Source organism: Natrialba aegyptia DSM 13077 (genome assembly GCF_000337535.1).
GTDB lineage: Archaea > Halobacteriota > Halobacteria > Halobacteriales > Natrialbaceae > Natrialba > Natrialba aegyptia.
Genome location: NZ_AOIP01000059.1, coordinates 1 through 57,671 on the forward strand (window position 1 = coordinate 1; position 57,671 = coordinate 57,671).

49 protein-coding genes (1 of these 49 running past the window's edge) are annotated in these 57,671 nt (G+C 62.4%); 30 read left to right on the forward strand and 19 right to left on the reverse strand.

What is annotated here, in order from left to right; translation table 11 throughout:
• The 5 genes from C480_RS20130 to C480_RS20150 form a co-directional block, all read right to left on the reverse strand.
• Nucleotides 1-293, reverse strand: a 293-nt coding sequence (locus C480_RS20130; protein WP_006667501.1) for an AMP-binding protein, incomplete at its 3' end; no start/stop codon positions are given.
• A gap of 302 nt (nucleotides 294-595) precedes the next feature.
• Complete coding sequence (locus C480_RS20135; RefSeq protein ID WP_006667502.1) at nucleotides 596-1,930, reverse strand: methyl-accepting chemotaxis protein; 1,335 nt, start codon at nucleotides 1,928-1,930, stop codon at nucleotides 596-598.
• 411 nt (nucleotides 1,931-2,341) lie between these two features.
• Complete coding sequence (locus tag C480_RS20140) at nucleotides 2,342-3,112, reverse strand: IclR family transcriptional regulator (RefSeq protein ID WP_006667503.1); 771 nt, start codon at nucleotides 3,110-3,112, stop codon at nucleotides 2,342-2,344.
• A gap of 186 nt (nucleotides 3,113-3,298) precedes the next feature.
• Nucleotides 3,299-4,267, reverse strand: coding sequence for an alpha-ketoacid dehydrogenase subunit beta (locus C480_RS20145; RefSeq protein WP_006667504.1), 969 nt, complete (start codon nucleotides 4,265-4,267; stop codon nucleotides 3,299-3,301).
• A gap of 4 nt (nucleotides 4,268-4,271) precedes the next feature.
• Nucleotides 4,272-5,429, reverse strand: a complete 1,158-nt coding sequence (locus tag C480_RS20150) for a thiamine pyrophosphate-dependent dehydrogenase E1 component subunit alpha (protein ID WP_006667505.1) — start codon at nucleotides 5,427-5,429, stop codon at nucleotides 4,272-4,274.
• Between the two features lie 241 nt (nucleotides 5,430-5,670).
• Between C480_RS20150 and C480_RS20155 the strand changes: the two genes are divergently transcribed.
• Genes C480_RS20155 through C480_RS20170 form a run of 4 tightly spaced genes read left to right on the forward strand, consistent with a single transcriptional unit; the run spans nucleotide 5,671 to nucleotide 9,117 of the window.
• Entirely contained in the window at nucleotides 5,671-6,678 is a 1,008-nt protein-coding gene (locus C480_RS20155; RefSeq protein ID WP_006667506.1) for an ABC transporter substrate-binding protein, read from the forward strand.
• A gap of 18 nt (nucleotides 6,679-6,696) precedes the next feature.
• A complete protein-coding gene (locus C480_RS22740) occupies nucleotides 6,697-7,542 on the forward strand; it encodes an ABC transporter ATP-binding protein (protein WP_006667507.1) in 846 nt (281 codons plus the stop codon).
• Between the two features lie 4 nt (nucleotides 7,543-7,546).
• Nucleotides 7,547-8,347, forward strand: coding sequence for an ABC transporter permease (locus tag C480_RS20165; RefSeq protein ID WP_006667508.1), 801 nt, complete (start codon nucleotides 7,547-7,549; stop codon nucleotides 8,345-8,347).
• The gene (locus tag C480_RS20170; RefSeq protein WP_006667509.1) at nucleotides 8,338-9,117 is read left to right on the forward strand and encodes an ABC transporter permease; all 780 of its coding nucleotides are present in this window, start codon (nucleotides 8,338-8,340) and stop codon (nucleotides 9,115-9,117) included. Before C480_RS20165 ends, C480_RS20170 begins: the two co-directional genes overlap by 10 nt.
• Before the next feature lie 207 nt (nucleotides 9,118-9,324).
• Here C480_RS20170 and C480_RS20175 read toward each other — a convergent pair whose 3' ends face one another.
• Nucleotides 9,325-9,813 (reverse strand): DUF3237 domain-containing protein, encoded by a 489-nt coding sequence (locus C480_RS20175; protein WP_006667510.1) that lies wholly within the window; start codon nucleotides 9,811-9,813, stop codon nucleotides 9,325-9,327.
• A gap of 172 nt (nucleotides 9,814-9,985) precedes the next feature.
• Here C480_RS20175 and C480_RS20180 point away from each other — a divergent pair, with 172 nt between their 5' ends.
• The 4 genes from C480_RS20180 (at nucleotide 9,986) to C480_RS20195 (ending at nucleotide 13,379) form a co-directional block, all read left to right on the forward strand.
• Nucleotides 9,986-10,387: an acyl-CoA thioesterase gene (locus tag C480_RS20180; protein WP_006667511.1), complete on the forward strand. Its 402-nt coding sequence runs from the start codon at nucleotides 9,986-9,988 to the stop codon at nucleotides 10,385-10,387.
• Between the two features lie 227 nt (nucleotides 10,388-10,614).
• Nucleotides 10,615-11,334 (forward strand): ABC transporter ATP-binding protein, encoded by a 720-nt coding sequence (locus C480_RS20185; RefSeq protein ID WP_049904121.1) that lies wholly within the window; start codon nucleotides 10,615-10,617, stop codon nucleotides 11,332-11,334.
• Complete coding sequence (locus C480_RS20190; protein WP_006667513.1) at nucleotides 11,331-12,035, forward strand: ABC transporter ATP-binding protein; 705 nt, start codon at nucleotides 11,331-11,333, stop codon at nucleotides 12,033-12,035. Before C480_RS20185 ends, C480_RS20190 begins: the two co-directional genes overlap by 4 nt.
• 129 nt (nucleotides 12,036-12,164) lie before the next feature.
• Nucleotides 12,165-13,379: an ABC transporter substrate-binding protein gene (locus C480_RS20195; RefSeq protein WP_006667514.1), complete on the forward strand. Its 1,215-nt coding sequence runs from the start codon at nucleotides 12,165-12,167 to the stop codon at nucleotides 13,377-13,379.
• Nucleotides 13,380-13,583: 204 nt separating this feature from the next.
• Here the strand turns inward: C480_RS20195 and C480_RS20200 are convergent, their stop codons facing one another.
• Nucleotides 13,584-14,612, reverse strand: a complete 1,029-nt coding sequence (locus C480_RS20200) for a branched-chain amino acid ABC transporter permease (protein WP_006667515.1) — start codon at nucleotides 14,610-14,612, stop codon at nucleotides 13,584-13,586.
• Between the two features lie 32 nt (nucleotides 14,613-14,644).
• Nucleotides 14,645-15,484, reverse strand: coding sequence for a branched-chain amino acid ABC transporter permease (locus C480_RS20205; protein ID WP_006107348.1), 840 nt, complete (start codon nucleotides 15,482-15,484; stop codon nucleotides 14,645-14,647).
• Nucleotides 15,485-15,922: 438 nt separating this feature from the next.
• Between C480_RS20205 and C480_RS20210 the strand changes: the two genes are divergently transcribed.
• The 4 genes from C480_RS20210 (at nucleotide 15,923) to C480_RS20225 (ending at nucleotide 20,858) form a co-directional block, all read left to right on the forward strand.
• Nucleotides 15,923-16,690, forward strand: a complete 768-nt coding sequence (locus tag C480_RS20210; protein ID WP_006667516.1) for an IclR family transcriptional regulator — start codon at nucleotides 15,923-15,925, stop codon at nucleotides 16,688-16,690.
• A gap of 180 nt (nucleotides 16,691-16,870) precedes the next feature.
• The gene (locus tag C480_RS20215) at nucleotides 16,871-18,424 is read left to right on the forward strand and encodes a class I adenylate-forming enzyme family protein (protein ID WP_006667517.1); all 1,554 of its coding nucleotides are present in this window, start codon (nucleotides 16,871-16,873) and stop codon (nucleotides 18,422-18,424) included.
• Between the two features lie 293 nt (nucleotides 18,425-18,717).
• Nucleotides 18,718-20,106, forward strand: coding sequence for a CoA-binding protein (locus tag C480_RS20220; protein WP_006667518.1), 1,389 nt, complete (start codon nucleotides 18,718-18,720; stop codon nucleotides 20,104-20,106).
• A complete protein-coding gene (locus C480_RS20225; RefSeq protein ID WP_006667519.1) occupies nucleotides 20,103-20,858 on the forward strand; it encodes an acetate--CoA ligase family protein in 756 nt (251 codons plus the stop codon). The genes C480_RS20220 and C480_RS20225 overlap by 4 nt, the downstream gene beginning before the upstream one ends.
• Nucleotides 20,859-20,931: 73 nt before the next feature.
• Here C480_RS20225 and C480_RS20230 read toward each other — a convergent pair whose 3' ends face one another.
• The gene (locus C480_RS20230) at nucleotides 20,932-21,807 is read right to left on the reverse strand and encodes a fumarylacetoacetate hydrolase family protein (RefSeq protein ID WP_006667520.1); all 876 of its coding nucleotides are present in this window, start codon (nucleotides 21,805-21,807) and stop codon (nucleotides 20,932-20,934) included.
• Between the two features lie 167 nt (nucleotides 21,808-21,974).
• On the opposite strand from C480_RS20230, the gene C480_RS20235 reads away from it, so the two are divergent.
• The 4 genes from C480_RS20235 to C480_RS20250 all read left to right on the forward strand — a co-directional run bounded on the left by C480_RS20235 (nucleotide 21,975) and on the right by C480_RS20250 (nucleotide 25,567).
• The gene (locus tag C480_RS20235; RefSeq protein WP_006667521.1) at nucleotides 21,975-23,054 is read left to right on the forward strand and encodes a cupin domain-containing protein; all 1,080 of its coding nucleotides are present in this window, start codon (nucleotides 21,975-21,977) and stop codon (nucleotides 23,052-23,054) included.
• A gap of 120 nt (nucleotides 23,055-23,174) precedes the next feature.
• Entirely contained in the window at nucleotides 23,175-23,360 is a 186-nt protein-coding gene (locus tag C480_RS20240; protein ID WP_006107339.1) for a hypothetical protein, read from the forward strand.
• A 227-nt stretch (nucleotides 23,361-23,587) separates the two neighbouring features.
• Nucleotides 23,588-25,087, forward strand: coding sequence for an aldehyde dehydrogenase family protein (locus C480_RS20245; RefSeq protein ID WP_049904109.1), 1,500 nt, complete (start codon nucleotides 23,588-23,590; stop codon nucleotides 25,085-25,087).
• Nucleotides 25,088-25,243: 156 nt separating this feature from the next.
• On the forward strand, nucleotides 25,244-25,567 hold the full coding sequence (locus tag C480_RS20250; protein ID WP_006667523.1) for a hypothetical protein: 324 nt from the start codon (nucleotides 25,244-25,246) through the stop codon (nucleotides 25,565-25,567).
• 96 nt (nucleotides 25,568-25,663) lie between these two features.
• On the opposite strand, the gene C480_RS20255 is transcribed toward C480_RS20250, so the two are convergent.
• Entirely contained in the window at nucleotides 25,664-26,893 is a 1,230-nt protein-coding gene (locus C480_RS20255; protein WP_006667524.1) for an FAD-dependent monooxygenase, read from the reverse strand.
• A gap of 587 nt (nucleotides 26,894-27,480) precedes the next feature.
• On the opposite strand from C480_RS20255, the gene C480_RS20260 reads away from it, so the two are divergent.
• Nucleotides 27,481-28,941, forward strand: coding sequence for a YjiH family protein (locus C480_RS20260; RefSeq protein ID WP_006667525.1), 1,461 nt, complete (start codon nucleotides 27,481-27,483; stop codon nucleotides 28,939-28,941).
• 87 nt (nucleotides 28,942-29,028) lie between these two features.
• Here the strand turns inward: C480_RS20260 and C480_RS20265 are convergent, their stop codons facing one another.
• On the reverse strand, nucleotides 29,029-29,424 hold the full coding sequence (locus tag C480_RS20265) for a universal stress protein (protein WP_006667526.1): 396 nt from the start codon (nucleotides 29,422-29,424) through the stop codon (nucleotides 29,029-29,031).
• Nucleotides 29,425-29,774: 350 nt separating this feature from the next.
• On the opposite strand from C480_RS20265, the gene C480_RS20270 reads away from it, so the two are divergent.
• The 4 genes from C480_RS20270 to C480_RS20285 all read left to right on the forward strand — a co-directional run bounded on the left by C480_RS20270 (nucleotide 29,775) and on the right by C480_RS20285 (nucleotide 36,634).
• Nucleotides 29,775-32,897: an FAD-binding and (Fe-S)-binding domain-containing protein gene (locus C480_RS20270; RefSeq protein ID WP_006667527.1), complete on the forward strand. Its 3,123-nt coding sequence runs from the start codon at nucleotides 29,775-29,777 to the stop codon at nucleotides 32,895-32,897.
• Between the two features lie 160 nt (nucleotides 32,898-33,057).
• The gene (locus C480_RS20275; protein ID WP_006667528.1) at nucleotides 33,058-33,615 is read left to right on the forward strand and encodes a hypothetical protein; all 558 of its coding nucleotides are present in this window, start codon (nucleotides 33,058-33,060) and stop codon (nucleotides 33,613-33,615) included.
• Nucleotides 33,616-33,742: 127 nt separating this feature from the next.
• Nucleotides 33,743-35,080: a CoA-binding protein gene (locus C480_RS20280; RefSeq protein ID WP_049904123.1), complete on the forward strand. Its 1,338-nt coding sequence runs from the start codon at nucleotides 33,743-33,745 to the stop codon at nucleotides 35,078-35,080.
• 159 nt (nucleotides 35,081-35,239) lie between these two features.
• On the forward strand, nucleotides 35,240-36,634 hold the full coding sequence (locus tag C480_RS20285; protein WP_006667530.1) for an SLC13 family permease: 1,395 nt from the start codon (nucleotides 35,240-35,242) through the stop codon (nucleotides 36,632-36,634).
• A 401-nt stretch (nucleotides 36,635-37,035) separates the two neighbouring features.
• On the opposite strand, the gene C480_RS20290 is transcribed toward C480_RS20285, so the two are convergent.
• Nucleotides 37,036-37,497 carry a hypothetical protein gene (locus C480_RS20290; RefSeq protein WP_241433899.1) on the reverse strand — a complete coding sequence of 154 codons (462 nt, stop codon included), beginning with the start codon at nucleotides 37,495-37,497 and terminating at the stop codon, nucleotides 37,036-37,038.
• 203 nt (nucleotides 37,498-37,700) lie between these two features.
• Between C480_RS20290 and C480_RS20295 the strand changes: the two genes are divergently transcribed.
• From C480_RS20295 to C480_RS20305, 3 genes are all read left to right on the forward strand, one after another.
• Nucleotides 37,701-38,453 carry a helix-turn-helix domain-containing protein gene (locus C480_RS20295; protein ID WP_006667533.1) on the forward strand — a complete coding sequence of 251 codons (753 nt, stop codon included), beginning with the start codon at nucleotides 37,701-37,703 and terminating at the stop codon, nucleotides 38,451-38,453.
• Nucleotides 38,454-38,578: 125 nt separating this feature from the next.
• Nucleotides 38,579-39,961 carry an aspartate aminotransferase family protein gene (locus C480_RS20300; protein ID WP_006667534.1) on the forward strand — a complete coding sequence of 461 codons (1,383 nt, stop codon included), beginning with the start codon at nucleotides 38,579-38,581 and terminating at the stop codon, nucleotides 39,959-39,961.
• 24 nt (nucleotides 39,962-39,985) lie between these two features.
• On the forward strand, nucleotides 39,986-40,375 hold the full coding sequence (locus C480_RS20305) for a Rid family detoxifying hydrolase (RefSeq protein ID WP_006667535.1): 390 nt from the start codon (nucleotides 39,986-39,988) through the stop codon (nucleotides 40,373-40,375).
• Between the two features lie 89 nt (nucleotides 40,376-40,464).
• Here the strand turns inward: C480_RS20305 and C480_RS20310 are convergent, their stop codons facing one another.
• Nucleotides 40,465-41,661, reverse strand: a complete 1,197-nt coding sequence (locus C480_RS20310) for an AI-2E family transporter (RefSeq protein ID WP_006667536.1) — start codon at nucleotides 41,659-41,661, stop codon at nucleotides 40,465-40,467.
• A 234-nt stretch (nucleotides 41,662-41,895) separates the two neighbouring features.
• On the opposite strand from C480_RS20310, the gene C480_RS20315 reads away from it, so the two are divergent.
• From C480_RS20315 to C480_RS20330, 4 genes are all read left to right on the forward strand, one after another.
• Entirely contained in the window at nucleotides 41,896-43,182 is a 1,287-nt protein-coding gene (locus C480_RS20315) for an amidohydrolase (RefSeq protein WP_006667537.1), read from the forward strand.
• Nucleotides 43,183-43,369: 187 nt separating this feature from the next.
• Nucleotides 43,370-44,017, forward strand: coding sequence for a hypothetical protein (locus tag C480_RS20320; protein ID WP_006667538.1), 648 nt, complete (start codon nucleotides 43,370-43,372; stop codon nucleotides 44,015-44,017).
• Between the two features lie 454 nt (nucleotides 44,018-44,471).
• On the forward strand, nucleotides 44,472-46,115 hold the full coding sequence (locus C480_RS20325; RefSeq protein WP_006667539.1) for a BCCT family transporter: 1,644 nt from the start codon (nucleotides 44,472-44,474) through the stop codon (nucleotides 46,113-46,115).
• A gap of 156 nt (nucleotides 46,116-46,271) precedes the next feature.
• A complete protein-coding gene (locus C480_RS20330; protein WP_006667540.1) occupies nucleotides 46,272-47,651 on the forward strand; it encodes an aminotransferase class III-fold pyridoxal phosphate-dependent enzyme in 1,380 nt (459 codons plus the stop codon).
• 101 nt (nucleotides 47,652-47,752) lie between these two features.
• Here the strand turns inward: C480_RS20330 and arcD are convergent, their stop codons facing one another.
• From arcD to hutU, 5 genes are all read right to left on the reverse strand, one after another.
• On the reverse strand, nucleotides 47,753-49,228 hold the full coding sequence (gene arcD, locus C480_RS20335) for an arginine/ornithine antiporter ArcD (protein WP_006667541.1): 1,476 nt from the start codon (nucleotides 49,226-49,228) through the stop codon (nucleotides 47,753-47,755).
• Nucleotides 49,229-49,426: 198 nt separating this feature from the next.
• Nucleotides 49,427-51,001, reverse strand: a complete 1,575-nt coding sequence (hutH, locus tag C480_RS20340) for a histidine ammonia-lyase (protein WP_006667542.1) — start codon at nucleotides 50,999-51,001, stop codon at nucleotides 49,427-49,429.
• Nucleotides 50,994-52,232 carry an imidazolonepropionase gene (hutI, locus tag C480_RS20345; protein WP_049904114.1) on the reverse strand — a complete coding sequence of 413 codons (1,239 nt, stop codon included), beginning with the start codon at nucleotides 52,230-52,232 and terminating at the stop codon, nucleotides 50,994-50,996. The genes hutH and hutI overlap by 8 nt, the downstream gene beginning before the upstream one ends.
• On the reverse strand, nucleotides 52,229-53,143 hold the full coding sequence (gene hutG / locus C480_RS20350; RefSeq protein ID WP_006667544.1) for a formimidoylglutamase: 915 nt from the start codon (nucleotides 53,141-53,143) through the stop codon (nucleotides 52,229-52,231). Before hutG ends, hutI begins: the two co-directional genes overlap by 4 nt.
• Nucleotides 53,140-54,885: a urocanate hydratase gene (hutU, locus tag C480_RS20355; protein WP_006667545.1), complete on the reverse strand. Its 1,746-nt coding sequence runs from the start codon at nucleotides 54,883-54,885 to the stop codon at nucleotides 53,140-53,142. The genes hutG and hutU overlap by 4 nt, the downstream gene beginning before the upstream one ends.
• Nucleotides 54,886-54,968: 83 nt before the next feature.
• Between hutU and C480_RS20360 the strand changes: the two genes are divergently transcribed.
• Nucleotides 54,969-55,613 (forward strand): helix-turn-helix domain-containing protein, encoded by a 645-nt coding sequence (locus C480_RS20360; RefSeq protein ID WP_049904126.1) that lies wholly within the window; start codon nucleotides 54,969-54,971, stop codon nucleotides 55,611-55,613.
• A gap of 393 nt (nucleotides 55,614-56,006) precedes the next feature.
• Here the strand turns inward: C480_RS20360 and C480_RS20365 are convergent, their stop codons facing one another.
• Nucleotides 56,007-57,293: an MFS transporter gene (locus C480_RS20365; protein ID WP_006667547.1), complete on the reverse strand. Its 1,287-nt coding sequence runs from the start codon at nucleotides 57,291-57,293 to the stop codon at nucleotides 56,007-56,009.
• Between the two features lie 108 nt (nucleotides 57,294-57,401).
• Here C480_RS20365 and C480_RS24980 point away from each other — a divergent pair, with 108 nt between their 5' ends.
• Nucleotides 57,402-57,671, forward strand: partial view of a DUF7351 domain-containing protein gene (locus tag C480_RS24980; protein WP_049904116.1) — the start only. It continues 597 nt past the right edge of the window; 270 of the gene's 867 nt are visible here — the first part of the coding sequence; its start codon is at nucleotides 57,402-57,404; its stop codon lies beyond the right edge, outside the window.

The window sequence follows — 57,671 nt, forward strand, 5'->3', positions numbered from 1 at the left end:
GCCCGCTCAGAGATGTGTATAAGAGACAGGTGGATACTCCGACCGCTACAGGGGAGCGCGAAGTAGAGTTCGTAGTGGCGGTGGTGGTTGAGCGCCATCACCGACAGTCGCGTTTCGGGGGAGACGCCGAGTTCGTCGAGTGCGTGTGCGAGTTGTCCCATTCGGTCGGACGCATCGGCGTACGTGTAGCGGTGGGTCCGTCCGTCGAGTTCTTCGGAGACGATTTCTTTGTGGGAAAAGAGGTCAGTGGCCCGTTCGAGCATGACCTGTAGTGTGAGTTCGTAATCGTTCATCGGGGGTCACCGTATGGGTGGATCGGAGCGAAGCTGACGCGGGCGATCCGTCCGTGCGATCGCGGGGTCGGGGTGTGGTGGGTACTGTCGGGAACGTCGTTCCTTCGGCCCGGGGCGATGTTCGCAAGGCCGCGTCTGACCGTGGAGCCGTTGGGCGAGGCGATTGCAGCGAGTTGTTGACTCGCGGTGGTACCGGCGTGGACGGTGGCGTATCGCCTACCCACAGACACCATTACGGAATCATGTGATGGGATAGCATATATACCTTTTGTAGAACAGTTTCTCGACGGTGCGGTCGGTGGCTACAGTTCCGCTTCGAGTTCGCGAACGGTATCGCGGACGTTGCGAACGCGTTCGGCTTGGCTGTCGTTGGTTTCGGAGAGCGTTTCGATCTCGGTTGCGATGTCCCGAATCTGGTCGACGGACGAGTCGAGCATGCTCGCGATCTCTTCGGCGCTTGCGGCTTGGTCGTCGGTTGCGTCGGCAATTTGATCGACGCCGGTGGCCGCCTCGGTGGCTGCGGTTTCGATTTCGGACTGTTTGTCGTCGACGACCCGTGCGTGTTCGATGGCGTCGTCGACGCGATCGAGCGTCGTTTCGACGCTTTCGATGGTTTCGGCGGTGTTGGTTCGAATCTCTCCGACGATGTCTTCGATGGTGTCGACTTCCGATTTCGATTGATCGGCGAGTTCTTTGACTTCGCTTGCGACGACGCGAAAGCCCGCGACGTTGGTGTCTGCCTGTGCCGCCTGAATGTTGGCGTTCAGCGCCAGTAGGTTGGTCTCGTCCGCGATATTGTCGATGACATCGACGACCGTATCGATTTCTTCGACCCGGTCTTCCAGGAGGCGACTGTTCTCGGCGAGCGTCGTCGTCGCGTCGCGAACCTCGTCGATCGAGGAGACGATTTCCGTGGTCGCCGCCCTGGATTCGTCGGCCAGTTCGGCCGCGGTCGCGCTCTGGTCGCTGACCTCGGTGGCGCTGGCGGCGATTTCCTCGACGGTCGCCGAGAGCGATTCCATCTCGTCGCGGACCGATTCGAGGTTCGCGACCTGGTCGTCGGCGAACGCTTCGAGTTCGGCGTTGGTCTCAGCGGTGGTCTCGCTCGCGGCGAGCAACTCTTCGACCGCACCGTTGACGGTATCACTGATCGATTCCTGCACGCGTTTTACGTCCTCGCGCTGTTCGACCAGATCGGTAACGATGCTCACGTACTCGAACGCGCCGATAACGTCGCCGTCGGGAGCTTCGAGGGGTGTCCCAGCGGCGCGAATGTGCCACTCGTCGCCATCGTTCTGACCGGATCGGACATCGTCCTCCCTGACCGATTCGCCCGTTCTGGCGATTTCTTCTGCCAGCGTTTCGTCGACCCCATCGGTCCCGATAACGTCGATCGCCTTCTCTCCGATAGCCCCCTCGTGGCTGATCCCGGTGAGCGCCGCGTGTTCCTCGTTCCAGTGGGTGATGACGCCGTCGTCGTTAACGACCAACACCGGTTCGGGGAACTCTTCGACTAACTGGTCGAAAAGGTGTCGCCAGAAGTTCCGTTCCGCTCGCAGCCGATCCGCTTCAGTTCGCGTATCCTCGCTCTCGGAGCGTGTGAGATCCGAGCGCGGGCGCAGACTCGTACTAGCCATTACGACCTGTTTGCTGAACAAGTACTAAATATCTACTGGCAGTTACGGCCGAAGGCGGGCCGGACGTCACAGCTATCGTGGTAACGACGCATTCGTCAGAAGCGAATACTCCTTCCGGACGACCGAAACATCATCGGAAAGGATTCCGGTTTCGGTACGGATATTTTTACATAGGTATGGTTGTAATACTCCGTATCAGCGTCGTCTCGGCTGTGAGAGACGAAACACAGCAAGTGAACGCATTTCTGCGGGTTGAACTCGAGCGACGATCAGGAACTCGTAGCCGAACAGGGGTTCGTATTTCACGAACGAGGGTCAGCGAGTTCCGAATCGAACAGCAGCCGGTTCATCGGCTCGTGACGTGGCGGGTCGAGAGGACGCGACCGGTCCGGCGGCGGATCGCCGTATCGGCTACGAGTACGTCTGGTTGAGTTCGATAATCGTCGCCGCATGGCGGAGTTTCGGCAGGATCGATTCCTGGATTCGGTCCTCGTCCAGTCGGCTGCTCGGACCGGAAACGCTGATCGCACCGGAGATCCGGTCGTCTCTAAAGACGGGCACTGCGACGCAGTGTAACCCGTTGATACGCTCTTCCCGGTCGTACGCGACCTCCTGCTGTCTGATCGTTTCGAGTTCGTCGAGCAGCGGCTCCCGGTCGGTGATCGTCCGGTCCGTTTTCGCCGGGAGACCGTGACTGTCGATGATCTGTTCTCGTCGCTCCGGCGGGAGATAGGCGAGTACGGTCTTGCCGAGCGCCGTCGTATGCAAGTGCACGCATTGGCCGGTGTAGGAATCGATACTGACGGCATCCGAGCCTCGCTCTCGGACGATGAACACACCGTACCCGTTCTCTTCGACGAGGAGATTGGCCAGTTCACCGGTCTCGTCGGCGACGGTTCTGAGTTCGGGTTTGCCGACGTCGTACAGCTTCTTTTGCGTTCGAGCGTACGCCCCGAGGTCGAGGAACCGAAGGCCGAGTTCGTACGTCCGGCCGTCACTGACGACGTAGCCCTCGTGTTCCAGCGTTTTGAGATAGTTGTAAGCGCTGCTCTTTGGCAGCTCGAGTCGGTCGGCGATTGCCGTTACGGTCGCCCCGTCGAGTTCTTTGAGCGCTTCGACGATTCGAAACGTCGTCTGTGCCGTTTTCACGGGTGTTTCCGGTTTCGTGTCGCTCGTTGTCATTATACACGATAGACCGTTCGCAATGTACTAATAGCTATTCGTCCCTGGCAACTGTTTCGACGGCCGACGCAGTTCGTTCACGATCGGGGACGACCGTCGAAACGCCCGCTTCTCCCGATTCGGTCGTCGAGACCACGTCAGACACGGGTCCGAAGCCGAGGCCGACCCGTCCTTGCTCGAGTCCCGTCAGTAGGAGACGGTTTTCGTGATCGCTTCCTCGATCCGTGGCGGGTGCGGAACGTAATAGTCCTCCATCGAGAGCAACGGAACGGGGATGTCGAAGCCGGTCACGCGCTCGATCGGCGCCTCCAGATACAGCAAGACCTCGTCGTTGATCGTCGCGACGAGTTCGCCGGCGAACCCGCCCGTCTTGGCCGCCTCGTGGACCACGACGCAGCGGCCGGTCTTTCGAACCGACTCGGTGATCGTCTCCCGGTCGAGCGGGGAGATCGTCCGCAGGTCGATCACCTCGGCGTCGACGCCGTCGAGGTTGTCGACGGCCTCGAGCGTCTTGTGCATCATCGCACCCCACGAGACGACGGTCACGTCGTCGCCTTCCCGCCGGATCGCCGCTTCGCCGAGCGGCTCGGTGTAGGCTCCCTCGGGGATGTCCTCGCGCAGCGAACGGTAGACGTGTTTCGGCTCCATGAACAGAACCGGATCGGGATCGCGAATGGCGCTGATGAGCATCCCCTTGGCGTCGTGCGGCGTCGACGGGATCGCGACCGTAAGCCCCGGAACGTGGCCGTACGCTCCCTCCAGACTCTCGGAGTGGTGTTCGAGCGCCCTGACGCCGGCCCCGTAGGGCGTCCGAACGACCATCGGCGCGGTGAGTTCGCCGCGCGTTCGCCACCGAATCCGGCTGGCGTTCGTGACCAACTGGTCGAACGCCGGCGGCAGAAAGCCGGAGAACTGAATCTCCGCGATCGGTCGGAACCCGTGAGTCGCCAGGCCGACCGCGCTACCGACGATCGCGATCTCCGAGAGGGGCGTATCGAGGACCCGGTCCGACCCGAACGCCGCTAAGAGCCCGTCCGTCGCCCGAAAGACGCCGCCGGACTCGGCAACGTCCTGCCCGAAGACCAGCGTCCGGTCGTCGTTTCGCATCTCCGCGTGCAGTGCGTCGTTGATCGCATCGATGATTGTTGCGTTCATGACATTACCCCTTCGGCCGCTGTTCGATGAACTCGTACATGTCCGGTCGCTCCTCCAGCAGGTCGCGCAATTCCTCGAGTTGGCGCTCCAACTCGGGCGGCATCTCCTCGTGGAGGTACGCGAAGAGTTCGTCGATGCCGCGTTCCTCGACGGCGTCGGCGGCGTCGACAGCCTCGTCGAACTCCGCCTCGACCTCCTCACGGATCGTGTCCTCGTCGATCGCGTCCCAGCGTCCGGTCCGCTCCAAGAACGCCCGGTATCGCGCTAACGGATCGCGTTCCTCCCACTCGTCGACCTCGTCGCCGGAGCGATACCGCGTCGGATCGTCGCTCGTCGTGTGCGCGCTGCGCCGGTAGGTGACGGCTTCGACCAGAACTGGCGCTCCCTCGAGGGCGCGTTCGCGAGCCGTCGAAACCGCGTTGTAGACCGCGAGCACGTCGTTGCCGTCGACGCGGATGCCGTCGACGCCGTACGCCAGGGCCTTCTGGGCGACCGTCTCGGCGTTCGTCTGTTCGTCGAACGGCAGCGAGATCGCGTACTGGTTGTTCTGACAGAAGAATACGGCCGGGACACCGAGGACGCCGGCGAAGTTCAGCCCCTCGTGGAACGCGCCGGTCGAGGTCGCCCCGTCGCCGAGATTCGCGAACGCGATGGCGTCCTCGCCGTCGAGTTCGAGTCCCCAGGCCTTGCCGGTCGCAAGCGGGATGTGCGACCCGATCGAGATGGCCATGCCGAAGACGTTCGCCCCCTCCATTCGGGAGGCGTCTTCGACGCCCCGCCAGTACAACAGCAGGTCGCGCATCGAGAGACCGTGTAACAACAACGCGCCGGCCTCGCGTCCGTACGGAAAGATCCAGTCGTCGCGCGAGAGTGCGTAGCCGCTGCCGATGATGCTGGCCTCCTGACCGTGGCCGGACGCGATCGTCCCGAGGCGGCCGCGTCGCTGGAGTTTCGTCGCTCGCTCGTCGTAGATGCGTTGCAGAAGCATCCAGCGGTAGAGATCGCGGAAGGCCTCGTCGTCGAGATCCGGAACTCGTTCGGCGTCGAACGAGCCGTCGGAACGTACCACGCGGTACGTTTCGATCTCTAGATCACCCTGCGAGAGCGGATCGACGCCGATGTCGGCCGCTGCTGGAGGCACTGTTCGTGGGCTGTCGTCCATAGTACGCCTCAACATGGCTCCATCAGCCGTATAAATCTTTGCGACTGATTCTCAACGGCAGTTACACGAGTGCAAGACGCGGTTTCATGAAGACAAGGCGCGGCCCGATGGACCGCCGAGCGACGAAAGCCCGCCGCATGGTTATCACCTCTTTCGCCGACCGAATCGGCGATCCGTGCCCGGCGTCGTGAGTGCCGGTTGATCACAATCTTTTTACCACCTTACGAGAATTGAGAGGTGTATGCTACCACGTGACAGGAGGACATTCCTCAAGAGTGGGGCCACAGCCACCGTCGGCCTGACCGGACTGGCCGGCTGTCTCGGCGGGGGAAGCGGTGATGGGACGCTCGGATTCAACTTCACCGTCCCGGTCGAGAACCTGGGTTCCTTGCTGGATATCCCCGACATCCAGGACCAACTCGACAACATCGGTGCGGAGTACGAACTCGACGTCTCGCAGAACTCGAGCACTCCGGATTCGTTGAACGCGCTGGCAGCCGGGGAGTCCGATCTCTGTCTCGTGACGACGGTGAGTTACGCCTCCGCGGTGGTGCAGGAAGCCGTCCCCGGAAACATCACGATGCTCGCGACGGACTTCTGGGACGCACACGCGGACCACTACGGGTTCACGATCTTCTCACGTAGCGACTCGGACATCACCGAACCGGCGGATATGGAGGGAGCGACGCTTGGCGTCAACGCTCTGGGAACCGGAATCCACTCGGTGTACCAGCGCCAACTCCTCGATCTCGGACTCGATCCCGACGAAGACGTCGAGTTCGTCGAGCAGGATTTTCCGACGTTCACGGCCGGGCTTGAGGACGGCATCTTCGACGTTGCGATCTACCCCGCGCTGTTCGCGCCCCAGGCTCGAGACAACGGCTTCAATGAGGTGTTCTCCAGTCAGGACGTCTGGGACGAGGCGTATCCGTTCGCGTACATCGTCGCCTCGAACACCGCTCTCGAAGAGAAAGAGTCGGCCGTGCGGTCGTGGATGGAAGACTACGTTACGGTCGTCGACTACATGTTCGAGAACCGCGACGAGGTCGTCTCCCTGGCCAGCGACCACTTCGAACTTCCCGAACCGGTAGTCGATTCGTTCTTCCTGACCGAGGCGGATTACTACCGGGACGATATCGAGATCGATACCGAGCGCCTCCAGTACGCGATGGACGAGATGCACGACATGGGGTTCACCGACGACACGTTCGACGTCGAGGAGTACGCGACCAACGAGTACCTCCCGTGAGGACCACGAGATCCGACCATGAACCGAACGCAGGCCCACCGACAGCACCCCCCGAACGCAAAATCGACGCACGAGACGATGGTTGACGGACACGTGACGATCACCGAACTCGAAAAAGTGTACGAGTCGGGAGACGAACGAACGACGGCGATCGAGGACTTCTCGGTGACGGTTCCGAGCGGCGAGTTCCTCGGCGTCGTCGGTCCGAGCGGCTGTGGCAAGAGTACGCTACTCTATCTCGTCGCCGGCTTTCTCGAACAGACGACGGGAACGATCGCCGTCGACGGCGACCCGATCGACGGCCCCGGGACCGACCGCGGCGTCGTCTTCCAGGACTACGCGCTCTTTCCGTGGCGAACGGTCATGGGAAACGTCACGTACGGACTCGAAGAAAAGGGCGTCGGCAAGGAAGAGCGTCGGGCGACCGCCCAGCGGTTCATCGACATGATGGACCTCGACGGCTTCGAGGACAAGTACCCGAAAGAGCTGTCCGGCGGGATGAAACAGCGCGTCGCGCTCGCCAGAACGCTCGCGTACGATCCGAAGATCCTCCTGATGGACGAACCCTTCGGCGCGCTCGACCAACCGCTTCGCGAATCGCTCCAGGACCACCTCATCGACATCTGGCGCGACCTCGAAAAGACGGTCATCTTCATCACCCACGACGTCGAGGAGGCGGTGTATCTCTCCGAACGCGTGCTGATCATGACCCGCCACCCGGGGACCAAAAAGACCACCGTCGGTATCGACCTGGACCGCACGCAGCCCCGCGAAGAACTCGTTCTGTCCGACGAGTACACCGCCACGAAGAACGATGTGTGGCAATCGCTTCGGGAAGAAACGACGCCCGGAGGAGAACGCTGAGCGCATGTCGTACGCCGACTTCCGACTGGAGACAGTTGTGGAAACGATACCGAATCCACTCAGACGGATCGTCCGATTCGCCTTCGAGTGGATTCCGATCGCGATCGTCGCGGGACTGTGGGAACTGGCGAGCGGAACCGCCGTTTCGAGCGAGATTCTGCCCCCGCCGTCCGCCGTCTTCGCGGTCTCGTGGGAGTTGCTCGTTTCCGGACGGATCCTCCCGCACTTGCAGGTGTCGCTCTACCGGATCGGCGTCGGACTCGGCCTGAGCATCGTCGTCGGCGTCGCACTCGGCGTCGGAATGGCCCGCGTGAAGCCGATCGAGAACTTCTTCGAGGTGTTCCTGGCGCTGATCTACCCCGTCCCGAAGGCCGCACTCGTGCCGCTTGCGATCCTCTGGCTCGGCGTCGGTACGGAGACGGCGATCCTGATCGTCTTCCTCGCCTGTTTGCTTCCGATCGTCCTGAACAGCTACAACGCCGCGCAAAACGTCGATCGAAACCTGCTCTGGTCGGCGCGGATGATGGGAATGCCCGCGTGGAAACTCCCGATCAAGGTCGTCGTCCCGGCGACGATACCGAGTATCCTCACCGGGATTCGACAGGCGATCCCGATCGCGTTCATCGCGCTGGTCAGCGCCGAACTCATCGCCTCGAACCGCGGCGTCGGCTTCGAAATCCTGCGGCACGGGCAGATCGGAAACTACACGTCGATGTTCGCCGTCCTCGTCGTCATCTCCGGGACGGCGTTCGTCGCCGTCCGCGGCTACGAGTGGCTCGAACGGAGGGTGGTCACATGGACGTGACCAGAACGGTCGGCCTCGATCGCAACGACGCGATCGCCGCCGCCAAATCGATCTACTCGCTCGTACTGCTGTTGCTCCTGTGGGAGTTCGTCGCGCAGTACGACATGGTCCACTCCTACTTCCTGCCGCCGTTATCGGACGTGCTGGCTACGTTCTACGAGTTGACTGCCGACGGCACGATGCTCGAACACGCGTACCTGACGTTCCGCCGGGCGATGGCCGGTCTCCTGCTCGCGTGTCTCCTCGGTATCGTCGTCGGCGTGCTCGCCGCCCGGAACCGCATCGTGGGCTGGTTCTGGGACCCGATCATCGAGGTCGGCTACCCGGTGCCGGTGATCGCGCTCGTTCCCGTCTTCATGTTCTGGTTCGGAACCGGCGACCTGCCGAAGATCATGCTGGTCGCCGTCGGCTGCTTCTGGCCGGTCGCGATCAACGCCCGCAACGCGACCCGCGAGGTCGACGAGAACCTCGTCTGGTCGGCGCGAATGATGGGGACCTCGGATCGCCGACTGCTCCGACGGGTCGTCGTTCCGGCGGCAGCACCAGGGATCATCTCGGGCGTCCAAATCGCGCTGCCGATCGCGCTGATCGTCACGTTCGTCTTCGAGATGGTCGCCGGCGGCGGCGGGCTGGGCCACCTCGAAATCCAGGGCGTCCGGTCGTTCGAGTCGGCGCAGGTGTACGCGTCGCTCATCGCCATTATGATCGTGGGATTCACCCTCGACCGCGGGCTGCGATACCTTCGCGGCCGGCTCCTCGCGTGGACCTGACCGACGGAGACCACAGATCGGCAGCCGCTCACGAACGGGTTACTGCCGACCTCGAACTGTCGTCACTGGTCGGCTCCCTGAACTCGTTACGGCCTGGGGTGAATCACACTATCCGGTTCATCGGTGGACACCGTATTGCCGGTGAAAATACCGACGCTGCGGGCGCTATCGCGGAAAAACAAGCCTCACGCGGACGAGAGAAAACGGCTATCCGACGCGATACACCGCCAGCCTGACGCCTGTCGGCTGGCGTGTTCCGGCGGCGACGAAGACGTGCCGCGTGAGCCAGTCTAGTTCCGGGTCGGCGGTTTCGAACGACGGCACCGAGCGAAAGTAGACGGCATCGGGATCGACCGGATCGCCGTCTCGGAGCCGTTCGCTCGCCTCCGACGGAGCCCGCCGGATGCCGCGATTTTCCACGTACACTCGCGAGTCACCGTCGGTCTCGAAGGCGTACTTCGCTACCAACTCCGTCGGCCGTTCGGCCCGAAAGAGCTGGTAATCCGCGCCGGCCGACAGCACTCGTCCGTTACACCGACCCGTCACTGTACCGCCGCTAATCGGGATGATGCGACGGTGTCCGTCGCCCGTCTCGCCGATCTCGATCGGTTCTTCGACCTCGACGGTCAACTCGAGAACGCGCTCGAGTTCAGGTTCGGGTGCGGACGCTCCGTGTGAATTGTGATCGTCACCCATGAAAAGAAACGTGAACGCGCCGATACATAACTATTGTCGGTTGAGGTGGGCGGCTGCCGTCACCGGGGCGAACCGAACGAGGGGGTGGGTACCAGTGTCCGAGGACGGACTGATCCGTCGGCGGCGTTCGAGAATTCTTATAGGACTCGACCCTCTCAGTACGAGACACCACATGAGTTTCACACGAACGTGGACGGTTCGATTCTCGGACACGGATCCGTTCGGCATCGCACACTACCCGCGGATGATCGACGCGATCCACGAAACCTCGGATATGCTCATGGAATCGATCGGCTGGCCCTTCTGGGAACTGACCGACGAACACGGGATCGGGCTCCCGCTCGTCTCGATGGAGTTCGACTTTACGGGCCAGGTAGAAGCCGGCGACAACGTCGAGATCGAACTGACTCCCTCGGTCGGCGAATCGAGCGTGCAACTGGAGTACCGAGCCACGCACGACGATACCGTCGTCTTCAGCGGGACGGAACACCGCGTCTGCGTTCCCGTCGACGGCGACGGCGGCGTGCCGGTCCCCAACGAACTCAGAACTGCTCTCGACGGCGTTCGCGACTGAGTCGTTCCGGTAAAACGCTGTGGACGATGGGTGCGGACGATGAGATCGCGAGTTGGAGACGAACGAGTTCGCGGCACCGACGGACGGGTGTCCCATACCGATGCGGGCGACCTGTGAAGCGAACTCGTCGGAAGCGTTGTGGTTCGGCGAGCGGTTGTCAGCGTCTATCGCCACCCATGCGTTTCGTTACCACATCATTTATGACGGATGCGTCGAAAGCGCAGAGCATGCTTCGGGTGACGAGCGTTAGCAAATCGTTCGGCGGGCTGGTCGCCGTCGACGACGTAACTTTCGAGATCGGAGACGAGGAGATCGTCGGATTGATCGGGCCGAACGGAGCCGGCAAGACGACGCTATTCAACGCGATTACGGGCGTCCATCCGCCCACCGAGGGGACGATCATCCTGGACGAGACGGAGCTTACCGGCAGCAAACCACACGAAATCGCGAGGGCCGGCGTTGCCAGGACTTTCCAGACGGCACGGACGTTCGACGAGGCGACCGTCGTCGAGAACGTCGCCATCGGCGCCGTCTTCGGCAACGGCGATTCGAAAGCCCGCGCCGAAACGCGGGCCTACGAACTGCTCGAGTTCATCGGCCTCGACGAGCAGTCCCACGACCCGGTCGGCGAACTCAACATCGCGGACCGGAAACTGCTCGAGCTCGCCCGGGCGCTTGCGACCGAGCCGGCGTTCGTCCTCGTCGACGAAATCGGCAGCGGTCTCACGCCGACTGAACTCGAGACGCTGACGGAGACGTTAGAGCGCATCCGTTCCGAGCGCGGGATCTCCGTCTTCTGGATCGAGCACATCGTCGATGCGATCATGGGTGCGACGGATCGGATCATCGTTCTCAATCAGGGCGCGAAGATCGCCGACGGAACGCCCGCGGAGGTGCAGTCCGATCAACAGGTTGCCGAGGCGTACCTCGGCGGGGTGGAGGTATGACGCTGCTCGAGGTCGACGGAATCGACGTCTCCTATGGCGATCTGCAGGTGCTCTGGGATGCGTCGATGGCAATTGAGAAGTCGGATTCGGTCGTGACGCTGGTCGGTCCGAACGGCGCGGGCAAGACGACGCTGCTCAGAACGCTCTCGGGCCTACTCGAGCCGTCCGCCGGGACGATCGAGATTCTCGGCTCGGATATCTCGACCCGTCGCGCCGAGGAAATCGTCGACCTCGGCTTCGTCCACGTGCCCGAGGAGCGAAATCTCTTCGACGAGATGACGGTCGCCGAAAACCTGCGGATGGGATCGTACAAACACCGTGACGAGTTCGAGGAGACGCACGCGGAAGTCGTCGAGATGTTCCCCGTTCTCGAGGAGCGCCGCGAGCAGAAGGCGGGGACGTTAAGCGGCGGCGAACAGCAGATGCTCGCGATCGGCCGCGGGTTGATGGCACAACCCAACATCCTCGCGCTGGACGAACCGTCCGGTGCGCTCGCCCCGCAACTCGCCGAGCGGGTGTTCGAGAAGATCGAAGAGATCAGTACGGACGTGACCGTCTTGCTCGTCGAGCAACACGTCGATCGGGCGCTCGAACTCGCGGACCGGGCCTACCTGCTAGAGAACGGGCGCATCGCCGCCGAGGGAACGGGGTCGGAGTTACTCCAGAGCGACCACGTCGTGGAGGCGTATCTCCGCGGCTAGCACGCAGCGGTCCCCGAACCGGGCCGACGGCGTCCCATGAGTGCCGCGAGCAGGCACCAACTCACTCGCGAGCGGACCGGCGACAAAAAGATTGAAGGATGGCAAGTGTGAGTTGGTACCGTGGTACAAATGCCAGAGACGGGATTACACCGAATACAGCGTCGAACGGTGCTGAAATCGACCGGTGCCGGCGTCGGGATCGGACTTATGGCCGGGTGCATGGGCGGGAGCGGGGGCGGCGATACACACACTATTGCGGGGCTACAGCCCCACTCGGGACCCTTTGCCCTGTACGGAGACGCCCACACGGCGGGAATCGAGTTCGCGATCGAGGAGATCAACGCCGACGGCGGCATCCTCGATCAGGAACTCGAACATATCGCGGAGGACACCGGGTCGGAACCGAGCGAGGCGGTGACGATCCTCAACCGGCTCGTCGAAACTGAGGACGCCGTCGCCGCCGTCGGCCCGGTCTCGAGCGACGTGGGAGTGCTGACCTCGGAGAACGCCGAAGAACTCGAGGTGCCGCTGTTCTTGCACACGTCGGGCGACATCGAGATTCTCTCGCGGAACTCGAGCTACACGTTCCGGACGGCGCTGCCGCCCGCGCCGGCGTTCATCCAGGCCGTCGCGGACATCATCGAAGACAACGGGTACGAGACGATCGGAGCGATCAACGCCGACTACGCGTGGGGCATCGCAGCCGAGGAAGCCATCGAGCAAACCTTCCCGAGCGGTATCGACCTCACGATGCGGACGGCACCGCAGGGGGAGAGCGATTTCGCGCCGTACCTCCGCGATATGCCGAGCGATCTGGACGTGCTGGTCGGCTCGGGACATCCGCCGGGACTGAACGACATGTTCAGTCAGATGATGGAGGTCGGGCTCGAACCCGAACTGATGACCGGGGCCGTCGATCCGCCCGAGACGAATTACAACGGGATCGGGGACGCCGTCGCGAACGGGTTCACGTTCGGTCACCTTCCGGACGTGTACTCCGAGGAGTACCGGGAGATCGCCGACCGGTTCTACGAGGAGACGGGCGGTTATTTCGGCCCGACGCAGGCAGCCGGATACGTCACGGTGCAGTTGATCGCGGAGGCGATGCGCCAACAGGAGTCGGCCGATCCACAGGACGTTGCAGCGGGAACGCGCCAACTCGAGTTCGACACGATCTACGCCGAACCGGTCCAGTATACGGAGTGGGGTGAGCTGGACAACTACTCGCTGATCTGGAGCGGGTTCGAGACGCAGGCACCGGCGTATTATCCGGACGGCGACTTCGATCTGCACGAGGTCTACCGGACGGATACCCTCTCGGCGATCGATCCGAGGGAATGGTAGCCCGGGACGGCTATAGTGCAACTGAAACGCTTCACACCGATCGTACAGCCCCCGTGCGATCGGGTGTGCAGTGACTTTCAGTGGGGACTGTCGCATACTGCTCTCTTTTTGGGATGGGAGTCGCGGTCACGTGCGTGCCCTGCGGTGGTCGAGAAAATGCGCAGGAGAGCTGACGGGAGATGACGGGGGTTGTGCCCCTTCTCGCTAGCTTTCGCGCCACGTCGCGATCCGCTCGCGAGTTCGGAATCGATCGTTCAGGATGCGGTCCGCGAACGGGACGACGCCCTGTCGGAAATAGAGGAAGAGGACGATCAGGAGTGCGCCGAAGATCACCGTTCGCCACTCTCCCGTGGATGCCAGTCCTTCGTCTATCCAGATGACGAGTCCGGCCCCAACGAGTGGCCCGAGGAGTGTCCGCATCCCACCGACGATAAGGATGATCAGGACGAGCACGTCGATCACCTGGAACTCGAACAGGCCGGGGATAACGAATCCCTCCAGTTGCGCGTACAGCGGACCGACGAGCCCGATGATGAAGGCGCTGGTGAACCCCGCGAGAACCTTGTACCGGACCACGTCGACGCCGATCGATTCGGCGGCGACCTCGTCCTGTCGGATCGCGTCGAAGGCCAATCCGTACGTCGAGTTGCGAAGCCACTCGTAGAAGGCGAACGTCGCGCCGAGGAGCGCGAGCACGAGGTAATAGAGGATCACGTGCTCGTGGATGCCGAACCCCTCCTGGAGCGACTCGAATCCGAGGCCCGAGAAGATGAGCCCGGTGCTCCCGCCGGTGATGTCGCGGGCACCGACGAAGAACTCGATGACCGCAAACTGCAGCGCGAGGGTCAAGATTGCGATCAGGATGACGGTAAACTGGAGCCTCGCCGCAACGTAACAGACGAGCGCACCGATTACGCCGGTCAGGACGGCACCGACGAGGAGCGTCGCCCACGGCGAGACGCCGAACGCCTCTGCCGAGAGCGCGGTAGTATACGCGCCGATTCCAGTCAGTGCACCAACGAACAGGAACAGTTGGTCCGTGTGTCCGAAGACGATGTTGAGCGCCATCGCGAGCGTCGCGAAAATCGCTGCGAGGATGATCAGTCGGGAAACGTACGTCGCACCCTCGCGGAAGACGACCGGAGGAACGAGTGCGAGTAGTCCCAGGACGAGCGGTAACCGAATTGTCTCCCAATCAGTGCCACCGACGCGGGTGAGTAGTGCGTGTATCATTGGTATTCCAGTGTCCGTGTGTACCGAGTTCGTTATGCGACCTGCTCCGGCTGGAGCAGCAGTGCGACGATCGCGGCCGCGAACAGAGCGATTTCGGCGACGTATGCGCCGACGTACGCGCTCGTGAACGTGGCAATGAGACCGAGGACGAGTCCCGCCGCGACCGCACCGACGATGCTCGTCACGCCGCCGACGATGGACACGATCAGCGCCAGGATCGTCAGCTCGAATCCCTCCGCTGCACCGACCTGCTGGGTGAAACTGTAGAGTATCCCCGCGACCGCCGCGATGGACGCGCTGAGTACGAACACGAGCGTTCGCATCTTTCGCGGGCTGATTCCGCAGAGAACCGCTCCGGTCTCGTCCTGCAGAACCGTTCGCGTCGCCCGTCCGAGGTACGTTCGGCGAAAGAAGTAATACAGCCCCGCGAACAGAGCGAGACTGATTACAATAATCGCGATCGAGGAACCTCGGATCTGTGCACCGAAGACCGTCGTCGACGGAACGCCGACGGACAGCGAGTACGACGACGGACGAGCGATAACGAGCAGTCCGTCGAGGAGCGTCGCCAACCCGAGCGTGACGAAAATCCCGAGCAACACCCGCTCTTCGCCCTCGGATCGGTAGACGAACGAGAGCAGCGACTTGTCGACGACCAGGCCGAGTCCGGTGACGGCGACGACGGCGAGGACGATCGAGAGCGGGAGACTCGACGTGATCCCGAGGAGTTCGATCGCGATGACGACCGCGATCGCCGAAAAGACCCCGATCGAAAGGTTGAGCACGCCACCGAGTCCGAACACGATCGTGATTCCGAGTCCGAGCAGAGCCAGGACGAGCCCCTGTGTGATCCCGTCGATCGCAAATTCCATTAGCTGTGTTACCGACGCTGATACCATTACAGGTGTGCTATCACATCACCATATCTTATACATTGTGGTCGACCGGGCGGCCACACACCGCTGTTGTGATAGCGACTCGTGTGGACACGCCGGATTGTGCCACGAGTTCAGACCACACAGGTCGTTCGCTCTCAGGAAACGCATCCCCCATCTCGGATGATCTATAATTTATGATCATCCCCCTCCGCTGAGAATCCCGTGCAACGAGTTCATATCGGGTTCATGAACTGTTGGCGCGAGTTTCGCAGCGTATTTTACACCAGTACACCTGTAATCGTATTGCGGCGAAATATTGTTGAGAGGCCAACTACTCCGTTTCGTCACAGCGAACAAGCGAGATTTGTTTCCCGGTCCGATCTACTAGAAGTCTTGAGCATCTCTTATATAGATGCGACAGAAAGAATTCCTATGGAAAATCGTGATATCGGTGGACGATCAATCAAATCGGACGAGACACTGTTCGCCATCATCGAATGCCTGAAGCGAACGAACAGCGCAGGCGTCACCGAACTCGCCAATCAGCTCGATCTCGCAAAGAGCACCGTTCACAAACACCTCGTGGCGCTCGAACGCCACCGGTACGTGGTCAAAGAGGACGGTCAGTATCGTCTCGGACTCCAGTTTTTCACCGCCGGCATCCACGTTCGGAACCAGTACGAGGTCTATCACGCCGCCAAGAATCGAGTCGACAGGCTCGCAGCCGAGACGAACGAGGCGGCCTGGCTCATCGTTCACGAAAACGGGATGGGGATGTTCATCTACGGCGTTGCCCACAACGAGGCGTTCACCTTCGACTCGACGATCGGCACGTGGGTCTACTTACACGCGAACTCGGCCGGCAAGGCGATCCTGGCTCACCTCCCCGACGACGAAGTCTCGGCGATCATCGACCGCCACGGACTGCCGGCACAAACCGAGAACACGATCACCGATCGCGAGACCCTGCTCGACGAACTCGCGGATGTTAGAGACCGCGGCTACGCGATGAACGCACAGGAGGACCTTCGAGGACTGCACGCGATCGCATCGCCGGTCATCACCGACGGCCGGCCGGTCGCGGCCGTCACCATCGCGGGTGCCGCAAACCGGGTTACGGAGGAGCGGATCGAAGACGATCTGTCCGAGCGCCTGCTCGAAGCGGTCGACGACGTCGAACTGCGACTGGTGTACGGGTGACAGCCGCACCCGTCGTCTGGTTGAGCGAGTAAAGGTATCAACCGACGAAGTCGGGCCGAATCGTGCGGGTGGGACGCTTTTGGAAGCTCGGAACGCTGTCCGAAGCAGCACGCCGAGCGGCAACGAATCGCGACACCATAATTATTAATACCCTCGGTATCCCCTCCCACACGTAAGCGGATGAATCAGAATCTTAGAGACGCGTTCGAGAGAACGGTCCGGTGTCACTCGTCGAAGACGGCGATTATCACCGAGGGTGGACGGTCGCAGACGTACGGGGAGTTGGACGACCGCACGACGCGGCTGGCGAACGCGTTGGCCGAGCGCGCTCCGGGTCGACGGCTCGCGACGCTTGCAGTCAACGGGCCGGCGGCGATCGAAGCGATGCTCGCGAGCCAGAAGCGGGGGGTCGGAAACGTCCAACTCCCGTTTCGGGAGAGCCCCGGCGCGCTGGCGTCGATGCTCGAGCCGACCGATGCGGGCGTTCTCCTCTTCGACGATGCGAACGCCGAGACGGCGCTTGCGGTACTCGACCGCGTCCCGTTCGAGCGGGCGATACACGCCGGCGAGAGATCGATCGAGCGCGACGGCGTTATCGACTACGACGTACTCCTCTCCGACGCCTCGACCGAGCCGGTCGAACCGCAGCCGGAGGGCGAACACGGCGTCTTCTACACGAGCGGGACGACGAGCACGCCGAAGGCCGTGTTGTTCGACCAGGAACAGCTGTGGTACGGCAGCACGCAAGTCGTCATGGAGATGGGGATCGAACAGACGGACACGGCGCTGGTGACGACGCCGTGGTATCATATGGTCACCTCCGACGCCTGGATCCTTCCGCACATCCAGGCCGGAGCGACGATGGTCGTCCAGTCCGATTTCGATCCGGACGAGGCGCTGACTCTCATCGAGGAACACGACGTGACGGGAATGCTCGCGGTTCCGACGCAGTTGCACGCGCTGGCGGACGCGCAGGCGGAGATGGAGTACGACATCGAGACGCTCTCGTACATCCGCACCGGCGGCTCGATCGTCACGGACGGGCTCATCGAGAAGGCCGCCGAATACCTGACCGACGGCGTGTACAACACCTACGGACTGACCGAAGGCGGGCCCAACCTGACGTTCGCACACCCCTCCGCCCAGGAGGACCACCCGGGAACGATCGGCACCGAGTCGTTCACGTGTGAACTCCGGGTCGTGGAAGCCGCCGAACCCGACGAAGATCCCGATCCGACCGCGACCGTCGACCCGGGCGAGACGGGCGAGATACTCATGCGGAATCCGGGAATGTGCGACGGGTACTTAGACCGTCCCGAGGAGACCGACCGCCTGTTGGTCGACGGTTGGCTCCGAACCGGCGACTGCGCGACGGTCGACGAGGACGGCTACCTGTACATCGTCGGCCGCGTCGATAATATGATCGTCAGCGGCGGCGAGAACGTTTATCCGGAAGACGTTGAAGGTATCGTCGAAACGCACGACTCGATCGACGAAGCCGTCGTCGTCGGCGTCGAAGACGAACGCTGGGGCCACCGCGTCGGTTGCGTCATCTACACCGAAAGCGCGGATGTCGACGTCGACGACCTCGATCAGTTCTGTAAGGACCACGACCAGCTCGCGAACTTCAAGCGCCCGCGCGAGTACGCGGTGGCGACCGAGCCGCTCCCCCGAACCGACACCGGAACCGTCGAACGCGAGACGGTCTCGACCGAGTTCTTCGGCGGCGAATGACGACGCCTGCATTCATCCCGACGGGACGGTATTTCCGGGCTCGAAACAGGGCGGAACCGGTGTACACCGAACTGCTGCCGCACGCGTACGATCTGCCCCCGCAGGACGACGGGGCGGCGCGGTAGCGCGCGTTCCTCTTCGATTCGGAAACGGCGACGCCCGTCGGTACGGGCTACCGGGGACGACCGACGCGCCCTTCGAGGCGGTCGATGCGGCGACGAGCGGCGCATCGTCATCATCCGAGACTACACGCGGGGAAAACGTTTTCACGCCGTTGAAACAACACGGTTGCTATGGCCGTACAAGACGTATTCGACCCCAGCGGAATTGCCGTCGTCGGGGCGTCCGACACGCCGGGAAAGATGGGGTACGAAGCCGTACAGAACGCGATCGAATTCGACGGGCCGGTCTACCCGGTCAACCCCTCCGCCTCGGGGTCGGTGTTCGGCCGGGAGTTCGTCGACTCGGTGGGAGCCATCGACGGTCCCGTCGATCTCGCGCTCGTCTGCGTTCCGGCACCGGTCGTGCCGAGCGTTATCGCGGAGTGCGGCGAGGCGGGAATCGGCGGGGCGGTCATCTTCGCCGGCGGGTTCGCCGAAGCGGGAGCGGACGGCGAGCAGTTGCAGGACGAACTCGTCGCGGCGGCGACCGAGGGCGAGAACGAAGTCGACCTCCTCGGACCGAACACGAGCGGCTTTCTGGTTCCCGACGAAAGCCTGTACGCGACGTTTGCGACGGGCATCGAGACGGTTCCGGCGGGGAACCTGGCGATCGTCGCACAGAGCGGCGGGCTGGCCTACTCGCTCGCGTTTCAGGCGGAAAATCGCGGCATCGGCGTCTCCGCGATGGTCGGCCTCGGCAACCGAGCGACCGTCGGCTTCGACGAGGCGATTGCGTACTTCGACGGCGACGACCGGACCGATGCGATAGTGCTACACGTCGAAGGGACGGACGACGCGCGCAGCCTCCTCGAAACCTGCCGGGCCGCGGAGACGCCGATCCTCGCCTACAACGTCGGCGAGCAAGACGTCGGCGACTTCGCCGAATCCCACACGGGAGCGCTGACCGGTCGATACGAACTCTACGAAGCCGGATTCGCCCAGTACGGCGTGCCGACCGTCCGGTCGACGGCCGAACTCCTCGACGGTGGACGCGTGCTCGCGACCTGTCCCCGACCCGACGGGCCGAACGTCGGCGTCGTGACCGCCCAGGCGGGACCGGGGATCGCCATCGCGGACCGACTGAAGGCCGCCGGTGCGACGCTGCCCTCGCTCGACCCGGAGACGCAAGCCGTCATCGAAGACATCCTCCCCGGCATCACCTTCTCCGCGAATCCGGTCGACACCGGGCGGCCGATGCCCGCCTTCGGCGACGTCGTCGCCGCCGTCGCACGCGACGACACCATCGACATCGTCCTCGTCTACGAACTGTACGAGGACGGCATCGGCTACCCGACCGAAACGCTCGAGGAACTCGTCAGCGCGGTCGACAAACCGATCGTCTTCGCCACCGGCGGCCCCGACGACACCCTGCGCGAGGAACTCCCCGAACTCGAGGCCCTCGGCGTACCGACCTACCGAACGCCGGAGGCCGGCGCGGACGCCGTCGCCGCGCTCGTCCGGGCCGCGAAACGAACCCGGGCCCCTGATGCCGTGAGCCCCGGCGCAGAGGTGAGTCGATGACCGACCCTCTCACACCCGTCGACGCGGCGTTGACGGATGGCCGGACCGCGCTGACCGAATCCGAAGCGAAAACAGTAATCGCCGATCGGGGGCTTGTAACCCCGACGGGTGAACTCGTGCACGCTCCCGATGCGGCCGTCGAAGCGGCCGAGCGACTCGGTTTCCCAGTCGTCGCGAAGGTTGCCGCGCCGTCGATCCAGCACAAGAGCGAGTGGGCCGGCGGCGTCGGCGTGAACGTGAACCTCGCCGACGCCGATGCCGTTCGAACGGCCACAACGCGAATCTTCGATGCCGCGGCCGACCGGAATCTCGACGAAGCAGTCCTCATCGAAGAAGGGATCGACATCGAGGCCGGCCTCGAAGTGATCGTCGGTGCCACGCGAGACCCGTCGTTCGGCCCGACCGTCCTCGTCGGTCTCGGCGGAATCGCCGTCGAAATCCTTCGGGACACGAGCCACAGAATCGCCCCGGTCTCGACGGCGACGGCACTCGAGATGACGCGTGAACTCGAGGCCTCGCCGCTGTTCGACGGCTACCGCGGATCTCCGGCAGTCGACCGGGAAGCGGTCGCCGAGGCGATCGTCGCCGTCGGCGATCTGGTGGCCGAACGCGAGGCGGTCCGCGAAGTCGAGATCAATCCGCTGCTCGCGAGACCGGACGGAGCGGTCGCCCTCGACGCGCTCGTCTCGCTCGACGGCGAACGCCACGACGACGGAGGCCGTCGCAGTAGGCGGAGACAAAACCGGTCGTGACTCCGTCGGCGTCGCGAAACGGCGAAACGAAAGAAACGGCTGATCGTACGCGTCGAGGGTCGAACGCTGTCAGCTACTCGTTTAACTGGCTCTTCTCCACGTCGACGTCCTCGAAGGACAGGTCGCGCTCGGTCACGTCGACGACCATCGATCCGACGCTCTCGATTTCGGCGTCGATCGTATCCCCACCGGTAATCGCGCTGACGCCTTCCGGCGTGCCGGTAGTGATGACATCGCCGGCTTCGATCGTCGCGCCGATCGAGGCGTACTCGACGATGTCAGCACAGCTGTAGATCATCTCGCCCGTGTTCTCCTGCTGGCGGGTCTCGCCGTTGAGCTGCAGTTCCATCTCGAGGTCGTGCGGATCGTCGATTTCGTCCGGCGTCGCGACGCAGGGGCCGATGATCGTGAAGGTGTCGTAGGACTTTCGGTTCGAGCGGTCCTGATCGCCCCGAACCGAGACGTCGAGCAGGATCGTGTATCCCAGAATGGCGTCCCAGACATCGTCGCTATCGATATCTTTGACGTCCTCACCCATGACGAACGCGAGTTCGATCTCGTGGTCGACGCGCCGGTCGCTGAACGGTACTTCGATGCCGTCTTCCGGGCCGGCGACGCTCGAGGGGGCCTTGAGGAAGTAGCCCTTATCCTCGATGGTGAACCACTCCTGGGTGACGATATCTTTGTCCGCGAGGGCCTCCTCGACGTGGTTCTCGTAGTTCAGCGGCGCGGCGATGACCTTTCCGGGGCGGCGAACGGGTGATTCGATACGTACCTCGCCGCGGTCGTAGTCCGCATCGGCGTCGCTGAACTCGCTCGCGTCGAGATTGCGGGTCGCGTACTCCCGGAGCGGGTCGTTCGTCTCGAGACCGAGGCGGTCGGTAACGTCTACGATGCCGTCGTCGGTCAACAGGCCGAGCCTGTCGTCGTTGAATCGGACAAGTCGCATAGTACATGCACTGCGATACGCCCACATAAATCATCCTTTCTCGTCTACTGACCCGTTCGGCGGCTCAGTGAGACACAGACCGGAGGCGAACAGCCGCGGTTGCAGCCATCGACGACGGCGACAGTGCCTCCAACACACTTATGGTATCGTTCATCAAACATGCGACTATGGCAGAACAAGAGCCAGAGGAACTCCTCGAGTTGAGTTCCGACACGCGGAGCACCCTCGAGCAACACAACCTCCGCCCGCTCTGGGAAGTAGAAGACGACATGGGGCATCTCCTCGACGACCTCGAAGCGGACATCTGGAAGTGGGAGGACATCGAGGCCGCTATCGACGGCATCGAGGCGGACGTGCCGATCGCCGACCTCCCGCCGGGCTTCCAGCGACGGGTTGCGGTGCCGATCAACGCCGAACACGCGATTTCGAACACGATCTACGTCGGCGTGCAGACGGTCTCGCCCGGCGAAACCGCACCCTCCCACCGCCACGCAGCAAGCGCCCTTCGGTTCACCATCGACGGCCACGAAGACATGAAGACGGTCGTCGCCGGCGAGGAGTTCCCCATGAAGGACAATGACCTCGTCACCACGCCACAGTGGGAGTGGCACGACCACATCAACGACTCCGACGAAACGGCCGCCTGGCTCGACGTGCTCGACCTGCCGCTGTTCCTGGATACGCTGAACAACACGCACGTCTTCGAGAATCACGAACTCGAACGACAGCCGGTGACGAAGTCGCAGGGATACTGGGCCTCCCAGTACGGGCGCGGCCGCCCCGCCGGCGAGCGAAAAGACGGCTCCATTCCCGGACCGTTCGAGGGTAATCAGGAGCCGACGCCGCCGTATCGCTTCGGGTGGGACGAGATGGAGGAGTCGCTCCGTCAACGCGCGGACAATGACGAACCGGACCCCTACGACGGCTACAGCCTCGCGTACGTCAATCCGGCCACGGGGGAGGAGCCGCTGTTCCCGACCATGTCCTTCCGGGCGCAGCTGCTAAACGACGGGCCGACGGACGCACACTTCCACAACGCGACGGAAGTCTACTTCGTCATAGAAGGTGAGGGCGCGACCCACGTCGACGGCGAGGCCCTCGAATGGGGACAGTGGGACATCTTTGTCGTGCCGCCGGACGCACCCCATCACCACGAACCGGACGACGAAGCGATCCTCCTCGGTATGACCGACCGACCGATTCTGGAGGCGATGAACTTCTACGCCGAAGCCGGTATCGATGGCTAATTCGATCCGGACTCGGAACTCGTCCGTGCAAGTCCCACTCCCCACCTCGCGCATGGGTCCGCAGTGGCTGGCGGCAAACGAGGCAGTACTCTTATAGATTGTCGCCCCTAGCGTTTCCGTATGGCCGAGTTCGAGAATCCGTACGTCGAGGAGGATCCGTTCGTCCAAGCGCACTTCGACTGTCTGGACTGCGGCGGAAAGCTCTGGGAATACGCGGTCCAGGGACAGATGGTCTGTGAGGAGTGTTACGGCGTCTTCCGGTCGGAGCAAGTGTTTGACGCCGCTGTCGAACGGACTGCAGACTGAGACCGACTCCAGACTCCAATTACGTGTCCGCGTGCGCCGGCGTTTCGAGTCGAGTTCACCGTCGCATTCGACCGGGTGCTCGAGTTCAGTGTCGGGTGCGTCGTCGCCCTGAGCGGCCGCCGCGACGGGGGTTCGAAATCGCGGGCGGCGGATAGAGCCGCCGTTGAGCCGGTAACACCGGTGTCCACTCTGCAAACATTGATCTGCTTGCCGCCGAATGGAATGGTATGGGGCAACAGATGGAGTCTCCGTATGGCATCGATGCGGACTGGAATCGTCTGTACATCGACGGAGAGTGGCGGGAAGCGGCGAGTGGGGCGACGATCGACGTGGCGGATCCGTCGACGCGAGAGACCGTCGCGACGGTTCCGGCCGGAACTGAGACCGACGTCGACGCGGCCTACGAAGCAGCCGCCGAGGCACAGGACGAGTGGGCACAAACGCCGCCGGCCCGACGGCAAGAAGTCGTCCAGGAGATGCTGGGGCTGCTCGATGAACACCGCGAGCAGATCATCGACCTGCTGGCCCACGAGGCCGGCGGGACGCGGGGAATGGGCGAAACCTCTCTCCAGCTAGCATCGGATCAAGCCGCAGAAGCGGCGACGCTGCCCCGCCGAATGAAAGGCGAGCACGCCGCGTCGAACGTTCCCGGCAAAGAGAACATCGTTCAGCGCGTTCCCAAGGGCGTCGTCACGGTGATTTCGCCGTGGAACTTCCCGCTGAATCTCTCGATGCGCGCCGTCGCGCCGGCGATCGCCGCGGGCAACGCGGTCGTCCTCAAACCCGCGACGAACACGCCGATCGTCGGCGGCCTCCTGTTCGCACGCCTGTTCGAAGCCGCCGGACTGCCCGAAGGCGTGTTAAACGTCGTCACCGGCCGCGGCTCCGAGATCGGCGATCGCGTCGCGAGCCACCCCGAGAGCGACGTCGTCGCCTTCACCGGTTCCACCGCGGTCGGTCGCCGCGTCGCCGCGGCCGCCGGCGAGAACCTCGCGGTCCCTGCGATGGAACTCGGCGGCAACAACGCCCACGTCGTCACCGACGAGGCCGATATCGACGCAGCCGTCGACGCCGCCGCGTTCGGAAGCTTCGTCCACCAGGGGCAGGTGTGTATCTCCATCAATCGCCACCTCGTCCACGAGGACGTTTACGACGAGTACGTCGCGAAACTGACCGACCGCGCCGAGCGTCTACCGGTCGGCAGCGCGCACGAGGAGACGGTCGTCGGCCCGATCATCGACGAATCCCAGCGCGACGAAATGCTCGAGTACGTCGATCGGACGATCGACGCCGGCGCAACCCTCGAAACCGGCGGCGAAACGGTCGAACTGGAGGGCGTCGACGACTCGCTGGTCGTCGCGCCGACCGTGCTCTCGGGCGTGACGAACGACATGCCGGCCGCCTGCAACGAGCACTTCGGTCCCATCGCGCCGGTCATCCCGTTCTCGACCGTCGACGAAGCAGTTGAACTCGCAAACGCCACGGCGTACGGCCTGTCGGGTTCGGTTCACGCCGGCGACGTCGGCGCGGGCAAACGCATCGCCGAACGGTTAGAGACCGGCATGGTCCACGTCAACGACCAACCGATCAACGACGAGGCGCACGTTCCGTTCGGCGGCACCGGTGCCTCTGGCGTCGGCGGCTATAACAGCGAGGCGTTCCTGGACGAGATCACCGAGCAAAAGTGGATCTCGCTCCAGCACGAACCCCGCGAGTTCCCGTTCTGATCGGCGAGCACAAGACAGAGCGGACGACGAAAAACGGGCGGTCGGCGAGCCCGCTTTCTCACGGGGCAGCGGACCGGCACACGAGGCGGTACCCGAACCGGACCGACGCGGACGACAATGGAATGGATTTACAATACCCGACCGCCAAGTGAGCCCATGGCACTCGAAAGCGACGTGAGAGCAGCCGCCGAACAACGTGACGACCTTCCGACCGCCGCAGACGTACACGACCCCGATACCGAGATTCCACTCACCGACCTGTTCGATGCAGAGTTCGTCCAGGCCCACACCGAGTTCAGTTCGTTCGACGACCTGGTTGCGGCGAGTCCCAGTCCCGCCGACGCCGCGGCTGAACTCGAGACCGTTCCGGAGGGCGAGTGGGACGAGTTCGTCGCGGAGACGACCGACTTCGCAGACGAGAAGGCGTTGGTGCTGGCTGCGCGCGATCACTGGGTCGGCAAGCAACTCGAACTCGTCTGAGTTGGTGCAGGTATCGGCGTCTCTGAAGTGATGGTGACGAGTTTGTGAAAACGTGTAACGGTCCTCGTATTCGGTGAACCGATGACGACTCGGGAGTCAGTAGTTCCCGGTCGACACGATCGGCGGCGTTCCGTGCGGACCGTAGGGAGCGTCGTCGAGCCACTCGCCCGCAGTCTCGAACTGATCCGCAAGCGAGGCCGCTGCCTCCTTCTGTAACACCGTCACCGGATCCTCGCCCTGGAGGTATTCGAGCGCCTGTCCCGCCGCGTCGAGATTGAACTCGGCGGCTTTCTCGCGCCGGGCCGCGTACAGTTCGACCTCGTCGCGGACGACCGCGTCGGTCTTCGCATCGATAGCGGCCGCAATCGCCGAAGCTGCCTCGTCCGCGTCGGCGATGCCCGAGTTCATCCCGCGAGCGCCGAAGGGCGCGAGCAGGTGCGCCGCTTCACCGGCGAGCAGCACCCGGCGGTCGTCGTCGATGAAGGTGTCCGCCATCACCTGGAGGAAGTAGTAACTCGAGACCCACTGCAGGTTGTCCTCGTAGCGCTCGCCCATGATGTCGCGGATGAACTCGCGCATCCGCTCTTCGCTGCTGAGTTCCTCGGGGTCGTCGCCCTCGATGCACTGAATGTCGAGTCGCCAGCCGCCGGTGAAGGGGACGAGCAACACGTTGCGGCCGTCGGCCGCGGGCGCGTCGTAGTGGAATACCCGCTCGAGTTCGCGCTGTTCGTCTTCGATCTCCTCGATGTCGGCGATGAGGAAGGCGTTCTCGGACTGGTCGCCCTCGAAGTTCGCGCCGATCTCCTTGCGAACGGTCGAGCCGCCGCCGTCCGCGCCGATCAGGAACTCGCCGCGCCATTCGCGGCCGTCGGCCGTCTCGACGCGGACGCCGTCGGGTGAGGACTCGACGATATCGACCTCGGCATCCCAGTGGATGTCGATGCCGGCCTCGGCAAGCGCGTCGTGCATGTAGTCCTCGGTGACGACCTGCGGGACGCTGGTAAAGTGTGGAATGTCACCCGAGCCGCCGGGGGAGTCGTACGTTCGGCTGAACACTTCCGCGCCCCGGAAGAGCGTGCGTCGCGTCGGCCAGACGAGGCCCTCGTCGACGAGGTCGGTGCCGAGTCCCGGATGAACTCGTTCGAGCGTCCGGAGCGTGGATCCGTGGACGTAGATGGCGCGACTGCCGGAACGATCCCGGTCTGCAGATTCGGCTTCGAGAATCGTTGCGTCGATTCCTCGCGCGTGTAAGGCGAGTGCTGCGCTCATTCCGACCGGTCCAGCGCCGGCTATCAGTACGGGAGATGCCGTCGTATCACCGCTCATACTACGAGTGGTTAGGGCAAACCGTGATAATTGTTGTGGTCGCTCACTGCGTCCGAGTAAGGGTGGGGACACCCTGCCGACGAGATCTGAAGCACGCACGCGGCCGTAGTATGTACGGTATCCAGCGATCCAGCGCGAGCCACCCGGAAGGAGAGACCAGTGGCGGCGTTCTATGGGCGGAACGGGCCGAGTCCGGCGGGACTGGCCCGAGCGAGTTACACGCTGTGCGTTACAGCGGTATGTGCGTAAAACCTGACCGTTTGTCCGATGGTAACTGCTCTCGGATGATATCCACGCACATACGACGCGTGTATTACAAAAATTCAAAATAAGTCCATCTAGATTCCGATTTCACAGATTCAATCCGCATTAGCGAGAATTGTAATCCGTGGTCCGACGGAGACGCGTTCACCGTTCCTCACGATCGAGAACACGTACACCGGTCGTCTGTGCGATCAGGTCGACGTCGGTTCTCGGCTCGGCGTGAGAAGACAATGTGTGACGAAACGACAGTATTGGTGTAAGTTGGTCAGTAACAATCACGCATGATCGATGACTTTATTGTTAATGAAAAATACCCTCGGACCATGTTCGGGAGGACCGCGTGGGAGAGTGACGAGCACACGCCTGGAGAGAACGCCGAGCCGGAGGACAAAACGATCGACAATGTGACGCTGATCGAGAAGCGTCCCCAACCGTTACTACGGTTCGTTCTCGCCTTCGGGATCGGATCGTTCTTCTTTCTGTTTCCGATCGAATGGGAAGGACAGACGACGATCCCGCTCGATGTCGTCGTCGGTCTCATTCAGGAATCGTACCCGTTTCTCGTGGAGGTGTTTACGTTCGGCTTGATTCTCGGTGGCGGCCTCTTGACGACCGTCTCGATGCTTCACTATCAGGGGCTCGTGACGGTCGACCAGCAACTCGTCGACCGGTTGGAACTCGACTACTGGCAGACCTCGACGCTATTCTGGGCGCTTCGCCTGCTCGGGGTCGTCGTCGCCGCGCCGATCCTGCTCGAAACCGGTCCGGAATGGCTTCTCAGCGACGATACGTCGGGCGTCGTCTGGGGCGGCCTCCTGTTGACGATCGCGCTCGTAATTCCGATCGGGGCGATGTTCGTCAACCTGCTCGCCGAACTCGGCGGCCTCCAGTTCGTCGGCACGCTGTCTCAGCCGGTGATGCGGCCCCTGTTCAACCTCCCCGGCCGCGCGGCCCTGGACAGCGCGGCGTCCTGGCTCGGGTCGTTCAGTATCGGCTACTACCTCACGCGAAACGTCTTCGACCGCGGCGGCTACAACAAACGCGAGGTCTTTGCGATCTGCACCTGCTTCGCGACGGGGAACCTGGGAACGGTCGGCGCGATCGCGGCCGTGCTCGACATCCTGCACATCTTCCCGATCGTCGTCTTCCTCTACCTGATTAGCGTCATCGCAACGGCGGTCATCCTCGTTCGCGTGCCGCCGCTGTCGACCGTTCCAAACGAGTACGTCGCGACCCCAGATCCCGAACCGGAGTTCCGCGGCTCGGTCGGCGATTACATCCGGTTCGCGTTCAACGAGGCGGTCAGAACCGCCGAACAGGGAGCCTCGATTCCGCGGTCCGCGGTTGAAGGGCTCATCGACGGGATGAAACTGACGGCGATGATGCTCGGAACGATCCTCTCGATCGGGATCACCGTCGTGACGCTCAACGAGTACACGTCCGTCTTCGAAGTGATCTCGCAGCCGCTGGTCCCCGTCCTGGCGGCCCTGAGTATTCCGGACCCGCAGATAGCCGCCTCGGCGATCATCATCGGCGGCGCGGAGATGTTCATCGCGGCGACGCTCGTCGTCGGCACCGACGTGATCACGAAAGCGTTCGTCGTGATCGTCGTGAGTTCGCAGGCGATCTTCTTCGCCGCGTCGGCCCCGATGATGGTTGACATGTTCGACGACATTCCGATCCGGTTCCGGGACCTCTTCGTACTGTTCGTCATGCGAACGGTCCTCCTCGTTCCGATCACCGCAGCCCTGGTTCACGCTGCGGCGTTCGTCGGCCTCCTGTGATGACGAACACGACACGGCAACCGGCGTTCGAGGACGCGTAGTGCAAGCCGAACCCACGCGAGTTCAGAATCCGGCGATCGGACCCGCTTACTCGCCGGCGGTGGAGAACAGGACCGGGCGCTCCGATCGAAGCATCACCTGCTGTGCGACGCTGCCGAACAGCGCTTTTCCGGTCGGGGATCGGTTTCTGCCGCCGATACTGAGCAGGTCGGCATCGACGGCCGCAGCCGTTTCGAGGATGTTCCGTACGGCATCCCCGCTCGACTGGCGCACCTCGACCTCGAAGCCCGCCGCCTCGAGTTCAGCGGTGGCGTACTGGACCGCCTTGAGATTCGCGGCATCGGCTTCGTCGTCGTCGGTCCGGAAGACGTGATAGACGAGTACCCGCACGCGATCCTGCTCGAGCGGCAGGCTCGTAATCGAGTCGACCTGTTCGGTGATTCGTTCGCCGTCCGTATCGGCACAGAGGAGTATCGTTTGCATAGGTCGGGTGAGACTGGAACGGAGACCGTGAGTCGAGTGACTGCGCTCGGCTGCACTCGGCCGGCGTGCCGACGCAGGGCACTGACCACTGGTCGTATCGATAGCAGTTAGCACGCCTCAGGCATATAGCTGTTTGTTTCGCGCACCGTCATGTCGATCGAACCGAACTGAGAGGTGGGGTGAAACGAGAGATTCCCGACCGTTCAGCCCCACTGCGGGAGAGACTCGACCGATTCGAGAGCGGTAGTCGCCGAGACAGCGTGCCGGGGAACGAGTGACTCGGTCGGCGCGCTGTCGAACGCTTTATCGTTGTGAAACGTGTGATGGCCTATCGAAGTGATCAGTTGAGGATGACTGCGAGTTCAAATACTGTATTCGATGCGGGAGGCGATGCCAGCGACGAAATACCCGATCAACGGGCCGCCGACGAGTTCGTCGCGGGCGAGGTGGATCGACCCGCGCTCGTCGCCGATCTTCGCGGGCGACTCGAGGGCGACGTTCGGTTCGACTCCTACACGCGCCAGTTGTACGCGACCGACGCGAGCGCCTACGAGATGACGCCGATCGGCGTCGTCTTCCCGGTGTCGACCGACGACGTCGCCGAAACCGTCGCCTATTGCGCACGGCGAGAGATTCCCGTCTTGCCGCGGGGCGGCGGGACGAGTCTCGCGGGACAGGCGGTCAACGAAGCCGTCGTGCTCGATTTCACCCGCTACATGGACGGCGTCGAAGCGATCGATCCCGACGCGCGTCGAGCGCGCGTCCAGGCGGGAACCGTCCTCGGCGAACTCAACGACGAACTCGCGCCGCACGGCCTGAAGTTCGCCCCCGACCCGGCCGCCGGGGACCGCAGCGTCATCGGCGGTGCGATCGGCAACAACTCGACGGGAGCACACTCGCTGGTCTACGGCAAGACCGACGCCTACGTCGAAGAATGCGAGGTCGTGCTGGCCGACGGGACGGTCGCGACGCTCGGCGAGACGGCCGTCGACGAGATTCGTTTGGCGGCCGATTCCGAGGGAACCATCCTCGAGCAGGTGTACGCTGAACTCGTCCGGATCATCGACGAGGAAAGCGACGAGGTACGAGAACGGTTTCCCGACCTGAAGCGCAACGTCTCGGGGTACAACCTGGACGTGCTCGTCGAGGAGGCCGAGAGCGGAACGGTCAACCTCGCGCGGCTACTGGCGGGCAGCGAGGGGACCCTCGCCGTCGTCACCGAGGCCGAGGTGTCGCTCGAACCCGTCCCCGAGACGAAGGCCGTCTCGCTGCTGTTCTACGAGAGCGTCCTCGACGCCGTGACCGACGTGCAGCACGTCCTCGAACACGAGCCGGCCGCGGTCGAACTCATCGACGACGTGCTCCTCGGGCTGGCCCGCGAGACGACCGAGTTCGAGGAGGCGGCGTCGCTCGTTCCGGCCGACGCCGAGGCGGGACTGCTGATCGAGTTCTACGCCGCGGACGACGAGCACGGGCGCGAGCGGACGGCCGGGCTCCTCGCGGACAGGGTTCCGGGGACGGATACCGAGGCGGAACCACCCGCCGAACGCCCGGAAATCGACCAAACGCTCGCGTTCGCCGGACTGGAAGCACACGACGAGGACGAGCGGGACATGTTCTGGACGCTTCGGAAGTCCGGCCTGCCGATCCTCCTCTCGCGGACCTCCGACGAAAAGCACATCAGCTTCATCGAAGACTGTGCGATTCCGCCGGCGCACCTCCCGGAGTTCGTCGAGCGCTTCCAGGCGCTGCTCACCGAGAAAGACCGCGACGACGACGCCGCGTTCTACGCCCACGCCGGCCCCGGCGTCCTCCACGTCCGCCCGCTGGTCAACACGAAGGCCGCGACGGACCGCGAGGACATGGAAGCCATCGCGGACGAAGTGACGGATATGGTCGTCGAGTTCGGTGGCAGCGTCTCGGGCGAACACGGCGACGGCCACGCACGCACCCAGTGGAACCGCAAGCTCTACGGCGACGACCTCTGGCAGGCGTTCCGCGACCTGAAGACCGCGTTCGACCCCGACTGGCTGCTCAACCCGGGCAACGTCTGTGGCGACCACGACATGACCGAGCACCTCCGGTACGACGACGACTACGAGTACGACGCCGGGTTCGAACCGTCGATGAACTGGGAGAACGAGAACGGCATGCAGGGCATGGTCGAACTCTGTCACGGCTGCGGCGGCTGTCGGGGCTCCCAGGAGACCACCGGCGGCGTCATGTGTCCGACCTACCGGGCCGCAGACGAGGAGATCACCGCCACACGAGGGCGGGCGAACCTCCTTCGGCAGGCGATGAGCGGCGACCTGCCCGACGATCCGACCGACGACGAGTTCGCCGAGGAGGTGCTCGATCTCTGTATCGGCTGCAAGGGTTGCAAGCGAGACTGCCCGAGCGGTGTCGACGTCGCGAAGCTCAAAACCGAGGTCATGCACGAGCGCCACCGGGAACACGGGGCGAGCCTTCGCGACCGACTCTTCGCGAACTTCGATACGCTCGCGGCCGTCGGCAGCGCGATGGCACCGGTTTCGAACCTGCTGAACTCGTTTCCGGGGTCTGGCGCGATCGCAGAGAAGACAATCGGAATCGCGAGCGATCGGTCGCTTCCCGCGTTCAGCCGCGAGACGCTACAGGATTGGTTCGAGAAGCGAGGCGGCGCGGCCGCCTCGAAGAAGCGGGCGGAGCGAGCCTCTCGGGCGGACGCGGCGGGTGCCGAACGAAAAGCCGTTCTCTTCGCGGATACGTACACGAACTACAGCCACCCGGAAGTCGGCAAGGCCGCGGTGCGCGTTCTCGAGGCCGCCGGCGTCCGCGTCGACGTGGCCGACCGGACCGACAGCGGCCGTCCGGCGCTGTCGAAGGGATTCGTCGACAACGCGCGCGACGCGATGGAGACGAACATCGCGGAACTGGAGCCGCGCATTCGTGACGGCTGGGACGTCGTCCTCGCGGAACCCTCCGACGCCGTGATGTTCCAATCCGACAGCCTCGATCTCTGCTCGGGCCGCGCGGTCGAATCGCTCGCGGCGAACTCCTACGGCGTCTGCGAGTACGTCGACACGTTCCGACTCGACGAGAACGTCGAGTGGGAGCCCCCCGCCGAGTCGCTCGCGTACCACGGGCACTGCCACCAGAAGGCCGAAAAGAAGGATCACCACGCCGTCGGCGTCCTTCGGCGGGCGGGGTACGCGGTCGATCCGCTCGACTCGGGCTGCTGTGGTATGGCCGGCACGTTCGGCTACGAGGCGGAACACTACTCACTGAGCCGCTCGATCGGCGACATCCTCTTCGAGCAGATCGAAGACAGCGGTGCCGATGTCGTCACTGCCCCGGGAACGTCCTGCCGAACGCAACTCGGCGACGGGCGAATCGAACCGGTCCCGGCCGACAGCTCGTTCGCCGGCAGCGCGCTGGACCGCACGGAACCCCCGACGCCGGTTGAACTCCTCGCGCACGCTGTGGCGCGATAGGAGGGCGGGGCGGCGGCTACTCGAGACCCGTTCTGATCCATCCGTCGGTCGCCGTCTGGCGGCCATCAATCATCGTCGTTGGGTCCCAGATCTCGATCGACCCGACCGGATCTCTCGAGTAGGTAGACTTTTTATGATAACACGCACAGGAGAAATCACGATGACGACAACCGATTCGCTCGACGTCTCCCCGCGCGATATCGTCATTCTCAAAGCGCGAGTCGATTACCCGACGGCGTCGACGCGGGAACTCAGCCGGATCCTCGAGTCGGAGTACGGAATCACGCTCTCCCACAACCGGGTTAACGAAATCCTTCATACGATGTCCGAGGAGGAGATCTTCCGGGAAGCAATCTTGCCGAACCGGGAGATTTTCCGGCACTATCTGTTCCGCATCGCGTTCGACTTTCCGAACTTCGACGATAACTGGCGGTCGTGCTACGATGCGCTCGTCAACGACCCGCACATTCTAATGTTCTTCACTGCGGACAGCAACTACCACTGGCACGCGATCGCGCAGTTTCGAACCAACGAGGAGATGGAACGGTGGGTACACGAGTTCTTCAAAACGCACGGGGACTTGCTCTCGGAGTTTCACAACACGATGCTTCACAGCGTCCACAAGTTCCAGACGGAAGCGGCGATCTTCGACGACATTCTCGCGGAGACGGCGGAGGGACGACAGTATCTCGATTACGAAGAATGGGAGGAAGGGTGAGAAGAGGGCGAGTGAGAGAGGAGAGTGAGAGAGGAGAGTGAGAAGAGGGGGTTGTATCGGGCGAACCGCGTTAGATGGTACCACAAAATCCCCGCCATTTATGGTCCAATACTCGCTGCAGTTCAGTATGAGCCTACCCGCTCTCTTCGATCCGGATGGCGTCGCCGTTATCGGTGCGTCGGCGACGCCGGGAAAGCTCGGGAACGATGCGATGTCTAACGTCGAAGCCTCCGACACCGAGATCTATCCCGTAAATCCCTCGAGTTCGGGGACCGTCTTCGGCTACGAGTTCGTCGACTCGGTGCGGGAGACCGACGCGGAACTGGCGTTGTGTTGTGTCCCTCGGCACCTGCAACCGGACGTGATCGAGGAGTGCGGTGAGGCGGGCGTCGAGGCGGCCGTGATCTTCGCCGGCGGATTCGCCGAGATGGGTGGCGACGGTGCGGAGCTGCAAAACACGATTGCGGAGACCGCGGCGGCGTACGACATGACAGTTCTCGGGCCGAACACGGCCGGATACGCGATCCCCCACAAGGATCTGTACGGGTCGTTCGTTCCTCGAATCCGCGACGTGGAGACCGGAAACATCGGACTCGTTACCCAGAGTGCCGGCGTCGGGATCACCATGTCGTTTCAACTGACTCGTGAGGGATACGGTATCTCGGCGATGTTCGGCCTCGGAAACCGGATGAACACGGGCTTTGCCGACGTGATTCCGGCGCTCGACGACGATCCGCGGACCGACGCAATCGTCATGCACGTCGAGGGGACAGAGGACGTCGACGCACTCCTGCAGGCCTGCCAAACCGCCGAGACGCCGATCGCCGCGTTCAAAGTCGGCGAACACGACATCGCCGATCTCGCGCGAGCGCACACCGCCGCGCCGGCGCAGGACAATGCCATCTACGAGGCCGGCTTCGACCAGCCCGGATTGGTGACCGTTTCGTCGACGACCGAACTGCTCGATGCCGGCAGAGCCCTGGCCGACTCGCCGACGCCCGACGGCCCGAACGTCGGTCTCGTCACGGCCCAGGCCGGACCAGGAATCATCATGACTGACTACCTCAAAGGCACCGCGGCGACGTTTCCGGACCTGACCGACGAGACCCGCGAGCGACTCGACGACATCCTTCCGGGCATCACGTACACGGAAAACCCGGTCGACACGGGCCGACCGATGCCCGAGTTCGGTGCCGTCATCGACGCCGTTGCACGCGACGACAACGTCGACATCGTGCTGGTCTATGAAATCTACGAGGACTCGCTCGGCTATCCCGTCGCTGAACTCGAGACGCTCTCCGCCGAGGTCGACAAACCGATCTGCTTTACGGTCGCCGGCCCCGACCACGCACTCGACGACGAGCGCCGACAGATGGAGGCAGCCGGAATTCCGACGTTCGACACGCCTGAGCGCGGGGCACAAGCCGTCGGCGCACTGCTCAACTCGATTTCGGAGGCCGAATGACGCGTGGTGGACATCGTAGCTGTCGAGTAGTTCGGCCGTACCGGCGAACGGTCGGCCGCAGCGGTAATCGTCAGCGAGTAATCCCGGTTCGAAGCCCCGGTTCAGAGTGAGGTTCCAAAACCGCGACGGTTTTACCGTTCTACTATCGAATAGGAACCAATGGATCGGTCAGACGCGATCGAAATCCTCCGCAGACCGAGGGTAGCGTTCCCCATCGCTGCTGGTATCGGTCTTGCGGTCTGGTTCTCTATGGCTTCGACCGCGATGGCGACGATGCTCTCGATTACGCTGTTCTGTATCGTTCTCTGGGTTCTCACGCCGATTCCGCCGTCGTACACGGGCCTGATCGCACTCGGTCTCATCGCCGTGACGTTCTCGACGGATCTGGCGCTCGTTGGCTTCCAGAAACCCGCAACCTGGCTTATCGGATTCGGGCTGTTGATGGGGGAAGCCACCCGCCAGAGCGGGCTCGCCACGAGAGTCGGACGATGGGTCGCGACCAGAAGTGTCGGCAACCCGACCGAGGTCGGCTCGCGTCGCACCTATCGACGATTGCTGCTCGCACTCTCGCTCGGCGCACACGCGCTCGCCTTCCTCGTTCCGTCAGCCCTCGTCCGCATTCTCGCACTCGCCCCGATCCTTCGAGAACTTGGTTCACTGTTCGATTCCCGAGAGGCGCGCGTCGGGCTCTACATCGGGCCGCTGTTTGCCACGTTCTACGGCTCAGCCGGGATTCTAACTGCTGACCTCCCGAACATCATTATCTCGGGCTTCAGCCAGTCGATCGCCGACCACACGATTTCGTGGTCGGAGTGGTGGCTCCACATGTATCCGATCCTGGGATTCGTGCGCGTCCTGCTGGTTATCGGTATCGTCTATCTCCTCTTTCGACCGCCAGCAGGTTCGAACGTCGCCCTCCCTGACGACGAGACCGGTTCCGATGGAAGAGACGAACGACGGATGCTCGTTTTCTTGCTCGTCGGAGCGGGAATCTGGGCGACGGACTTCGTGCACGGATTTCATCCGGTAATCGGCGCTATCGTCGTCGTCATTCTGGCGTTTCTTCCGCGGATCGGAATCGCCGAGTTCGAGACGATCGGCAGAAAGGTGGATTTCTCGATCCTGTTCTTTATCGCCGCGGTGTTTGCGATCGGCGACGGACTCACGCAGACGGGCTTTACCGACGAAGCGTCGACGTATCTCCTCGCGCTCATTCCGACGGATGCACCGCTCGTGGTGATTCTCATGTCGGTTTTCTTTATTACGTTCGTGCTCACGTTTCTGATGGAAGGGTTAGCGGTCGCGAGCGTCCTCACGCCGATTCTGATTCCGTACATCGAGGCCGCAGGACTCCCAGTCACACCGGTGTTACTTGCAGAAGTGACCGCACTGAGTTCGTACTTCTTCCCGTATCAATCGGCGGTGCTCATCGTTATTCTGAACGAGGGCGATATCGAAACTCGGGAACTGATCATCGCAACGGTCGCCTGTTCAGCCGCAACGATAGCGCTCTTACTCCCGATCCAGTTCGGACTATTTGATATCCTCTATTAATGTAGCTGCAGAATAGAGGATCGATTCCACAACGAAAAGATGGTCAGAATTACAGATAGTGATCGTGATCACGAGTTCAGTAGTTCGACAGCAAAGCGGTTACAAAAGGACGGTTCCGGCTCTCCAGGGAAATGGTGAGAAGCGTACTAAACGGGGCCTGAACGCAGATAACGAGGACAATACGAGAGCAACGAAAAGCCGTATCGATAGTCTCGAAACGAACAGCAAGGACTGATCGTCACAGTTCGAACGACCATCGGATGAGCGGAGAGAAAAGGAGACATACATATCATATATGGGAAAGAAATTCGAATGTGTCTGTATTTTTATCTCATCCTGTGGTTTGTCTCATCCTGAGTGGCCAGACAAGGATCGTTTGAGAGTAGAAGAGAGGTAAGACATTACCGGCCTCGCCAACTCCAGAGACCGAGCACCACGAGCAACAGCGCGAGGACGAGGAGAACGGTCCAATCGCTGATCTCGCCGACGGTAAGATTCTGCGATTCGATGAGTGCAGTCTCCTCGAGCAAGAACAAGATGAGAAAGAGCATCCCGAAGAGGGACGCGATCGCAACACCGATTCCCTCTCGGAGCATCCATTTGAACTCCTCGGCATCAGCCTGAGAGGCGTCCGTTGGCTCCTCGACCGGGTTGCTCGTCGGTTCCGTCATCGGGTAGGCGGTACTATTCCACGGTGTACCGAGATAGCCGACGACGTACGAGAGGAGAACCCCCGCTACCAAGATGATCCCAAATATCAGTACACCGGCAGTTGCGTTCGGCGGCGCAAGAAGGACCGTCATGACGGCGGCGGCGACGATCGCTCCACCGAGCATCACCAAGAATCGTCTGAATGGAGCCATGGACTCCCCTATTTCGCGCGGGATTATATTCCCATCACACGGTCGCGTGACTGTCTCACGGGGTAACTAGTTGGATCTAAGTATAAGACCGAGTAGAGGATTTGAGAGTGGAGTCGACGGAGCAAACATCTGAGCGTTGGCTGTGGTCGGCGTTCGGGAAGCCGAACACAGTATACATGACGATACTACTCGAATAGACACCTATGCAGGAGTTCGCTTTTACAGTCACGTACGACAGCGGCGCGGATGACCTGATGGATGTCTTCATCGATCATTCTGAACTCTACGCTCGAACGGTCGCCTGTCATGCCACTACCGAGACGATGTGGCGCGTGGATGACGTGACCGGGTCGCGGGAAGCGCTGTCAGCGTACGACCAGCGACTCGCAAGACTCTCGCGCTGTTCTACGCTGCAGGGAATGGGTGGCTGTCAGATCGACTGGACACATGAGGTTCTCGCTACGGAACCGACGCGTCGAGTGATTTACTCGCGTCAATCCGAAGGAAACGGCTGCCGATCGATTCCGTATCTGGCAGCGAAATATCTCGGTGATGGCACATTGTGTCGCGCCGAGCAACACGGTGCGACGTACGAGTGGCGGCTTCTCGCAGACGACGAAACAGCCATGAGTCCGATTTACGATGAGCTCAGCGCAAATCTTCGCGACGGGCTCGAACTCGCGTTCGAGCGAGTCGAATCGACACCGAACTGGGAGACGAACGCGATCACTGGGGCCGAACTGCCGCAGAAGCAACGGGAAGCACTCGAGTTAGGCGTCGAATACGGCTACTATCAAACACCCCGCCAGAGTTCGGTTCAGGATATCGCTGCTGCCGAAGGAATCCCGGTTTCGACGCTCCAGTACCGGCTGACGCGTGCAGAAGCGTGGCTTGCAACGACGTTCCTTTCGAACGGCCCCGTTGAGCGCGGTCAGCAGCAAGCCCCCCGTGAGTGACAGGTCACGGCGGCCGGTAGTCCGAGAGCAAAACAGGAGTCGGCGAGAACGTAGTCAGAATTTGTATACACAAAACATGGATACTGTGGACAAGTTATTAATATCTGTTTCACCTGTGGTGACGTATGACGGCAGGACCACCGATCGAGGAGCTTCACTTCGATGATGCACCGAACGTTGACTCCGTTCCCGGGCCGAAAACCCGGTCGCTACTCGAGAAACAACGGGATATCGACAGTAGTGCGGTCGCGTACCCGAACGATATCCCGATCGCCTTTGAAGAGGGAAACGGCGCGACGGTTCGCGACGCCGACGGGAACACGTACATCGACCTCTTCGCGGGAATCGGCGTGCTCAACGTCGGTCACGCGAATCCGTACGTGCTCGAGGCCGTCCACGAACAGGCCGACAAGTTCGTTCACACCGTCGACTTCCCGACGGAGGCGCGACTCGAACTGATCGAGAAACTCGATGAGATCGCACCCAGCGGGCTTCAAGGGAACAATCGCGTCGTCTTCGGTGGCCCGACGGGCAGTGACGCCATCGAGGCGTCGATCAAACTCTCCAAGTACAACTCCGACGGGGACGGGCTCATCGCTTTCCGCGGTTCCTACCACGGCGCAACGACCGGCGCGATGAGCGTCACGTCGAACACGAAGCTCAAGAAACACTACGCGCCGCTGCTCTCGGACGTCGTCCACGCACCGTACCCCTTCCCCTTCCGACAGGACAAGACGCCCGAGGCGGCGGTCGATCACGCACTCGAGGAGGTACAGGCCATCGTCGAAGACCCCTACGGCGGCCTGGCGAATCCGGCCGCCATCGTCGTCGAACCGATCCAGGGCGAAGGCGGCATCGTCACCCCTCCGGCGGGATTCCTCCAGGGACTGCGCGATATCGCGGACGACAACGACGTCACGCTCGTCTTCGACGAAATCCAGAGCGGCCTCGGTCGCACCGGCCAGTGGTGGGCCAGCGACTGGGAGGACGTCACGCCGGATGTCATGACCTCCGCGAAAGCACTCGGCGGCGTCGGCTTCCCGCTCTCGGCGACGATGTACAAAGAAGAACTCGACACCTGGGGCTCGGGCGACCACGCCGGCACGTATCGCGGCCACGTCGTCGGCATGCGCGCCGGTACCCGCGCCATCGAGTACATGCAGGACCACGACCTGCTGGCCCACGCTCGCGACCTCGGCGAGTTCATCCGGGGGCGACTCCGCGAAGCCGCCGACGAAACGGATCGACTCGCCGATATCCGCGGCAAGGGGCTGTTCATCGGGGCCGAGTTCGTCGACGCCGACGGCAATCCGGACGGCGACCTCGTCGATGCGATCCAGCAGTACTGCTTCGAACACGGCGTCCTCGTCTGGACGGCCGGCCGCCATGGGAACGTACTCCGCCTCCTCCCGCCGCTCGTCCTGACACACGACCTCGCGGCGACGGCGCTCGACATCGTCGTCGATGCGATCGAACACACGACCGAAGACACGGTGCAGGCCGCCTGAACTCGATTTCTTCGGAGGAAACCCATGACTGACACCGACCCCATCGAAACCGACGGCGCACCGAGCAACGACAACCCGTACTCGCAGGGCGTCCGCGCCGGCGACACGCTCTACGTCTCCGGCTACGGACCCGTCGACCCGGAAACCGGCGACCCCGTCGACGGCGATATCCGTGCGCAGACGAACCGAGTGCTCGAAAATATCGCCGCCGTCGTCGACGAAGCCGGCGGCGACGGACTGGACGACGTCGTGAAGGTGACCGTCTACCTGACCGAACTCGACGACTACGAACGGGTCAACGCCGCCTACGGCGAACAGTTCGGCGAGGTGCCGCCCGCACGCGTCTGCGTGGAAGTCTCGCGGCTCCCCGAGGACGTTCGGGTCGAGATGGACGCGACCGCGTATCTCGGCTGACCGCTGCCGAATACCGACCGATCGACTTCCCTTCGACACCGATACCACACGGCTGAACTCCGGAAAGAAGCGAACGGTTCGAGACGAGTTCAGTCCTCGGAACGATTCTCAGTGTCGGTGTCGGCGTTCGTTTTCTCCGACTCTTCGAGTTCGGTGTCGGCTGTTGCATCCTCGGTGTCGACCGTCGTCTCCGATTCGGCGGCCGCCGGCGCGGCTTCGGCCCCGGGTGTCGTTTGCTCGCGTTGCGCGTCGGGAGTTGGCACACCGGTCCGTTCTCGAGCGAAGCAATCGAGAACGAGCTTTGCGCCGCCGAGGGCGACGGGGCCGATAAAGAGCCCGACAGCGCCGAAGACGACGAGCCCGCCGAAGATGCCGACGATGACGATGGCGGCGTTGTAAGCGCTGGTCTGGCCGATCAGCGCGGGGCGGAAATACGAGTCCGAGAAGGTGACGAACAGCCCGTAGACGACCATCGCGGCGGCGGCGGTCACACGCCCGACTGCGGCGAGATACGCCGCCGCCGGAATCCAGACGCCGAACGCGCCGACGAGCGGCAGTAGCGTCAGAACGAACGTTGCAACGGTAAGAAAGATGACGGCCGGGACGCCGGCGACGAAAAGCCCGATACCGAGCAGTACCGCCTGAATGGCCGCAACGGCGACGTTTCCGACGACCGAGGCCCACATGAGCTGGTCCAGTCCCGTCCGGAGTTCATCCAGAATCGCGTCGTCGACCGGGAGAACCCACTGAACCCATGCGAGAAGCCGCTTTCCGTCCCGTAACAGCGCGAAGAGGATGAACAGCGTGATCGTTAACCCGATGAACAGGCTCGGCAGGCTACCGGCGAAATTGAGGACTCCCATCGCGAGTTGCTCGAGTCCCGTCGCGATCCGATCCTGGTTCGATTCGTAGAGTTCGACGAGATCGACGGCGTAGCCGTTGAACTGGATCGCCTCCTCGATTGCCGCGACATCGAATTCACCCTGATTGATGGAGTTAACGACATCCAGTGCCTGCCGGACGGCGATCGTGATGACGTAGATGAGCGGGAGCAGGACGACGAGCAGTGTGGCGATGACGATGGTAATCGCCGCAATCGTCGGCCTGATATACTGTTCGAGACGTTCCTGGACCGGAAAGAGGATGTAGGCGAGAACGACGCCGAACAGGACGTACTGGAGATACGGCAGGAGAACGAACAGTGCGAGAAGCGCGCTCAGCACCGCGAGTGCGGTGAGACCGGGTTGCTTGAGAATCCACGCCGTGCGGTCGTAACTATCGTCCATGAGATGTGATTCAACAGTCCGATAAATGAGTCCACGGCCGCGATACGCCAACCGACCCGCGTCGATGACGAATTCTCAGGCATTAATCTCCCGTGTGTCGGCCGGGAATCGGAGTGGAAACGGTTGTTTGAACGCACGGGACGAAGATCCTGAACGGATATACATCAATTGTGTGTAAGCAGTATATGATTACCGACCACTATTAAGTATCCGGTGTGCTTACACGCGTCATGAATGCCCTACGACGTGCGCACTAGCGTAACCGATCTTCGGCGAGCGTTCCACCGGCATCCGGAACCCGGCTGGCGCGAGTTCAGGACGACGGCTCGCGTCGTGTCCGAACTCGAACGTATCGGCGTGGACGAGATCGCGGTCGGACGGGAGGCGCTTGCGACCGGCGAGCGAATGGCCGTCCCGTCGGACGCCGAACTCGAGCCCTGGGTCGAGCAGGCGCGCGAGGCGGGCGTCCGGTCGGATATTCTCGAGCGAACCGCTGGCGGCCACACCGGTGCGGTCGCCGTTCTCGAACGGGGATCGGGGCCGACCGTCGGATTGCGGGTCGATCTCGATGCGATCTCGATGACGGAGTCGGCGGAAGACGATCATCAGCCTGCTGCGGAAGGATTCCGATCCGCAAACGAGGGCTACATGCACGCCTGCGGACACGACGCTCACATCGCGATCGCACTCGGGACGATCGAAGCGATCAAAGACAGCGACTTTACGGGGACGTTGAAGGTCTTCTTCCAGCCGGCCGAGGAGATCTCCGGCGGCGGGAAGGCGATGGCCGAAGGCGGCTACGCCGACGACGTGGACCACCTGTTTGCGACGCACATCGGCCTCGATCACCCGACCGGCGAAATCGTCGCCGGCGTCGAAAAACCGCTTGCGATGGCCCACCTGACGGCCACGTTCGAAGGAGCGAGCGCCCACGCCGGAAAGGCACCGAACGAAGGCGGCAATACGATGCAAGCGGCGGCAACGGCCATCCAGAACGCATACGCGATCCCCCGCCACAGCGACGGTATGACTCGCGTCAACATCGGCTACATCGAAGGCGGCACCGCGAGCAACGTCATCGCCGAAGAACTCACGATCGAGGCCGAGGTTCGCGGTGAAACCACCGGGCTGATGGAGTACATGCGCACCGAACTCGAGCGCGTCCTCTACGCTGCCGCGGAGATGCACGATTGCGACGTGACGCCACGGGTTATCAGCGAGTCGCCACGAACGGACAGCGATCCCGCGCTACGCGAACTCGTCGCGTCGGCCGCCCGACCAGCCGGCGGCGTCGACCACGTGATCGAAACGACGGAGTTCGGCGTCAGCGAAGACGTTACCTACCTCATGGACCGGGTCCAACGAGCCGGCGGCCTCGCGTCGTACGTCCTCATCGGAACCGATCACCCGACGAATCACCACACGCCGACGTTCGATATCGACGAGGAGAGTCTCGAGATTGGCGTACGAGTGCTGTCGGATGCAATCTGTGCGTGTTCGCACCGGCAGCCGTTGCGGTGACGAGTTCTGAACTCGTGATTATTTTCTGCAACGGCAGATAACCAGGCAGAGCCATCGATCGACTGAACTCGATCACGCAGTGACGGCTTGGGTTGCCAGGAGAACCACCGACCGCCCAAGAATGTCTTTAGAATATCATGTTAGCTGAATCAGAAGGATTAATTCGCGGGCTCTCTGTGTATCCGGTATGAGCCAGGACGATGTGCCGGCGTCCCTTCGAACGGCAGCGGACTCGGATCGGCCGCGTGGCATACTCACACCCTCCGATCGCGACTTCCTGCTCGGGCGGAAAACGGATTACACCGATCACTCGAAAAAACAAAAGCGGAACCGAATCCGGCGTCGGGTGCGAAACGCGATTCTCGACTTCAGTATCCTCTTTGAATACATGGAGGAACGCGACCGGGAAACCGTATTCGACCCGGACAACGAGGACCGAGACGCCTATACGCAGGGAATCACCGATATGCTCGCCTTTCTCCACCTGGGAACGATGGGCTATCACACGCCGTTCAAGGACATGCTTTCGGAGGGCGTGGGCAAGGCCGAACAGCGCCTGGCCGGCTCGAACTACCGGATGGTCAACGTCGAGTTCAACGTCGATCCGGTCGGGCAGATCGACGTGGACGAGGTAATCGAGAAACTCGACAACGAGGAGTTCGCCCAGCTTACCGACGAAGAACTTCGGGCGTTCGTGCGACTGTTGACGATGTCCGACGGGTTCTCGCCCGAGGCGACGCGCGAGGAGATCAAGGATCGGGTCGACGAGTTCGGAGAGCGTGTCAGCGACAGCGCCGAGACCCGCACGCAGAAACTCGAGGAATTGACGAACTGAGCGACCGGCGCTTTCGCTTCGGTTCGGTGCCGCCCAAACGAGTCGCTTTCGCCCGGATCACCACAGCATGAACTCTCCCGGTCGGTAGTCAATATCTGTAATTGATTGGTGGAATAGCTGTTCGAGCCGTCTATCGTCTGTTTATAGCGCAGCCGTAGCTGAGGTGGTAATCGGATCTCGTCGCGTGTCTCGGATTTCGTCCACGGATAGTACTCGTCGGTTTTGATTTATAGCGAAAATCGAGAGTATGCCGAACAACCATCCAATCAGGTCCGGAACTCGATAGTGGCTACTTCCGGGACTTATGAACACAATCCGTATATGACGGACGAAAGTGAGAAACGTTTATTGTGTATGGTATCAACTGATTCGGTATGCTATCGCGCAGCATGGTAACTGGGTGGACGAGATACAGCAACGAAGTTGCTTGTCGCTCGGAACAGAGGGGAGGACGATGAGCGACGCCGAGGAGGGAGTGGTCGACGAGTTCTTCGAAGAGATCGATCCGATCGTCTTCGCGTTCGGTGCGCTGTTGACGGTCGGGGTGATCGCGGCGTTCTTCATCAACCAGAGTGCCGTTACGAAGACAATCAATACCGTTTACAGCGGGGTCGTCGAGTACTTGAACTGGGCGCTGTTGGTAATCGTCTTTCTGATCGTCCTGTTCCTCCTCTTTCTGATCATCGGGCCGTGGGGGAAGATCAAGATGGGAGACGAGGAACCCGAGTACAGCTTCCTGTCGTTTTTTGCGATGTTGTACTCCGCGGGGTTCGCAGCGGGAGTCGTATTTTGGGGACCAACGGAGGCGCTGTTTTACTACAACGACCCGTCACCGCTGTTCGGCGTCGAGGGCGGGACGAGCGAGGCGATTCCGATCGCGATCCAGCAGACGTTGTTCCACTGGGCGCTGCCGCAGCTGGCCGTGTTTACGATCATGGGGCTTGCCATCGCCTACTTCGCGTACAACTACGAGAACGTCCCGCTTCGGGTCTCCTCAGCGTTGACGCCGATCATCGGTGCGGAGAACCTCGACGGGCCGTTCGCGAAGGTCGTCGACATTCTCGCGGTGTTCGCGACGATCGGGGGCGTGGCGACCTCGCTCGGCTTCATCGGGAGCCAGTTCATCGCCGGCCTCAACTACCAGTGGGGAATCGATCTGGGGAACGTCGGCATCCTCCTCGTGGTGACGACGATGACGCTTCTGTTTACGATTTCGATGGTACTCGGGGTCGACAGGGGGATCCGCCGGCTGTCGAACTTCAATATGATCCTGTTCGTCGCGCTCATGCTCGCGACGTTCATCCTGGGGCCGACGCTGTTCTTGCTCCTGCTCGGCTCGCAAGCGATGGGCGGCATGATCGCCGACTTCACGTCGATGAGCCTCTACACCGGCACCGGTACCAATGGCGGTACGACGTGGATGAACGACTGGACGGTCTTCTACTGGGCGTGGGCACTCTCGTGGTCCCCGTTCGCCGGACTGTTCATCGCTCGCATCTCCAAGGGTCGGACCGTCCGCGAAGTCGCGTTTACGGGTATCGGTGCGACCTCGGCCGCGACCATCCCGTGGTTCACGTTCGTCGGCGGCACCGCGCTGCGATACCACCACACCGGAACGGCCGACTTCAGCACGGTGGTCGCCAACAATACGCCGGAGGTTTCGGGCTTCATCCTCTTCGAAGCGTTCCCCTTTGGAACCGTGTTCATGATCGCATTCATGATCCTCGTGACGACGTTCTTCATCACGTCGGCGGACTCCTCGACACTCGCCGTCTCGATGATGACCACCGGCGGGAAAGCGAGGCCGTCGAGCATCAACCGGGTCTTCTGGGGCGTCGTCCTCGGTCTGACCGCCGCGATCCTCATGATCATCGGCGGCGAGAGCGGGACGGGTGCGCTACAGAACGCGGTCATCATCACCGGTGCGCCGTTCGCGTTCGTCTGCTTCGCCGCGATGCTCTCGCTCATCAAGGACTTCAGCTCGAGCTACGGCCGGGTGTTACTGCAGGACGAAACCGTCCTCATCGGCTCGAGCCGGAAAACGGACTCCGAACCGCCGGCCGGCCCCGGCGGCCCCGCCGAAATGGACGACGACTGATTCCATCCCGTCGATCAATCGAGAGCGCGCCGATTGACTCACTCAACCGTCTTCCCGTCCGGTTTTCTCGTCAACTGCCTGCTAGCCGTTCCGGCGCTCCGATCCGAAACACCGGTGATAACAAGATTTAATGTACGTCATAAACATAAATTGTGTATGGATAGGGACACAGCGAAACCGGACGTGGACGCCTTTCCCGGGTCAAACGCCCGCAAGTGGGTCGAGTTCCACGGCAAGAACGCGGCTCCGAGCGAGTACTCCCACGAGTTCGTCTGGGATGTGACGCGCGAGGCGGACGGGCCGTTCGTCACCGACGTCGACGGCAACGTGTTGCTCGATTTTACCTGCCACATCGGGGCGGCACCGCTCGGCTACAACAACGAGAAGGTCACCGCCAAACTCCGGGAGTTCGACCTCGTCGAGCCGATGAAGATCGCCGGCCAGGACATGTACTTCGGTGCCGGACCGACGCCCGAGGAATCGGCCGTTCCGGGGTCGAGCCATTTGATGGACAAACTGACCGAGGTCTCGAGTCAGTACGGCATGGACACTGTCTTCCTCTCGAACTCGGGTGCGGAGGTCATGGAGAACGCGATGAAGATCACTCACGACTACCGTGCCCCCTCGAAGTACGGCGTCGCGTTCGACGGGAGTTTCCACGGGCGGACGTTCGGGACGCTGTCGATCACGAAGTCGAAGGAGGTCTACACGCGTCACTATCCCCAGCTAAGCGGGATCGAGACGGTGCCGTTCTGTGACTGCACCGGCGAGGATGACGGCGACTGCAACTGTGAGTGTGGCTTTTTCGCCGGCGAGGAGTCCCAGCTACGGACCATGCTCGCACCGGAGGGCGGCCGCATCAATCCCGACGAAATCGCCTTTCTCACGCTCGAGCCGATTCAGGGCGTCGGCGGCTACCGCTTCCCCAGCGAGGCGTTCATGCGAGAGGTCGCCGACGTGACCGACAAATACGACATTCCGCTGGTCGTCGACGAGATCCAGTCGGGTATCGGGCGCACGGGCGAAATCTGGGCTTCGGATCACTACCCGATCGAACCCGACGTGATCGCCAGCGCGAAGGCCCTGCGAGTCGGTGCGACGATCTCTCGGTCCGAGATCTTCCCCGCGGAGAAAAACCGACTCGGGTCGACGTTCGGCGGCGGCGATCTGCTCGGATCGATGATGGGGACGTTCACGCTCGAGGCCATTCAGGAACACGATCTGCTCGCGAACGCGACCCGGCGCGGCGAGCAGGCCAAGGAACTGCTTCGTGACGACTCGCCCGCCTCCGTTGAGGACGTCCGCGGAAAGGGGCTGATGCTCGCCGTCGAGTTCGATACGGCCGACCGACGGGACGCCGTCGTGACGGCGTCGCTGGAACGCGGACTGCTGACGCTCGGCTGCGGCGAGAAAACGATCCGTCTGCTCCCGCCGCTCGATTCGAGCGAACGCGAAATCGAACTCGGGATCGGGATCTTTCTCGACGCGATCGACGCCGCCGACGCGGTTGATGCGAGCGCGAAAGCGCTCCGCTGAACTCGTTGTGCGATATCGCGTCACTCGGGAAAACGTGATTCCGGGTGTCGGTTCCAGTTCCGGTCCCAGTATTGGTACCGGTGGCGTGAAGGCCGGGCGGCTCAGTCTTCGCCGGGGACGCCGGTGCCGACGCCGCTACCCGGTGATGCGGTCTCATCGGCACCGCTCCCTTCCTTGTAGACAATCTGCCACCCAGTGATGCCCATGATCAGAAGGACAAGCGGCGAGAAGAAACCAAAGAAGTAGTAGGGGGCATATTCCAGCGTGGAAACGCCGAGCGTGCCGGCCATAAACAGGCCGCCGCTGCCCCAGGGGATAAGCGCACTCGTCGTCGTCCCGGACGCCTCGATGGCGCGCGAGAGGTTCTTCGCTTTCAGTCCCTGTTCCTCGTAGAGGTTCCGGAGGGTCATTCCCGGAACGACGATGCTCACGTACTGCTCGGCGGCGAGGATATTCATAGAGACCGCGGAGAGGGCGGTGACGCCCGTCAAACTCGCGACCCCGCGACAGAGCCGGCCAAGGTGGTGGGCGAGGACGGCGAGAATCCCGGTCCGCTCGAGCATGCCGCCGAGCGAGAGCGCGGCGATGGCGATCGTCACGATCCAGGCACCGTCGATCATCCCCGAAGTATCGAGGAGGCCGTCCACGAGTTCCATTCCCGTTTCGGGTCCGGTCCCGGACTGGGCGGCCGACCACGCGGCGGCGAATCCGGTACCCTGGACGAGCATCGACGTGAACACGCCCGCGAAGACGCCCGTTCCGAGCGCGGGGAGCGCCGGAATACCGTAGACCGCGAGCCCAAAGGTGACGACGATCGGCAGGAAGACGAGCGGCGAGATAACGTAACTCCCCTGGAGAGCCGTTTGGATCGAGTCGAGGCGGCCGGCGGGGATCGATCCGGCGGCGTCCAGTCCGATGGCGGCGTACAGCACGACCGAGAGGCCGAACGCGACGAGGGTTCCGGCCCGCATCGCGTTGATGTGGTCGTACAGATCGGTGTTCGTCACCGCGGCGGCGAGGTTCGTCGTATCCGAGAGCGGGGACTGCTTGTCGCCCGCGTAGGCTCCGCTGAGGATCGCCCCGGCGGTCATCGGCTCGGGAATGCCGAGTCCGGACCCGATACCGATGAACGCGACGCCGAGGGCGCCCGCCGTCGTCCACGACGAGCCGACCGCAAAGGAGATGATCGCGGCGAGGATGGCGGTTACCGGGAGGAACACCGCGGGCGTGAGAAATTCCAACCCGTAGTACATCAGGCCCGGAATCGTCCCGGCTTGAATCCACGAGGAGATGAGCGCGTAGACGGTGAACATGATGATGATCACCTTCATCCCCATGAGGAGACTGTCCGTGATCCCGTCGTACAGGTCGTCCCAGGAGAGACCGAGGTGATACCGGGCGAACAGGCCGGTGAAAGCGATGCCCCAGAGGAGCGGGAACTGCGGGTCCAGGTCGAACGCGACGATGCCGACGCTGAGGAAGACGATCATGCCCGCGATGGGAACGAGCGCCGCCGCGAGCGACGGGCGTTCGTCGGGATCGATATCCTCGAACAGTCGCGGCTCGAACGCTACCATTGGATCACCGTATTAGCAAGACGATCCGGAAGACGAGTCGGTCGGTCGCACACTGTGTACCCTGTTATCATACTCTATGAATAATAGTCGAAGAGTACTGCAAATAGCAGCAGTTTCCATTCGGGCAGTCCTTTAAATACCCTCGATCGACTCACGGCTTTGGTAGTGGGTCGCAGCAGCACACTAAAAACAGTGTCGCTACGCCAGTCCGGCGTCGATCGCCGTCTCGACGTTCTCGAACAGTTGGTCCGACCGGAGAAGCGCCAGCATTCGATCGATGTCCCCGTGAAGCGGCCGGTCCTCGTCGAGATGAGAGACGTGTTCGCGGACGGTCCGATAGGCCGCGTGCGTTCCGATTCCGGGATCGAGTTCAGCGACGAAATCGAGCGCCTGCGCCGCACAGAGCAGTTCGATACCGACGACGCGGAGCGTAGACGAGACCGTTTCTCTGGCGATGTGAGCGCTCTGGGCGCTCATACTCACGTGGTCTTCCTGGTTCCCGCTAACCGGGATACTATCCGTCGACGGCCGACCCTGGGACCGATTCGTACTCACGAGGTCCGCCGCCGTGTACTGGGCGATCATGTACCCCGATCGGAGGCCGCTCCCTTCGGTCAGGAACGGCGGCAAGTGCGCTTCTTGAACGTTCGGATTGAGCATCCGATCCATCCGCCGTTCCGAAATCGACGCGAGTTCAGCCAGGGCGCTCGTGACGTAATCCAACCGCAACGCCAGCGGTTGGCCGTGGAAGTTGCCGCCCGAGAGAACCGCAGCCCGATCGGTCCCGCTGGCGCGGTCGTCCGCTTCGTCGGCGGGGAACACGAGCGGGTTGTCCGTCGCACTGTTGAGTTCCGTCTCGACGGCCTCACGGAGGTGCTGGATCGAATCCCGAACCGCGCCGTGAACCTGCGGGAGACACCGGAGCGAGTACGCGTCCTGCACCCGATCGCAGTTGCGGTGGGACTCGACGATTTCGGAATCGCGGGTCAGCCGACGGATATTTTCGGCGCTTTCGGTTTGGCCTCGGTGTGGCCGAACGTTCTGGATGCTGGGATGTGAACTCGCAGTGGTACTCATCGTCGCCTCCGTCGTCATCGCACCCGCGATATCCGCCGCGCGCATCGCTCGCTCGGCGTCGCGGACGACGAGCGCGGCCAGACCGACGGTTAGCTGCGTACCGTTGATAATCCCCAATCCCTCTTTCGCCCGGAGCGTCACCGGTTCGAGTTCAGCTCGCGCCAGCGCTTCGTCGCCGGGCAGTCGGTCGTCGCCGACGGTGGCTTCACCCTCGCCGATGAGGACGAGCGCGAGGTGGGCAAGCGGCGCGAGATCGCCGCTTGCACCGAGGCTCCCCTTGGCTCTCACGACGGGGTGAACGCCGTTGTTTAGCATCCCGACGAGCAGATCGACGATGCGTTCCCGGACACCGCTGTATCCTTTCACCAGGGCGTTGAGTCGGGTTACGAGCATCGCTCGGACTTCCGATCGCTCGAGTTCATCGCCGGTGCCCGCGGCGTGACTCCGAACGAGATTCTGCTGGAGCGTTTCGATGTCGCCCTCGGGGATCCGTTCCTGGACGAGTTCACCGAAGCCGGTGTTGACGCCGTAGACGGCCTGTCCGGAGTCGACGATGTCGACGATGCGCTCTCGCGACTCGCGAACGCGCTCGCGGGCGGATTCGGGGACCGAGACGGGTGCGCCCGCTCGGGCGACGCGTTCGACGGCCGCCAGCGTGAGCGTTTCGCCGTCGACGACAACCGGGTCGTCAGTCACGGTGCACCACCGTTCCGTCCGTGATTACTGTTTGCACGTTCGAGACGCCGAAGTTGTACGGGATGTGTTGATAGTTGGTCACGGTTGCGATTGCAAGGTCGCCGGGTGCGCCCTCCCGAATGGTGCCCGTGCCGTCGGTGCGGTCGACGGCGCGGGCGGCGATACTGGTTGCACCGCGGATCGCTGCGGCCGGTGTCATTCGCATGCCGTTACAGGCGAGTTCGACGACGGATTCCATGCTCTGTGAGAAGCAGTTCGGATTGAAGTCGGTCGCGAGGGCGACCGGCACGTCCGCTGCCTCGAAGGCCGCCGCGTCCGCATATGGCGCGCCGAGCGAGAACGCCGTCCCCGGCAGGAGCACCGGCGTCACGCCCGCCTCGCCGAGCGCTTCGATATCCTCGTCGGTCGCCTGCAACAGGTGGTCGGCGCTGGCTGCACCGCAGTCGGCGGCCAGTTGCGAGCCGCCGAGTCGCTCGAACTCCTCGGCGTGGATCTTCGGCGTTAGGCCCAGTTCCTGGCCCGCCTCGAGAATCCGTCGGGACTGTGAAACCGAGAAGACGCCAGCCTCGCAGAACACGTCGCAGAACTCGGCGAGGCCGGCGTCCGCAACCGCCGGCAGTTGCTCCTCGATCACGCGGTCGACGTACTCTTCGGTGTCCGCGCCCTCGGGAACCGCGTGTGCGCCCATAAACGTCGGGACGACATCGATCGGGTGCTGGTCGGCCGCCTCGTCGATCGCTTCGAGTAACTTCAGTTCCGTCTCGACGTCGAGCCCGTAGCCGGATTTCACCTCGACCGTCGTCGTGCCGTGGGCGAGCATGGTATCGAGGTGTTCGAGCAGATTCGCGACGAGTTCAGCGCGCTCCGCCTCGCGGGTCGCCCGAACCGTCCGCAAGATGCCGCCGCCCTCCTCCAGGATGTCCTGGTAGCTCGCGCCGGCAAGTTTCGCGGTGAACTCGTCGACCCGGTCGCCAGCGAAGACGGCGTGCGTGTGGGGATCGACGAAGCCCGGCAGGACCGTCCGCCCGGTAGCGTCGACGGACTCCGTCGCGTTCTCCGGCGGATGTGCACGCGTTACGTCTGTCGTGGGGCCGACGGCGACGACGATGCCGTCCTCGATCGCGACGGCACCGTTTTCGATGACCTCGAGTTCGTCATCCGAACCATCACCGTCACCACCGCCGGTCGGCGTCACGACCTGTGCGGCGTCGTGGACGACGAGATCGGTCATGCGTTCCACCCCGCGAGGAAGTGTGCGATCGTCCGCGCGGCGGCGTCGACCGTTCGGCCGTCGGTATCCAGCGGCGGCGCACACTCGACGACCTCGAATCCGGCGAGTCGGTCGTCGCTGGCGACGAGCCGAACGAGGCGGAACAGTTCCCGCGGCGTCAGTCCGCCCGGCGTCGGTGCGCTCGACCCGCAGTAGGGTGCATCGAGAACGTCGATGTCGACGCTACAGTAGAGCCGGTCGACGCCGTCGAGCGCCGAGAGCGCCCGGTCGACGGCCTGCAGGAGGTCGTCCGCGACCTCCTCGGCGGTCACGATCTCTCCGTCGCGTTCGCGCACGAAATCGTGATACCCCGAACTCGTTTCGAAGTGCCGCGCGCCGACGCAGGCGTAGCCGTCCAGTCCAGCGTCGTACAACTGGCGGTAGGGCGTCCCGCTGGTCGGTCGCTCCCCGAACTCGCGCACGTCGAGGTGGGCGTCGAAATTGACGACGCCGACGCTCGCGTCCTCGAGCAGCGGCGCGACGTTCGCGAAGGTCAGCGAGTTGTCGCCGCCGAGAAAGACGGGGAACGCGTCGCTGTCGTGGACCGACGCCGCGGCCTCGCGGACCGCGTGCTGTACCGTGGCGACGGATCCGTCCGGAATCGCCACGTCGCCGACATCGCCGATATCGCGCAGCGGTCCGGCGTCGAAGTGATGGCTCTTCACCGCCGCGAGCGACTCCCTGATAGCGCTCGGCCCCTCGGCAGCACCGTCTCGGGAGATGACACCACCGTCGTACGGTTCGCCGACGATCACCGCGTTGAACTCGTCGGCGTCGTCGACGGTCGTTCCGGTAACGACATCACCGACCTGTTCGTCGACCGGGTCCGACGACGGACCCGACCAGTCCCGTGGCGTGGTAAACGAATTCATTCGTGATCGTGCATTGGAACGCGGACGTTCGATGCCGAAGCCTCGTCGATCGCGTCCTCGTAACCGGCGTCGGCGTGGCGAATCACGCCCATGCCGGGATCGGTCGTAAAGACCCGACGGGCTTTTTCGGCGGCCAGATCCGACCCGTCGAGGACGACGTGGTTGTTGGCGTGGACGGCGTTACCGATACCGACGCCGCCGCCGTCGTGGACGCTCACGATATCGGCCCCGGCAGCGCAGTTGAGAAGGGCGTTCAGGATCGGCCAGTCAGCGACGGCGTCGGAACCGTCCTGCATCGCCTCGGTCTCCCGATTCGGGCTGGCGACGCTCCCGGCGTCGAGGTGATCGCGCGTGACGACGATCGGCGCCGTGATTTCGCCGTCGGCGACGAGTTCGTTGATCCGGAGTGCGAACCGTGCGCGCTCGGTGAGCCCGTCGGGGTCGTCCTCGGCGCGGTAGCCGAGCCAGCAGACGCGACTCGGGAGTCCCTGGAACGACACCTGCTCCTGTGCGAGATCGATCCAGCGGTGGAGGTTCTCCTTGTCCGGAAACAGATCGCGCACGGCATCGTCGGTACGGTGAATGTCCGCCTCGTCGCCGGAGAGGGCGACCCAGCGGAACGGTCCCTTCCCACGGCAAAACAGCGGTCGGATGTACGCCGGCACGAAGCCGGGGAAGTCGAAGGCGTTCTCCACGTCCCGGTGATCCTGTACCTGCCCGCGGATGTTGTTGCCGTACTCGAACGCGACCGCGCCACGTTCTTGCATTTCGAGGATGCCCTCAACGTGGCGCGTCATGGTGTCGAGGCTCTCTTCGACGTAGGTCCCGGGGTCCGTCTCGCGGAGTCGGTCGGCCTCGTCGACGGTATAGCCCGCCGGATAGTAGCCCTCGAGTTCGTCGTGGGCGCTCGTCTGGTCGGTGACGATATCGGGCACGAACTCGCGCTCGAGCATTCCGTCGAACATGTCCGCGGCGTTCATGTGGAGGGCGATAGAGAGCGCCTCTCCGTCGGCTGCGGCCTCCCGAGCCATTTCGATGGCCTCGTCGAGATCGTCGGTCGTTTCCATGCAGTAGTCCGTCTCGAGTCGCCTGTCGATGCGGCGTTCGTCCACCTCGGCGGCGATGCAGACGCCGTGGTTCATCGTCACGGCGAGCGGTTGGGCTCCGCCCATGCCGCCGAGACCGCCGGTGACGGTGATCGTCCCGCGCAAGCCCTCGCTCTCGGGGAAGTGCTGGCGCGCGACCTCGGCCAGCGTCTCGAACGTCCCCTGGATGATTCCCTGCGTACCGATGTAGGCCCAGGAGCCGGCGGTCATCTGGCCGTACATGATCAGTCCTTTCGACTCGAGTTCGTGGAAGTGCTCCCAGTCGTCCCACTTGCCGACGAGGTTCGAGTTCGCGATCAGCACTCGCGGCGCTCGCTCGTGGGTCGTGAACCGACCGACCGGTTTCCCCGACTGAACGAGCAACGTTTCGTCGCTCTCGAGATCCCGGAGTTCCGCGAGAATCCCGTCGTAGGCGTCCCAGCTGCGAGCCGCTCGGCCGGTTCCGCCGTAGACGACGAGATCCTCCGGGCGCTCGCCGACATCCGGATCGAGATTGTTGTTGAGCAGGCGAAGCGCCGCCTCCTGCCGCCAGCCGTTGCATTCGAGGTCCGTCCCGGTCGGTGCACCCTGGTACTCGAGCCATTGCGACGACGGCTCGCCGATTTCGTGCTCGGAACGCTCCGTTGACTGTTCCATGCGTGTGTCTAACAACGGGAACCCCGATAGGATCGGTTCTCCATTTGGAAAAGGTTTTTTAAGCAACGGCGTGACGAATGTCCGTGTACAAAGCCGTTTTTCGCATCCAGAGCGACGACCCCTATTCGAACTCGACGGCGAACAACAACACGAGTATCGAACTCTGGTGTAACGACCACTGCGACCTGCTTCACGTCACCGGCGAACGCCAGGACGACGTGGTCGCCTACGTGAACGCGGAGGTCGGAGTACAAGAACAGATCAGAAACGGAAACGACCGAACAGTCATCACCGAAGCGTGCCTGAAACAGCACGGCGAGAGCTACATCGAGGCCCCGCTTGCGGCAAACGACTGTCTTCTCTTACCGCCGTTGCGGTACGAGGACGGCGCGAAAGTCGTTCGGGTTCTCGCACTCGATTCCGCGAATCTGACGGCGTTCTACGCCGATGTTGCCGACGAGCACACCGTGACCGTCGAATCGAAAAAGGAACTCCAAACCGTCGCCTCGGAGACGCCGGTGCTGTCGGTGGGCTCGTTCCTGCCGACGCTCTCGGATCGACAGCGCGCCGTCTTCCTGGCCGCTCATAATCAGGGATACTACGAGATCCCGCGCGAGACGACGACCGCCGAAATCGCGGAGACGGTCGGCGTCGGTCGTCGAACGGCAGAACACCACCTCAGACGCGCTGAAGAAAAACTCGCGGACGCGTTCGCCGCATACCTGTAGCCCACTTCTCGACGCTGCCACCTCGCTGAACTCGTCGCTTAAGCAGTGATATGTAAGATAGATATTTCAAATAGCCGCGCGTGAGGACACGGAAACCCCACAGTTCACAGTTCGCACTTCGCAGTTTTCAATCCACCATCAGCAATGGGTTAGGCGGTGTGAAAAATTACTAGCTATTTGAGGTAATGAATACTGTCTGGTCCAATGCCAGCATGTGATGAACACTCAACAGCCATTCGTCAGGAAGCAGATACCGTCGAAGAGAACGCACACCACACCGAACACTGTTTTGAAGACGATACACTCGTCCTCGAGTGCACAACGAAATAACGATCATCGGCCGTGGTGAATCGCTTTTCAATGAGGATTTGGTCGGATCGTTTACTTGACCGTTCAATCCTGGACCTCATCAATCGACTCGGAAATATCATCAGCCTGAATATCGCTGTAGGCCTCGTGGGTCATCTCGACTGACTCGTGTTCTGTTTCCATCTCCAGAAACGGTCGTCCAATAATGAGAAGGAAGACCACACCAACAGCGAGAATTCCGCCAGACATCACCAGCACCCACAAGGGCGAGGTAGCGTCTGCAACCCGTCCGCTTGCGACCTGTGCTGGGACACTCACTAACGAACTCACCAGAGCCAGCGAACTGATTATAGTCGCCCGGGCGGAAGAACCAATGCGGTTGTTGACATATCCACTAGCGAGCGAGTGTGTCGCGTCGAATATTCCCCGAGCAAATACGAACACCGGAAGAGCCAACAGTGGGATAATTGCGAGTGACAATAACCCCCCAGCGATGAACAATGGAACGGCGAAAAACCAGCGACGGTACCCAACTCGGGTCTTAATCACACCTGTGTTGTAACTAATGATCGCAGCGAGGAGACTGAATGCGGCGTACAACCAGCCAAGAAGGGACTTGACGGTACCAGATGCTACGCCAGCGTTCACAAGTACAGTTTTCGTAACCGGCTGGACTTGAAGAATAAGTATCTCAATGATAGGGACGAAAAGCATGAAATAGTAGACAATGAACCAGCGAAGCGATGGGCGAGAAAGCGACGTACCAATCACGCGGAAGATGTCTCCAGCACCCAGTGATTGTGATTCGCTCGATCTAGTCGGTTCCGGTAACGGGCCGAGGGCGAGAAGGCCAAGAGCACTCACAGCAGCCGCGACGAAAAACGGAAGCGAAAGATCGATCTGACCGAGATATCCGCCGAGAATCGACCCAAGACCTCCGACGAACAATCCGGCCGCTACCCCGCGTCCCTTGACCGTTGTGAATGCCATGCTGGACGACCGTTCGGCGAGCGTATCGTATAACCACGCGTCGTCGCTTCCGGATCGAAAGTTGTACCCCATTGACCAGATAATGTAGAAACCGATCAAGACTGGAAATGTTCCAGTAAGTCCGATACCAATTAGAGCGACTGTGATGAGAACCGTACCAACCAGCAAACTATTGCGACGGCCAAGTCGATCCCCAAGGTACCCCGTCGGGACTTCACCGAGTACTGTCGTTAGTGCATAAAGTCCTTCGAGGAGTGCGACCTGTGTGTATGTTAACCCTTGTGCAAGCAAATAGAGAATGAGAATCGGTCGGTAGAACCCGACTGCTTTCGTTGCCTTATAGCAGTAATAGAGCTTAACTGGTTGTTGGGACAATCGCATACGCTACTCTATGGATGCAGAAATGAAAATTCTCTGAGCATATTATTACACATAGATAATTGATATATTCTCAGTAGCGACTATATCCCTTTCGCGACGACACAGTGTATGGACGATCGTTCGGAGATCGGAGAGATCCTAGCAGCAATCGGAAATGAACACCGGATCGCAATTCTCTATGAACTCCAGCAAGCGTATCGCCATGATCGATCCAGCCTTCCGTACGCAACCCTCAAGCGACGGATTGGCGTCCGAGATAGTGGGAATTTTAACTATCACCTCCAGCAGCTCGTTGGACGGTTCGTATTCCAGGCAGACGATGGTGGATATGCACTTACGTATGCCGGTCGCAAGATCGTTAGTGCTCTCTCTGCGGGT

Coding starts and splice junctions, on each gene's coding strand:
- C480_RS20135 (WP_006667502.1), bottom strand. CDS start 1,930: ATGGCTAGTACGAGTCTGCGCCCGCGCTCGGATCTCACACGCTCCGAG.
- C480_RS20140 (WP_006667503.1), bottom strand. CDS start 3,112: ATGACAACGAGCGACACGAAACCGGAAACACCCGTGAAAACGGCACAG.
- C480_RS20145 (WP_006667504.1), bottom strand. CDS start 4,267: ATGAACGCAACAATCATCGATGCGATCAACGACGCACTGCACGCGGAG.
- C480_RS20150 (WP_006667505.1), bottom strand. CDS start 5,429: ATGGACGACAGCCCACGAACAGTGCCTCCAGCAGCGGCCGACATCGGC.
- C480_RS20155 (WP_006667506.1), top strand. CDS start 5,671: ATGCTACCACGTGACAGGAGGACATTCCTCAAGAGTGGGGCCACAGCC.
- C480_RS22740 (WP_006667507.1), top strand. CDS start 6,697: ATGAACCGAACGCAGGCCCACCGACAGCACCCCCCGAACGCAAAATCG.
- C480_RS20165 (WP_006667508.1), top strand. CDS start 7,547: ATGTCGTACGCCGACTTCCGACTGGAGACAGTTGTGGAAACGATACCG.
- C480_RS20170 (WP_006667509.1), top strand. CDS start 8,338: ATGGACGTGACCAGAACGGTCGGCCTCGATCGCAACGACGCGATCGCC.
- C480_RS20175 (WP_006667510.1), bottom strand. CDS start 9,813: ATGGGTGACGATCACAATTCACACGGAGCGTCCGCACCCGAACCTGAA.
- C480_RS20180 (WP_006667511.1), top strand. CDS start 9,986: ATGAGTTTCACACGAACGTGGACGGTTCGATTCTCGGACACGGATCCG.
- C480_RS20185 (WP_049904121.1), top strand. CDS start 10,615: ATGCTTCGGGTGACGAGCGTTAGCAAATCGTTCGGCGGGCTGGTCGCC.
- C480_RS20190 (WP_006667513.1), top strand. CDS start 11,331: ATGACGCTGCTCGAGGTCGACGGAATCGACGTCTCCTATGGCGATCTG.
- C480_RS20195 (WP_006667514.1), top strand. CDS start 12,165: ATGCCAGAGACGGGATTACACCGAATACAGCGTCGAACGGTGCTGAAA.
- C480_RS20200 (WP_006667515.1), bottom strand. CDS start 14,612: ATGATACACGCACTACTCACCCGCGTCGGTGGCACTGATTGGGAGACA.
- C480_RS20205 (WP_006107348.1), bottom strand. CDS start 15,484: ATGGAATTTGCGATCGACGGGATCACACAGGGGCTCGTCCTGGCTCTG.
- C480_RS20210 (WP_006667516.1), top strand. CDS start 15,923: ATGGAAAATCGTGATATCGGTGGACGATCAATCAAATCGGACGAGACA.
- C480_RS20215 (WP_006667517.1), top strand. CDS start 16,871: ATGAATCAGAATCTTAGAGACGCGTTCGAGAGAACGGTCCGGTGTCAC.
- C480_RS20220 (WP_006667518.1), top strand. CDS start 18,718: ATGGCCGTACAAGACGTATTCGACCCCAGCGGAATTGCCGTCGTCGGG.
- C480_RS20225 (WP_006667519.1), top strand. CDS start 20,103: ATGACCGACCCTCTCACACCCGTCGACGCGGCGTTGACGGATGGCCGG.
- C480_RS20230 (WP_006667520.1), bottom strand. CDS start 21,807: ATGCGACTTGTCCGATTCAACGACGACAGGCTCGGCCTGTTGACCGAC.
- C480_RS20235 (WP_006667521.1), top strand. CDS start 21,975: ATGGCAGAACAAGAGCCAGAGGAACTCCTCGAGTTGAGTTCCGACACG.
- C480_RS20240 (WP_006107339.1), top strand. CDS start 23,175: ATGGCCGAGTTCGAGAATCCGTACGTCGAGGAGGATCCGTTCGTCCAA.
- C480_RS20245 (WP_049904109.1), top strand. CDS start 23,588: ATGGGGCAACAGATGGAGTCTCCGTATGGCATCGATGCGGACTGGAAT.
- C480_RS20250 (WP_006667523.1), top strand. CDS start 25,244: ATGGCACTCGAAAGCGACGTGAGAGCAGCCGCCGAACAACGTGACGAC.
- C480_RS20255 (WP_006667524.1), bottom strand. CDS start 26,893: ATGAGCGGTGATACGACGGCATCTCCCGTACTGATAGCCGGCGCTGGA.
- C480_RS20260 (WP_006667525.1), top strand. CDS start 27,481: ATGTTCGGGAGGACCGCGTGGGAGAGTGACGAGCACACGCCTGGAGAG.
- C480_RS20265 (WP_006667526.1), bottom strand. CDS start 29,424: ATGCAAACGATACTCCTCTGTGCCGATACGGACGGCGAACGAATCACC.
- C480_RS20270 (WP_006667527.1), top strand. CDS start 29,775: ATGACTGCGAGTTCAAATACTGTATTCGATGCGGGAGGCGATGCCAGC.
- C480_RS20275 (WP_006667528.1), top strand. CDS start 33,058: ATGACGACAACCGATTCGCTCGACGTCTCCCCGCGCGATATCGTCATT.
- C480_RS20280 (WP_049904123.1), top strand. CDS start 33,743: ATGAGCCTACCCGCTCTCTTCGATCCGGATGGCGTCGCCGTTATCGGT.
- C480_RS20285 (WP_006667530.1), top strand. CDS start 35,240: ATGGATCGGTCAGACGCGATCGAAATCCTCCGCAGACCGAGGGTAGCG.
- C480_RS20290 (WP_241433899.1), bottom strand. CDS start 37,497: ATGGCTCCATTCAGACGATTCTTGGTGATGCTCGGTGGAGCGATCGTC.
- C480_RS20295 (WP_006667533.1), top strand. CDS start 37,701: ATGCAGGAGTTCGCTTTTACAGTCACGTACGACAGCGGCGCGGATGAC.
- C480_RS20300 (WP_006667534.1), top strand. CDS start 38,579: ATGACGGCAGGACCACCGATCGAGGAGCTTCACTTCGATGATGCACCG.
- C480_RS20305 (WP_006667535.1), top strand. CDS start 39,986: ATGACTGACACCGACCCCATCGAAACCGACGGCGCACCGAGCAACGAC.
- C480_RS20310 (WP_006667536.1), bottom strand. CDS start 41,661: ATGGACGATAGTTACGACCGCACGGCGTGGATTCTCAAGCAACCCGGT.
- C480_RS20315 (WP_006667537.1), top strand. CDS start 41,896: ATGCCCTACGACGTGCGCACTAGCGTAACCGATCTTCGGCGAGCGTTC.
- C480_RS20320 (WP_006667538.1), top strand. CDS start 43,370: ATGAGCCAGGACGATGTGCCGGCGTCCCTTCGAACGGCAGCGGACTCG.
- C480_RS20325 (WP_006667539.1), top strand. CDS start 44,472: ATGAGCGACGCCGAGGAGGGAGTGGTCGACGAGTTCTTCGAAGAGATC.
- C480_RS20330 (WP_006667540.1), top strand. CDS start 46,272: ATGGATAGGGACACAGCGAAACCGGACGTGGACGCCTTTCCCGGGTCA.
- arcD (WP_006667541.1), bottom strand. CDS start 49,228: ATGGTAGCGTTCGAGCCGCGACTGTTCGAGGATATCGATCCCGACGAA.
- hutI (WP_049904114.1), bottom strand. CDS start 52,232: ATGACCGATCTCGTCGTCCACGACGCCGCACAGGTCGTGACGCCGACC.
- hutG (WP_006667544.1), bottom strand. CDS start 53,143: ATGAATTCGTTTACCACGCCACGGGACTGGTCGGGTCCGTCGTCGGAC.
- hutU (WP_006667545.1), bottom strand. CDS start 54,885: ATGGAACAGTCAACGGAGCGTTCCGAGCACGAAATCGGCGAGCCGTCG.
- C480_RS20365 (WP_006667547.1), bottom strand. CDS start 57,293: ATGCGATTGTCCCAACAACCAGTTAAGCTCTATTACTGCTATAAGGCA.